This window comes from Treponema sp. C6A8 (assembly GCF_000619925.1).
Taxonomy (GTDB): Bacteria; Spirochaetota; Spirochaetia; order Treponematales; family Treponemataceae; genus Treponema_D.
This window is the reverse complement of sequence record NZ_JHVB01000008.1, coordinates 115,344-162,558: the sequence shown is the minus strand read 5'-3', so window position 1 is coordinate 162,558 and position 47,215 is coordinate 115,344. Positions and strand designations below refer to the sequence as shown.

The following is a 47,215-nucleotide window of genomic DNA, read 5'->3' as shown; positions in this document are numbered from 1 at the left end:
AGTTTTCCCAGAAAGAGTCCCGCTAACAGTAAATCTGTTGTTGGCAGAAGTCTTTTTAAAATGAAGCCAGATGCTGCCGTCTGCAATCCGCAGGCGCAGTTTTTTCTTCTTTTCTGAAATACCATTTTCTACCCTATAAAGGTGCAATGCTTCTACGTCTATAAAGCATTCAATTTCCCGTTTTTCATTTAAAACCGGGTAGGGGTCCCCCAAAGCTATGCAATTCATAATTACTTTTTCCACATATATTATATATCCGCAGACAATGAAAATTCGGAAATGAAATTGAAAAAAAGTTTAAAAATTTTTGAAAAAATAACAAATAATGAATCTATAAACAGTCAGAAGTGACTTAGTATACGTGTGCAGGAAAAAGGATTTAAGAGAATTGTAACGAATAGTCAGCGAGTATGGGGGGGGACTTGTGTTGAGGGAAGAATGGAGAGTGTAAGAAATAATGTGATTATGTAAATTATTTATGTTATAATGATTTCTATAATAATAGGTAGAGATTTGTAACATGGAACTGATAGATAACGTAAATAAAACACTGGCACAAGACTTAAAGCAAAACATTAAAATTAATAGCAAAGTTTCTATCGCAGCTAGTTGTTTTTCTATTTATGCTTATCAGGAATTGAAGGAGCAGCTGGGAAACATTGATGAGCTGCGTTTTATTTTTACTTCTCCTACTTTTAATACAGAAAAAGCTAAGAAAGAAAAGCGTGAGTTCTATATTCCTAAATTGAACCGTGAGCGTAGTCTTTATGGTACTGAGTTTGAGATTAAGCTTCGTAATGAGCTTTCGCAAAAGGCTATTGCTAAAGAATGTGCGGAATGGATTAAGAATAAGGTAACTTTTAAGACCAATACTACTTCTGAAAATATGGTTGGCTTTATCAATGTTGATGATAAAAGTTATATGCCAATACAGGGTTTTACTACTGTAGATTTAGGTTGTGAGCGTGGTAACAATGCTTACAATATGGTGCAGAAAACTGAAGCTCCAATCTCTACTGCTTACATCAATCTTTTTGATAATCTATGGAATGATAAAGACAAACTTGAGGAAGTAACTGATATAATTATTGATAATATTACAAATGCTTATAACGAAAATGCCCCTGAGTTTTTGTACTTTGTTACTTTGTACAATATTTTTAATGAGTTTCTGGAAGATATTAGCGAAGATGTTCTTCCTAAAGAAGCTACTGGTTTTAAGAAAAGCGCAATCTGGAATAAGCTTTACAACTTCCAGCAGGATGCATGTCTTGCTATTATCAATAAGCTTGAAAAATACAACGGCTGTATTCTTGCTGATAGTGTCGGACTTGGTAAAACTTTTACTGCACTTTCTGTTATAAAATATTATGAAAGCCGTAACAGCCGCGTTCTTGTTCTTTGTCCTAAGAAACTAGCTAATAACTGGAACATTTACAAAAACAACTATAAGAATAATCCTATTGCAGATGACAGACTGCGTTATGATGTTTTATTCCATACCGATTTAAACCGTACACACGGACAGTCAAATGGAAATGACCTGGCTTTTATAAACTGGGGAAACTATGATCTTGTTGTAATTGATGAATCTCATAACTTCCGCAATGGTATTGGTACTCATGCAAATACAAAAGAAAATCGTTATATGCAGTTGATGGAAAAAGTTATTAAGCAAGGTGTAAAAACTAAAGTCTTAATGCTTAGTGCAACTCCTGTAAATAACAGATTCCTTGATTTGAAAAATCAGCTTGCGCTTGCATACGAAGGTGTTTCGGAAAATCTTGATGAACGCCTTGATACCAAAAGTTCTATTGATGATATTTTTGCCCAGGCACAAAGAGCCTTTACACGATGGAGCAAGCTTCCATCTGAAGAACGAACAACTGAAAATCTTTTGAATCAATTAAGTTTTGATTTCTTTGAAGTTTTGGACAGCGTTACTATCGCTCGAAGCCGTAAACATATTCAAAAATATTACGACACAAAAGATATTGGAACATTCCCTACAAGATTACATCCAATATCGGTTCAGACACCATTAACAGATTCTGAAAGCGATGCAACTTTCAATATTATTTTTGAAGAACTGAATAGATTGAAGCTTACTGTTTATGTTCCTTCATTATTTATTTTCCCAAGTAAGCGTGCAAAATATGACCTTAATCTGGATGATGAAACTGGAGCTGGTGGATTTGACCAGATGGGACGCGAACTTGGTATTCGCCGCCTTATGGCAATAAACCTTTTGAAGCGTCTTGAAAGTTCTGTTTATTCATTCAGACTTACATTGCAGCGTGTAAAGTATTATATCAATCAGACAATTAAAATTGTTAATGAATTTGATCTTAATAAAAACTCTTTGAACTCATCAATTAATCTAACTGATCTTTCAGCATACGATGATGATATTGATGATGATGACCAGAATGCAGCAGATATGTTCACAATCGGAAAGAAAGTAAAAATTGACTTGAACGATATGGACTATAAAACCTGGCTCAAAGATTTGGAATATGATGTTGGTGTTTTAAGTGGACTTGAGGATTTAATTTCTGATATTACCCCTGAAAAAGATTCTAAGCTCAATAAGCTTTTAGAGATGATTTCAAATAAGATTGAGCATCCAATTAATGGTGAAAATAAAAAGGTAATCGTATTTACAGCTTTTGCTGATACAGCCGATTACTTGTATGACAATGTAAGCAAGTTTGCTAAAGACAAATATTCTCTTAACTCTGCAATGGTTAGCGGTACAAGCGAAGGAAAATCTACACTTGATAAGTTCCGCTGTGACTTAAACGCTGTACTTACTTACTTCTCTCCTATATCAAAAGATAAGAATGTAATTTATCCAAATGACAACAGAAGTATTGATATTTTGATTGCAACTGACTGTATCAGCGAAGGTCAAAACTTGCAGGACTGTGACTACCTTATAAACTATGATATTCACTGGAACCCTGTACGAATTATTCAAAGATTTGGACGTATTGACCGTATCGGAAGTAAAAATTCTGTTATCCAACTTGTAAACTTCTGGCCTGATTTGACACTTGATGAATACATCAATCTTAAAGGCCGTGTAGAAACAAGAATGAAAATTGTTGATATGACTGCTACAGCTGATGACAACATTCTTGAAGAAGAACAGAAAGATCTGGATTACCGTAAAGAACAACTTCAGAAACTGAAGGAAGAAGTTGTTGATATTGAAGAAATGAATTCTGGTATTTCAATTATGGACCTGGGATTGAATGAGTTCCGTCTGGACTTATTGCAATACCGAGACGAAGGAAATACTTTGGATCATACTCCTTATGGGCTTCATGCTGTTGTACAGAAAACAGAAGAATTACCAGAAGGAATTATCTTTATTCTTAAGAATCGTTCTAATTCTGTAAACATTAAGAATCAAAACAGATTACATCCTTTCTATATGGTGTACATTAAGAAAGATGGTGAAATTCAGTTGAATCATCTTGAAGCAAAAAAGATGCTGGATAATATCCGCCTTTTGTGTAAAGGAAAAACAACTCCTAATACAGAGCTTTGTGCAATATTTAATAAAGAAACTCGCAATGGAAAGAACATGAAACAATGTTCTGAATTATTGAGTAAAGCAATTGATTCTATTATTGAAACTAAAGATATGAGTGATATTGATAGCCTCTTCCACAGTGGCGGAACCACAATCAATAATTTCAACATAAAGGGTCTCGACGACTTTGAACTTATTTGTTTCTTTGTTGTGAGGTAATTTATGTTTACGGAATTTGGAATACCAGAAAACTGTGTTAAGAACTTAGACATACCTCTTAGTAAAATATTTTCTAATAATGATATTGAAAAATATAAAATACGGAATTGTAAATTATACGCTTCAATTAATTATGATTTATTGGATATAACAAAACCTAAAGATTCAGATTCTCGATATGATGAAATCCATTTTATCTATATTGAAATTGGTAATCTTTTTGTACACTCAGATTTACATAGAATCGTAAGAGAAGTATATCGTTCAATTAAGTATCAAGTAATAGTATTGGTAAAATTGGAAAATATGTACAAAATTGCAGCCAGTACAATTATTCCTGGTAAAGTTATTTCTTCAGATAATATTGTCAAACATTATTTATTTACAAAATGGTTGTTTACAGATGAACAAACATTTGGTGAACGTGAATTATATAAGAATATTTCTGAACAATTTAAAAATGTAAAGAACATCCAATCTCTCTACAAATCTATTTATATTCAACTATCACATCTTATAGAAGACCATAACTACTCTTATAAAAGACTAAAACAATTACTAGAAGACATTAGGGAAATAATTAATGGATCAGGTTCTTTTGAAAATGAAATTTTAAATTCTACTTTTTCATTAAAAATGTATAAGCATAGTAATGGGAATAAATATCAAACTTCAGATGAAGATACACAAGAGATATATGCGCCTGAATGTATTGAATATACACTAAATAGAAATAAACAAGTTATAGAATATTGCGAAAAAATAAATAAAAAAGGTTTTGCAATACCAAGACCAAAAGCATTCAGAGATTATCCAGAAGAATTTTTTATGGATTTTGATGGCCCAAATATGTTAGATATGGGTAATCCTGTTAATTATAATAGTGACAAGCTTTTCGAAAGAAAAAAGAAAGCTCCCAAAATATGGGATGATCCAGAGGTTGAGGAGGAATGTGATTGGGAAAGCATAGATGACTGGTACCCCGAAGAAAAAAATCAAAAATTTGAATTCATAAAAGAAGAAGATTTAGAAGACCCCGATGATATTTTAGATTATTACGTGAACCTTGATTATGGAAATAAATCTAACAACAATACATCTAAAAAATTTGATGAAGAAGATGACGAGGATGATGAATGATTAGTTTTCCAGAGTCCACCATTGTTACAAAAAGAATTCCAAAGCAGAAGTTTTATGACAATATCTCTATAACTCCGGCAATGAAGCGAGTGTTTACAGAGAACATTCAGCAGATTATCTGGAATAATAAAATTGCTGCCAGTACATTGAATCTTGCACCTGGTAAGACTGTTACAGAGATTGAAGTTTTTAAAGTAGAACTTAATAGTAAAGACCTGAATCAAAATGTATTATTACAAATTGACAGAGAGATTCCATATCATATACTTTTTATTCTCTGTTTTGAGAATGAAGTTCAGGCATGGATTGGATACAAAAAAGAAGCTCTGGGCGGAAATAATGAGTTTAAGGTTTCGGCTTATTATCATACAGACTGGATTGATGAAAAAGACTTTAATCTGGAAATAAACGGACTTGATATAGATAAGGTTTATGAAAACTTTATTGTTCAGATTGCCGGAACCAATCTTTATAAAGAAGCTGATGAAGACTTGCAGGATGCGGTTGAACGCAGCGAAACCATTAAGGCTTTGGAAAAAAGCTTAGAAACAATTGAAAAGAAAGCACGACTTGAAGTACAGCCAAGACGAAAGTTTGAATTAGTGCAACAAGTAAACAGCATAAAAAAACATATAGAAGAATTAAAGAAGTTCAAGGAGCAGGACTAAAATGGATAAATTGAATATGAAGACAGCAAATATTGCAGATGAAAATTTTAAGAAACTTTCTGCCATGTTCCCTAATGCAGTGACAGAAACTATTACTGGATATGACGAAGAAGGAAATGCAATTATTGAGCATTGCATAGATAAAGATATTTTGATGCAGGAAATAAACTGCAAAGTTGTTGATGGAAAAGAAGAACGCTACCAGTTTACCTGGCCGGATAAACGCAAAGCTATTCTTGCAGCTAATAGCCCTATAAGCGAAACTCTACGTCCTTGCAAAGAAGAAAGCGTTGGTAAAGATGGAACGCCAGGAGGCTTTGACAGCGAGAACCTTTATATTGAAGGTGACAACCTTGATGTTCTTAAACTTTTGCAGGAAACCTATCTAGGCAAAATTAAAATGATTTATATAGATCCGCCATATAATACAGGAAATGATTTTGTTTATAATGATGATTTTAGTGAATCTACAGAAGAATATCTTGAAAAAAGCGGACAGTTTGACAAAGATGGAAATAGACTTGTTCAGAATACAGAAAGTAATGGAAGATTTCATACAGATTGGTTAAATATGATTTATCCTAGATTAAAATTATCTAGAAATCTTCTAACAGACAATGGAATTATATTCATTCATATTGATGAAAATGAAGTAGATAATCTTAATAAATTATTAGATGAGATTTATGGTTCTGATAATTTTATAAATCTAATATCAGTAAAAACAAAAGTCGGAGGAGTTTCTGGAAGCTCAGAAGGAAAAAGTTTAAAAAATGCAACAGAATACATTTTGATTTATGCAAAAGATAAAACAAAAATCGCATTTAACCCTGTATATATTAAAACCCCTCTATTTGAAAGAATAAAATCGTATGAAATTCAAGGTAAAAGTTGGAAATACACTTCTGTTGTCGCTGAATTATCTGGCAAAGTACTATTAAAAGAAGATACTAAAAATAATATGAAATTTTATGGTTATAAAACACTAAGAACTGAATCAATTACAGCTTTCGCTAAAGAAAAAGGTATTTCAGAAGAAGATGTATATAATCAATATGCTGATAAAATATTCCAGACAACTAACGCACAAAGTAGTGTACGACAAACAGTAATAAAAGAAACAAAAGAATTTGATTATCCTATGTATGGATTAGAATATGAACCAATCAAAGGAAAAAATGAAGGCAAAACAATTGAAGTGTTATATAAAGGTGAACAACGTAGAATGATGATGTTTTTATCTGATGCTGTAGAAAAAATAGGTTCACAATATTTTTATTTAGACAAATTAACAACACTTTGGGATGATATAGATTATAATAATTTGTCAAAAGAAGGAGAGATAGAATTTCCAAATGGTAAAAAACCAATTAAATTAATGCAAAGATTAATTAAATTGGTTTGTGATGATAATTCTATTGTTTTAGATTTCTTTTCAGGTAGTGCTTCAACAGCACATTCTGTTTTGCAAAATGATTTAGAGGATAATCAAAATTTACACTTTATAATGGTTCAATTACCTGAACCTTGTGCAGAAAATACAGATTTTTATAATGCAGGATTCAAAAACATTTGTGAAATTGGTAAAGAACGTATTCGTCGTGCAGGGGCAAAAATCCGCGAAGAAAATGCTTTAACCGCTGTAGATTTAGACACTGGTTTCCGAGTTCTCAAGCTTGATTCAACAAACATGAAAGATGTTTATTACAATCCAGAAGAAGTAACACAATCCACCTTGGATGGCCTTATAGACAACATCAAAGGTGATAGAACAAACGAAGACTTACTCTTCCAAACAATGCTTGAACTTGGTGTTCCACTTTCTTCTAAAATCAATGAAGAAAAAATTGGCGGAGTAACTGTTTTCAATGTTGGAGAAGAAAACTTCCTCATTGCTACTTTTGATTCTGGTGTAACTGATGACATTGTAAAAGAGATTGCAAAGAAACAACCATATTATTTTGTAGTTCGTGACAGCTCTATGGATAATGATGCTGTTGCTGCAAATTTTGAACAGATTTTTAAGACTTACAGTCCAGATACTAAGCGTAAGGTTTTGTAGAATAAAGGATTTAATAAATGGATAAATTAAAAATGCATTCAAAAAATGCAGCTGATGAAAATTATAAAAAACTCGCAGATCTTTTTCCTTCTGCAGTAACTGAGACTGTAGATGAAAATGGAAAAGTAATAAGAACTATTGATAAAGAAGTTCTTATGAAAGAAATAAACGCTTCTGTTTCTGAAGACAATTTTGAAAGATATGTATTCTCCTGGCCTGAAAAAACAAAAGCATTGAATATTGTAAATGCTCCTACGTCTGCAACTTTAAGACCATACTTAAAAGAAAGTACAGGTCGTGACGGTAAAGGCGGCAGCTTTGATACAAATAATGTTTATATACAGGGTGATAATCTTGAAGTCCTCAAGGTATTGCAGGAAACTTATCTGAATAAAATCAAAATGATTTATATTGATCCGCCATATAACACCGGTAATGATTTTATTTATGAAGATGACTATGCACAGGACTATGAAGAATACCTTGCAATTAGCGGACAGATTGATAAGGACGGAAACAAATTAAAGCAAAATCCCGAAACAAACGGACGATTTCATACAGACTGGCTTAATATGATTTATCCTCGTATTAAACTTGCCAGAAACCTTTTGACAGACGACGGAGCTATTTTTATCAGTATAGATGAAGGCGAAATTGAGAACTTAAAGAAAGTCTGCAATGAAATCTTTAATGAAAAGAATTATGTAAATACTTTTATGTGGCTTCACGGTAAAGGTAAAAAAGATTCCTGGTCACGAACGCTCCAGCAGTATATTGTTGTTTATGCAAAAAACAAAACAATGCTTGAACCTTGGGTAGAGAAAAAAGTTTGTGATTATGAGTTTAAGAATCCTGACAATGACCCTAAAGGGCCTTGGTTTAGTGGAAGTCTTTCTTTTAATGAAGAACGTTCTAATCCGGAAAGTGAAAAGTATTACACAATTAAATCTCCTTCTGGTGTAGAATGGACCCGCCAATGGATGATTAGCAAAGAAGACATGGATAAACTGATTGCGGCTGGAGATGTTTCTTTTGGTAAGGCTCCAAAATATGACGGAGTTCCTAGAAGTAAGATTAGACCTGGTGCAACTATAGAAGTTATTCCAAACAATATTATTGATGACTGTAATACTACAAGAGGTGCAGAAAATTATCTAGAATCTTTGTTCGGTTCTGACTGCTTTAGTTATCCAAAACCTTATGAGCTGATTCAAAAGCTTGCTTCTTTTATGGATTTGAAAGATGCAACTGTTCTGGACTTCTTTTCTGGAAGTGCTACTACAGCAGAATCAATAATGAGGCTTAATATTGAAAAGCCGGAATCTAACACAAAGTTTATTATGGTTCAGCTGCCGGAAAATCTTGATGATGCTTTAACTACGGCAAATAATTTTACAAAGCCTATTATTCAGAATGCAATTAAATATCTGGATAATAAAAAACTTCCTCATAATCTTTGTGAGATTGGAAAAGAAAGAATCAGACTTGCAGGAAAGAAACTGAAAGAAGAGTTTGGAGAAAAGGCAAAAAATATAGATATTGGTTTTAGAAGCTTAAAGCTGGATTCAACCAATATGAAAGATGTTTATTATTCTCCAACAGATTACGAACCTGGCTTGTTTGATGATTTGGAATATAACATTAAGGAAGATCGAAGCAATGAAGATTTGCTTTTTCAGGTTATGCTTGAACTTGGAGTTCCGCTTGATTGTAAGCTGGATATTTCAGAAATCAATGGAAAGCAGATTTTTAAGGTGAATAAAAACTTCTTGATTGCCTGCTTTGATAAAGAAATTGATGACAAGACAATTACTGAAATTGCCAAAATGAAACCTTATTACTATGTAATGAAGGATAATTCTATTGCTAACGATAGCGTAGCAATGAACTTTGAACAGATTTTTAATACCTATAGTCCAGATACAAAAAGGAAGGTGCTGTAATGAAATACGTTTATAAAGAGCTTAAATACCAGAAAGAAGCAGTTCGTTCTGTAATTGATGTTTTTAAGAAAAAATATAGTCAGCCGTTTCAGGAAAAAAGTTCATATATCATGGATATGGGTAAACAGGAAATGGATTTTTCCATGGAAGGCTATAACAATGCCGAAGTTACATTGAATGCTAACCAGATTCTGGAAAATATTCATGCAGTACAGGACTATAATGGTATTCAACGTTCTGAACAGCTTGTAAACAATATGGGCTGCTGCAACCTTGATGTTGAAATGGAAACCGGTACAGGTAAGACTTTTGTTTATACCAAAACTATTTTTGAACTGAACAAAGAATTTGGATGGACAAAGTTTATTATAGTTGTACCTTCTATTGCAATTCGTGAAGGTGTATTTTTAAGTATTCAAGATACTGTAGATTACTTTCAGGATGCTTACGGAAAAAAGGCTCGTACTTTCATTTATAATTCTTCGAATCTGAGCCAGCTGGATAGTTTTTCTAGTGATGCAAATATCAATGTAATGATTATTAATACACAGGCATTTAATGCTTCTTTGAAGGAAGACGGAAACAGTAAGGAAGCCCGTATTATTTATTCAAAGCGTGATGAATTTGCAAGCCGCCGCCCGATTGATGTAATTGCAGCAAACCGTCCAATTATTATTATGGATGAACCGCAGAAAATGGGTGGTGACAGAACACAGAATGCCCTTAAAAAGTTTAAGCCGCTTTTTGTTTTGAATTACTCCGCTACTCATGCAGTAAAACACAATTTGATTTATAAACTTGATGCACTGGATGCTTACAATGAAAAGCTTGTAAAGAAGATTGAAGTAAAGGGATTTAAGGTTACTAACTTAAAGGGCGTTGATGCTTACCTTTATTTGAATGATGTAATTGTTACACCAGAAGGACCAAAGGCACGAATTGAGCTGGAACAGAGACAGAAATCAAGTTCTACTCCAAAGCGTGTTTATATGCTTTTAGATTCTCAATATAAGAATGACCTTTACGCTTTAAGCGGAGAAATGGAACAGTACAAAGGATACACAATTACTGATGTAGATAAGTTTACAGGTCGTGTTTCTTTCTTAAATGGTAAAGAGCTTTATATCAACCAGATTCAGGGTGATGTTAGTGAACAGGATTTGAGACGTATCCAGATTCATGAAACAATTAAGAGTCACTTTGAAAAAGAAAGACAAAACTTTGACCGTGGAATTAAAACTCTTTCTCTCTTCTTTATTGATGAAGTTGCAAAGTACAGACAATACGATGACGACGGAAACGAAACATTAGGCGAATACGGCAAGATGTTTGAAGAAGAATATGCAGAGATTCTTGCAGAGCAAAGAGAACTTTTTGATACAGATGCATATTCAAAATATCTTGATGAGATGTGTTCTGATGCTTCTAAGGCTCACAAAGGATATTTTAGTATTGATAAGAAAAGCGGCCATATTAAGAACTCTAAAGAAAAAGAAAGCGATGATGATATTTCTGCTTATGATTTGATTTTGAAAAACAAGCAAAGACTTATGAGCTTTGAAGAACCAACCCGCTTTATTTTCAGCCACTCTGCTTTACGCGAAGGTTGGGATAATCCAAACGTATTCCAGATTTGTACTTTGAAACATTCTGACAGTACAACAACTAAGCGACAGGAAATTGGACGCGGTTTACGTTTGAGTGTTGATAAGAATCTTGTGCGCCAGGATATTTCTGTTCTTGGAAATGATATTCATTCTGTAAACGTACTTACTATTATTGCGAGCGACAGCTATCAGGATTTTGCAGCTGATTTACAAAAAGAAATTGAAGAGACTTTGGTACAGAGAGTTGTTATTGTTGGTGCCGGTTATTTTATTGGTAAGCCTGTAAACGATAATGGCGAGACTCGTGCTATTACTCCTGCAGAAGGAAACTTGATTTATCATTACATGGTAAAAGCTGATTACCTTGATTTTGATAATAAGCTTACTCCAAAGTATCATCAGGATTTGGAAAACGGAACATTGGCTCCTGTGCCAGAACAGCTGGAAGCTGTAGCAGAAGATGTTCAAAAGTATATACGTGGAATATTTGATCCTTCTGTATTCAGCAGCATGATTGGGGACGCTAATAAGCCAAAGATTTTGAAGAATGATTTGAATAAGGCAAACTTTGCTAAGTTTAAAGAACTCTGGGATAAGATTAATCACAAATATTCTTATACAGTTCAGTTTGACAGTGAGGAACTTATTAAGAACAGTGTTCGTGAAATAAATCATACTCTGGCTGTTTCTCGTTTGATGTATACAGTTACTACTGGTATTCAGAAAGAGAATATGACAGAAGAAGAACTCCGTTCTGGAAAGTCTTTTGATGTTCAGAACTCTGACCAGAAAACTATTAATAGAGTTCATAAGAGTTCTATTAAATATGACCTTGTTGGAAAAATTGCACAGGGAGCTACTATTACAAGAAAGACTGCTGTTGCAATTTTGAAAGGTTTAACCTTTGAAAAGCTTGAAATGTTCCACATGAACCCGGAAGAGTTTATTGCAAAGGTAATTGAAATTATTCTTGAGCAGAAATCAACTATTATTGTTGACCATATTTCTTATAATCAGATTGAAGGCAACTACGATTCTGATATCTTTACTGCTGAAAAGATTAATTATAATTCTGAGAAAACTTTCCATGCAAGCAAGGCTATTTTGGATTACATCAATACAGATGGTTCTGGAGCTGACAGCGTGGAAATGAAGTTTGTAAAAGAACTTGATACCAGCTCGAATATTTGTACTTATGCAAAGATGCCTAAGGGCGGATATGTGATTCCTACTCCGGTTGGTAATTATTCACCTGACTGGGCAATTGTTTTTGAAAAAGGAAAAGTAAAACACGTTTTCTTTGTTGCAGAAACAAAAGGTTCTATGAGTTCTATGCAGCTTAAAGAGATTGAGAAGAACAAGATTTGCTGTGCAGAAAAACTCTTTAAGGATATGTTTAAGGATGAGTCGGTTGTTTACCATAAAGTTAGCGATTTTAATGATTTGCTGACACTGGCGGAGTTGAAGTAAGGAGAAACTAAATATGAAACCAATTATTGAAAAAGGATACATTTTGGAAACGAAATAAAGATTCTATTATTGTAGGAATAATTATGACCTTTGTTTCTGGAATTATTGGATATTTTATAGGCAAAATAAAATAGGAAATAATATATGACTTTCGAACAGGTAGAATTAGAATTAAAGAAAATTTTTGATAAAACAACAGCAGCTGGTAAAACTGAAATTATTCTTGTTTCTAAAGAATTCTTTGAACAGATGGAAGTAAAACCTGAATACCGTGATTGCATACCGATGTGCTGTCGTGTTATGAAAAAGAATATTAAAGAAGGTGTTGATGAAGTTCTTTATCATACTCCTTCTTGGCAGAGTCATACATTAAAAATTAAATATAAATTACCGAGATAAAGTTCTATGGATTTACTATCAACTTTGACTAACTACAGTGATGATACTCAAGAATTATTGTTTCACTATACCTCATTTAAATCTGCCAGTCAGATTATTGAGAGTAACCAACTTAAATTAAGTAGTTTGCCAAATACTAATGATCCATTGGAATTTGTTTCACCAGAAATTTTTTCTTTTACAATCTGGGCTGACATGGATGAACAAAAGATTTTATATGATTTAACTGAGTCTAAAAACAGGCGAAATGATTATGTAAGATTTTTGTGTTTTTGTAGAAATCTAACCTGGAATGAGATGCCTACTGTTCAACAGATAGCAGATAATTTCCTTTTTAAAGGGTGGGCAAGAACCCGCATGTGGGCTCAGTACGCTGATAATCATACTGGAGTTTGTTTAGTTTTTGATAAAAAAGAATTTAAAAAATGTTTTGATAATTTAAAAAGCAACAATATTACAATTATAAATGATAGAAAAATTGAATATACAAATTGTCTTACAAACTACCAAGTTTTAATGACAGATATTCACCATTATAATGATAATTTTAAGGATTTTTTTCTTGATAAAAAACGACTGGAATGTTTATTTCTGAAATGCGAAGATTTTAAAGATGAAATGGAATACAGATTTTGTTTGGTAAATAGAAATTTAAAAAATTCAGAAGAACAAATGTTTGTAAATTATGGTAAAAGTTTAAAAGCCATTATTTATGGACAAAGGTTTGATAAAAAACAAAGAATTCCAGTACCAAAAAGTGTTGATGAATATAAAATACGATGGTTTTTTGGTATGCCAAAACTTTTTTAGAAATACTTGAAAGATTTAATGTAAGGAAGTACGTAATTGGATAATATTAGACTACCAGAAACACCTTGGCATATTGGCTACGTTAAAAAAGATGAAAATGATAAAAGACGCCATAAGTCACGTTGTGTTTATAATGATGGTACGTATTGTAATAATCCCGATATGTTTTATTGCCAATCCTCAGCACACTGTAGATTTTATGCAGAGACATGGGCAGAAGCAAATAAATATAAAAAGGAAATGCAAATTACATATCGAAAAGATGCCGGCATTATTCTTACAAAAAATAGAGATAAAAACGAAGAAAAGGAAGGAGATTACATACAAAGCAATAATGAGTGTAAAACTGAAACAATTTCAGAAATTAAGTTGTTTATGATTATGTTAGAAGGTTTGTCTAATAAACAAAAAATTTTAATGATTTATAAACGTTTTAATACATTAAATTTAGAAATAGAGTTTCATGAATATTATCAAAAATACAATTTTTACAAAATTTTAAATAATACATTTAAGGAAAATGATGTAGAATTTAAAATGCTTTTTAACTATTTTTTAAGTCATAAGAAATATTACAAACATAGAATAGAAAAAATTAAGATGAAAATTAAAGAAAAAAATTATAAAGAATCTAATATATCCAAAACTACAATGTAAAAAGGGAGATAATATGACAGAAAAAGAAGGAAAACAAGTTTGGGATGCTGCGTGGGAAGCCGCATGGAATGAAGCAATGAAACAGTCTCAAGAACAATACAATGAGTTAGTTGATCAGTATAACTCTTTGCTTGATGATTATAACCAATTGCTTGAAAAAACTCAGAATAACAATGAAACTGAAGATTTTAATCCTGAGGAAATAAAAAAATATCTAAAAAGTATTGTTGAAATAAAACAGCCTACATTTGATTCGTTTGCCATAAAACTTACAAATTTTGCATTTTCACAAATAGAAGATGATGGCTGGTTTGAATTTAACTATGAACTTGAAGGACAATTAGAAGAGTCTGTTTACATAAAGTTAAATTTCTATGATGAAGACAATAACTTATTATACACAGATAAAGATTTTATTTGTAATGACGATTTCTCTGGATTTGACACTTCAACAATTGCATTACATGAAAAAAATCTAGCTTTTAATACAAAGAAAATTTTGGTATATGTTACTAAATAAAGTTAAATTACCTCAGTTTTTCTTAAGAAGCAGTATTTTAAATTTATGTTGTTTCTTACAAGATAAGCTGAAGCTTGGTAATCGAAGTCTGGAAAATAAAATTTTTCCAGATTGATTTTTTAATCGAGTATAACCATTAACTAAATACAGTTCCTTCTTCCAAATCTTTTTCATCTTTGAAATTACAAATCCATAAAGGTAAACCACAGTATTTGTAAAAAGTGTTTGCAGCTAATTCAAGTTCAGTATCAGATTCAAGTAAATCTTCAAGTAATTTATATTCAGCTTTATTTGTTGCAGCAATAATTTTAGTTGAATGAAAAAATGGAACAATATATTCTGCAGCTTCGAGAAGCACTTGTCCCAATTCATGCTGTAAATTTTCTGTACTTTCATTTTTAATGAAATCACCCCAGTTACACTTTGGATTGTTTTGATAAGAATCTCTAAAATATAAACGCAAAGATTTACTATTCATAAAAATAAACCATTTTCTGAAATGACCATCTACAAGCCTTTCAAAGCGAATATCTAAGTTGTATTTGAATGAAGTTTTATAATCGTCATAACAGAACAATCTCCAACCATCTTTTATCCACTTATCTTCAAACTTTACGGGTGTGCCTTTTATTTGCTGAAGGATTGTAATTTCCCCTGGCTTTGCGCGGCGTTCAATTTCATTGAGAAATTTTGTTGCGCTTTCAATAGGAATATCATGATCCAAATAATAAACAACTTCACCGGATTGATATTCGTTTCTGTCACGTGCTTCTATAAGCATAGAAACCTCCTGTCAGATTAAAAATCCATCTGATCTATCAGATCTTCATTGTCTACAATATAAATCTGGCCATCACCATAGGGAAGTCCACCATAAAGTTCACTATCAGAACTACCTGAATCATATGCACAAGAAGAACTGTAATCCGGCTCGCATTCTTCATATTCATCAATTACATCGAAATAACAGCGACCATGATTAAACCATTCGTCGCCTTTTGCCCCAAGTGTAAAGATTCCTGCAATAATTAAAATCAAAATAAACAAAAGCATTCCCATAATATCCTCCTACGCATGAGCGCGTGATTTTCTTTGTGCATATTCGTTGTAAAAAACATCTTCCCAGGCTCTTGTGAGGGAATCTGTATCGTATAAAGCTTTGTGTGTTACATGATAGAAGCCACATTCTTTGCAGTAGTACTTACGACGTGGAATAGCTTTAGTGCTGCCAGTGCCATGTGATGATTTACCACAGCGGCCATGTCCAAGGTAAACATGTTTTTTACAGCTGTTAATTACATGTCCTGCTTCACGTTCTGTGTAACAGATTTTACCAGTGAAAATACACATTACATAAGTTCCTTCTGCTGTTTTCATAAAGACCTCCTAATTACGTTCTGTAAGCGTAACAGTTCTTGTGCGAAGAGTTATAATTTTCTTTGTGTCATAATCGTAGATTTCACGTTCTGTGTAGGTTGTTTTTCTTTCAGTTTGTTCTCTAGCTGCAGCTGCTTTACGACGCAAATATTCAAGTCCAAGAATTAACATGTCTGTTCCACTAAGGGAAATTAAAGAATCGCTTGTTCCCATAATTACCTCCTAAAGCCTTTTTCAGCTTTACGGTCATAATTATAAACGGCAAGGGTGCCAAAAATCGTCACTATGAAAAAAAATATAAAAAAATTATAAAACTACAGGAATACTGTTTATATCTGTTGTGAAGTTTGGACTTAAAAACTCGCGTTTCATTTCCCAGCCGGTTTTAGTCCAGGATTTAGCTAGAGTAATTGAGCGGCGGCCGTAGGTGTTTGTTATATTGTCTACGGCTTCCATAAGTTTTCTTTTTTTAATGTCTTCCTTTGGATCTACCCAGAGCCAGCCCTGATACTGGGCAGGCATAATGTCCAGGAGTGTTACCATTATTACTTTGTAGCCGTAGCCCTGGCGGTATATGTATGGAAGAATGAGCCGTGCGGCATTTACTAAGTCTGGGGTGTAGGATGTAAGACGTGGCAGTTCTGCAAATGCGGAATTAGAATACTGTTCATCGGGATTGTCAGAATAATAATTGCAGGTGGAAATACAAATCTGGATTATCTTACATTCTGAGTTCTGCTTGCGGAGTTTTTCTACAGCAAGTTCTGTGTATTCAACAAGTGCACATTCGAGAGTTGCCAGGTCATAAACCTTTTTTGAAAACTGACGGCTTGAAGTGATTATGTCTTTTTTCTGCCGTGTAATTTTTTCCATGCAGCGCTGGCCGTTTAATTCCATTACAGTTTCAAAACCTTGGGAAGTGAGCAGCCTTTTTGCATCGCACAATGGCATGTGTTTGAGCATGAGTGCATTTTTGATTCCGTGGAGCTGGAGCTTTTGAGCACGGGCGGGTCCGATACCCCAGATGGTGGCGCAGTCTGTTTTTTCCAGTAACGAATCAACTTCATCAGGATTGTAGACGAAAACTCCGCCGTGTTCCTTTGCTTTTTTGTTGTAGAATTTTGCAAGTGTTTTTGTTGGAGCAGCGCCAACGCAGATTGGGATGCCGACTTCTTTGTAGATTCGTTCCTTTAGTTCTTTTCCGATTTTTTCATAGTCTTTTATGCTCCAGTTGCATTTATCGAAAAAGAGGAAGGATTCATCAATGGAATAGTATTCTATGTCTGGGGCATATTCCATATAAATGGAAGTGATGCGGCGGCTTATATCAGCATATAATGTATAGTTACTGGAAAAGATTGTAATGCCCGCATACCTGCAGAGGTCACGTACTTTGAAATATGGGTCTCCGCGCTGGATTCCGCAGGCTTTAGCTTCTTTATTCAGGGCAACTATAATTCCATCATTATTTGAGAGTACGGCTACCGGCTTGTTTCTCAGGTCGGGGCGATAGATTTGTTCGCATGATGCGTAAAATGAATTTCCGTCGGCGTGTAAAATCATAAATCTTTCACCGTATGTAATACATGAGTTATTGCGCCTGTGATGATTGTTTCACCGCGAATGTTGCAGACACGACCAAGAACAAAATGTCCTTCTGATTCATAGACTACAAGAGAGTTTTTGTTTATCTTTTTTGCCCGGTCTATTACTATAAGGTCTCCGTCGTAGATTCCCATGTGGGTATAATGAGAACTTTCGATACGCATGAAGACTGTGGCTGAAGGATGTTTTACAACATATGAGTTTAAGTCTATCTGATTATGTTCATAGCCCTGTGCCGGACTTGGAAATCCGCATATCATTTTGTCTACCTCTTTTTTATTTATACTAGAATTATATATTGTCTTAGTGCCAAAAATTGTCACCTCAAAATAATTTTCTGTGGTATAATTTTTATTATGGACACAGAAAATAAATCAAAACAAAAAGAAAATCACACAAAGCCTCTCAGACTTTTCAAGATTGAACAGGCTATACAGAACATGTCTTATCCGAGTGTTGAGAAGCTTCAGAAAGAGCTGGAGGTTTCGCGACGTACTATATTGCGTGATATAGATGAACTTAAAATCTATTACAACGCCCCGATTGAATATGACAGAATGCGTAAGGGCTACTACTATAGTGACAATACTTACTTTGTAAAAAATATGATGCTTACAGAAAGTGAGGTATTTGCAGTTACTGGAATCCTGCCTTTAATGGAGCGTTACAACAACACACCGCTTAAAAATACAATCACAAAAGTTTATGAGACTTTGGCTCAGATGCTTCCAAATCAGGTTGAAGTTCAGTCTAATTTTATGAATGACGTTGAGTTTATTGCAGAGCCAATTCCATGTATCTCTGAGGAAGTTTTTAATTCTGTGTTTAAGGCAACAAAGCTTCATAAGATTATGCAGTTTGGTTACAGGTCTATTAGTGCAACAGACTACAAACCGCATGAGCTTTATCCTTATAAGATTTACAACCAGAAGGGAGACTGGTATGTACTAGGTTATTCTCCTAAGCATGATAAGTTTGCTACATTCACACTTGCACGCATGAAAGATATTGAGCTTGGAGATAGCTTTGAACCTGATCCTGATTTTAAGAATAAGATTCATGTAGACCCGAACTTTGGTATCTGGAATAACGACAGCAAACCTCAGAAAATTGAGCTTCTTTTTGATAAGTCGATTAATACTTATATTCTGGAGCGAACTTGGCACAAGAACCAGGAATGTAAACAGAATGAAGACGGTACTGTTTACCTTACGTTTGAATCGAACCAGATTCAGGAAACACTTTACTGGGTTCTGCGTTTTGGAGCTTCTGTAACAGTGCTTAACCCGACGGAGCTGAAAGAGATGTATGCGGCAGAAGTTCGGAAGATGGCGGAAAAGCTGTAAATAATTCAAAATTTCTCCAAAAAAATTGGCACAGTGACGATTTTTGACACCCTTGACGTTTATAATGTCGTGTAGAAACTGCAGGAGGTATGATTATGTTAATACTAATTGCAATTATTCTATTTGTTTCTGCCATGAGTGATTTTGCAGCGGCGCATGACTGGGAAGCTTCGGAACATAACGCGGAATTAAGGCATCTTGAGCTTTTGGAAGAACAAAGACAGCTAGCCAGAAAGAGAAAGTCCCAAACTGTTACACGGCGCAGGTTTATTAAAGATAAACATGGAAACATTCTGGCTGAAGAGATTATCGTTGATGACGGCGATTATGAAGAAGACGAGGATTACGACGATGATGATTTTGTTTGTAATGCTGGAATGTTTTTGAAATAGGATTTTTATAAGAGGTGTTATTATGACTAATGATGAATTTAACTGTGCTACTGCTAATCCAATAGCAGTAGAGTTTCTTGAAAAGTTTGGAGGCCATTTCATTAAACTTCATGAGAATCTATTTGTTTATTCTTATGAAGAAAAATTCTATGAACTGCCAGATAATTTTATTGAAATATTAAAAGAATCTTTTAACAGCGGAAAGATCCAATTGAAAGAGTTGAAATAGTTTATCAGGAGTTTTTGATTATGAAAATTAAAACACAGATTTCGAACTTTTTATTTGTTTTTTTTGCCCTGATTGCATTAGTTCCCCTGTCAATAGTTCCGTTAAATGTTTTGTTTATTTTGGACTGTTTATTTGCTGTTGCAATTTTTGTTATTGGAATTTCTTCTGCGAAGAAGAAAATAATTCCGAGTTTCTTTGAAACTATGGTTATTGCCTTTTTTATTTTCTCAGTTTCAATGTATATAAATTCTTTGCGTAATGTATTACAGATGGAACCTGGTGTTACAGAGAACTCTTTTATTACACTACTGTGTATTCCGAAAAAAACTACGATAATTAAAACACTTGTTTGTAACTCAATTATTGTTCTTTGTGTTTTTATCTTTACATTACTTCAGCTTTATCATAAGAATATGAACAAAAATGAAACATTAATTGGTGTATACATTTTTATAAAAGGATTTGTAAAATTTATCTTTGTAGGATTTTTGGCGAGTGTTATTGGAACCTGTCTTATAGGTATGAAAAAACATAATTTTTCTGTACTTGAATCTTTAGATTTTTATTTTGATTATTTATGTACTCTTTTTATTATTTTTGATTTGTTAGGTTTTCTTGTATATTTACCAGTTTTCAGATTAAAACTAATAGATTTTGACTCAGAATTTGAAAAGGAAGAATCATGATTTTGCGTGTTGTTTTGGTTCGTGCAAAAGATGGGAAAAGAATAGAAAAGATTGATAATTTTTCGACACCTGAGAAGGTAAATAATTCTTTTAAGCTTTTTTATCCCGCACTTTATAAAGCTTATGCTATTTATGACGGTGATAAGCTGCTTTATAGTAAGGGGAAGATGTGAGAACATGGAAAAAGAAACTGATGAGCGCCTAACTGCAATTGAAATGAAGCTTGCTTACATGGAAGACTTTGTAAACCAGATTCAGAATGTCGCTGTTGAACAGGCTAAGACTATTGATAAACTGCAGAAAGAAGTCAAATTAATGTCTGATAGAATACGTGAAATGTCTAATAATTTTGAAGGAGAAATTCCGAACAGGAAGCCGCCACACTATTAGGGGCAATTCATGGAAATTATTCATTTGAAACTTCTCTTTCTGATGAAGGAATTGAAGGCGGGGGAAGTCAATTTTATGAATCATCTGCTGCCAGCAATTTGAATGATTATTCAGCTGCAAATGACAGTCGTGGCGGAACTGATTTTTCTTATGATAATGCTTCTGTAAGTCAGGCTCAGAACTTTAAGACAAGCGACAGTTACTCTGCTGTTCCCCATGCTGACGGACAGATTTCTTCTATAAATATAAATATTGCTGGTAAGCCTGCTTTATCTTTATATAATGATTCTTCGGCAGATGCCTTCTGCTATGATTTCAGGGGAAGTCTAAAATCTGTTTTTGGGGATAATTCTAACTGCAAGAGTGTAAATTGCTATGATACCTGGGGAAGTCCTTATAGCTCTGGAAATCAACTTTCTTTTTCAAATGCAGCAGGAATTATAAATACCGATATCCTCTTTTATAATTTAGCTCAGCGTGACTATGCGCCGGCATTAAAGACCTTTATCACTATGGATTCTGCCCGTGATGGACTGAACTGGTTTTCTTATTGTGCCTGTGATCCTGTGAATTATTACGATAAATCCGGGCAGGAAAAGCTTTCCTTTTCTGAAGAGGAAAATCTTAATTATGCGATTGCAATTATGGATACCCTGGCAAGATTTAACCGGGATGAATATCTGGAAGCCGGGGAAGATTACTTTATTCCCTCTACTTACAACTGTGCCGAAGTTTCTTTTGCAGTCGACCGCATTGGCGCAAAAATCGCCGGTATGGAAAATTATTCAGAACTTGCTACGGTATTTGATACTAAATTTTCCGAAGGTAATATTTCAGGCGCCGCAAATAGTGTATGGTCCGGAGATTTTTATGAAAACACAAGCGGTGCTGTCCGAAATACAAGCAGCGGTTACGATCGAGACTGCCTGAGAAATATGGAAGCCTATAAGGCCGCTAATGGTTCGTACGAGAATGAAGAAGCTCATGACTCTCTTGTTGCAATGAAAAATGATGCAATAAAAGCCCTGTCGAATCCCGATAACGTGAGCGTTGGAACTGTCCTTGCCTGGCAAAAATCCGAAAATCCATGTCCGGATAATGCCTCCAAGAACTGGAAGGGCCATACGATTACCGTAATTGCCCGCAGTTTTGATGCAAGTGGAAATATTACCGGTTTTGCCTATATCGAAGGTCACTATGGCGGTAATGCAACAAGAATCGGCTATATGAATGTAGGCGGCAGCAAAATCGCCGATTATGATGGCGGAATTACAACTATTGATTCAATCTACGGTAACTATGTTGGAACCTTTGAAATTGAATCCAGCAATGCAATAAAATCAGGTGGCTGTGCGAAATAGGAGGAAGTATATAAAGTCCAGAATTTAATTGTCTGCGGATATATTATAACAGGAGAAGAAAAATGGGCGAAAAAGATATTGCAGAAAAAACTCTTGAATCTTATAACGATGTTTTTGCAGATATTGTCAATGTTGTAATTTTTGGTGGAAAGCGTATTGTAAAAGAAAATGAACTAACAGATGCAATGCCGTCAAGTGATTACAAAGAAGATAATAGAAAGAAGTCAGTTGCTTGAAAAAGGAATTAAGCAATGTTATCCTATAATTACACTGGTTCTTTACTTTGACACCAGGCATAAATGGGATTGCAATACTTCTTTGAAAGAAGTAATTACAATTCCACCAGGTTTGGGAGATTTTATCAACGATTACAAAATCCATGTGGTTAATCTTGCATGGCTTGAAGCTGAAAAAGTTAAAATGTTCAAATCTGGTTTTAGAGAAGTTGTTGAATATCTTCAGGCAAAACGCAGAGAAGAACCTTTTAACGGCTCTAAACGGAAGGTTACTCATATACTTGAGATATTAAATCTATTAAGAATTCTTTCTGGTTCTGAAAAATTAAAACTCAATGAAGTCTGGCTAAAACAATTGAATTACGGAGGCAGCAAAATGGAAATGGATTTGGTTATGAAAAAACGCTTTCTTGATGCTGAAGGTCGCGGTATGGCAAAAGGCAGAATTGAAGGATATAGAGAAGGAAGATCAGAAGGCAAAAAAGAAGTAATTAACGATATTACAGCAATATTTTCAAAACTGTTTTCTATGGGGCGCGGAGCCGATGTCGAAAAAGCAACGAAAGACCGTGAGTATCTTAAAAAACTGATGGAAGAATATCAAAAGTAAATTTGGAATCAATCACACGGATTTATGAGACTGTATGGATAAAGAAACTGACGAGCGTTTTACTGCAATTGAAATGAAGCTTGCCTACATGGAAGATTTTGTAAAACAAATTCAGGATGTTGCAGTTGAACAAGCTAAGACAATTGATAAACTGCAAAAAGAAGTAAAATTAATGTCGGATAGAATCCGCGAAATGTCTAATAATTTTGAAGGAGAAATTCCGAACAGGAAGCCGCCTCACTATTAACTTTTTAAGTTGAAATGAGATAAAAAAGTAATATGTTGATAAACAAGTTTTTGCAATATGTTGCGAAAATATTGGCAATTTTCCTTGTTTATTGCCAATATTCTCAAAAATGAAGAATATGTATAACTCAGGTCCGACTTGTATTTTTATTAGCTCAGAAAAATGATACAATGGAAAACATGAAACTTTTAATCGTAATTGACATGCAGAATGATTTTATAGATGGGGCGCTGGGAACAAAAGAAGCTGTTGCTATTGTTCCTAATGTTGTAAAGAAGATTGAGAAGGCTAGGGCTGCCGGCGAGATGGTTGTTTTCACTCGTGATACACATCAGCAGAACTATCTTGAAACTCAGGAGGGAAGGAATCTTCCTGTAGTTCATTGTGTTGAAGGTTCTGATGGCTGGCAGATTTCAAGTGCGCTCAGCGTTGGTGATAGTCGTATTTTTGATAAGCCATCTTTTGGCTCTATGGCTCTTGCTGATTATGTGGCAACTCTTGATGGACTTGAGGAAATTGAGCTTGTAGGACTCTGCACAGGTATCTGCGTTATCAGTAATGCCTTTATTCTTAAAGCAAAATTACCAGAGGTAAAAATCACAGTTGATTCTTCATGCTGTGCCTGCGTAAGTCCTCAGAGTCATGAGACTGCACTTTCTGCCATGAAGTTGTGTCAGATTAATGTGAAATAATGCAGATTACATACATAATCAAAAAATCCCGAAGACGCTCAATTGCGATTAGTGTGCTGCCTGATAAGCGAGTTCTTGTAAAAGCTCCCTATGGAACTCCGGAAAGAATGGTTCAGGAGTTTTTGATTACTAAAAAAACTTGGATTACAAATCAGATTGAAAAGCAGACTAGGGAAGTACAAAATGCAGAATCACTGGGATTGCTGTCTGATGATGAAATCAAGCAAATCAAAAAGAAAGCCAGAAAGATTTTTCCTGAACGGGTAGAGTACTGGGCTAAAAAAATTGGAGTAACATACGGGCGGATTTCTATTCGTTTACAGACTTCAAGATGGGGAAGCTGCGCACAGAATGGAAATCTGAATTTCAATTGCTTGCTTGTAATCATGCCATCTGAGGTACTGGATAGTGTTGTGGTGCATGAACTTTGTCATAGAAAATATATGAATCATTCAAAAGATTTTTATGCAGAAATTGACAAAGTATTTCCTGAATATAAACGCTGTAAGCAATGGCTTAAGGAAAACGGCGGTATTTATATGAAAAGAGTTGTAAAATAATACTTGCAATATTTATTGGTTTTATTATATAGCTTAATTGGCAATGTTAGTTCTTGAAGTCATCAAGTCTCTCGAAAAGAAAATACCACAGCTAGTAGATAAAAAGAAAGCCTACACGAGTCTTACCACAATCCGCGTAGGCTTTTAATAAGCATCACGGAGGTTCAGCTGCGTTACCGCAGAGCCCTTCCTTTTATTTAAAATATCATAAAACAAGGAAATGTCAAACACGATTTATATGCCAATCTTTTTTAGCCACAGATGGGACACGGATACCGGGTGGATAATTTATTAACCACCCGGTAAACGCGTTTGTCAAGGCTTTAAGCGAAGCGTGCCTTGACGAATGCGTATAACTTAACCTACGCAAATTTTGTGTGCACTGTTTTTTTGACACAGATGAACACGGATGCACACAGATGGGACACGGATAAAAAAAATGCTCACTGAAAACACAATGAGCATTATCTAAATTATTTATAATTCTAATATGTATTAAGTATCAGGGGAATAATCAGGATCTTCGCCGGCATTATTATTTGTAATACGACTTTGAGATGATGAAGATAAAGATTTCGTTGTTCTTACACCACCACCAGCATTTGCATAATTTCCTTTTACCCAACAAGGCTCATACAAAACTAATGAACCTGTGTTATAGATACCTCCACCTTGTGATTGAGCAAAATTAGAACGATCTGTTGAAGAAGTAGCTGCACTATCCCTACCAATTAAACCTCCATTAACTGTCATCGTGTTAGCATTATATACACCACCACCTCTTCCTTTTGTTGTACCTAATGTATTAGCTTCATTATCTCTGATTGTTCCTTCATTCATTATCAGAGTACCTTCATTGTATACACCACCTCCATGAGTAGCCTCATTATCACAAATAACAGTACCTGTTCCTAATGTTACGTTTGCTCCAGAAGATATGTAAATTCCGCCACCTGCTTTATATGAATTTCCCTCTGTATCTAATTTTGAATTACCAGTTCCATGTGTAATTTTAAGATTCAAAATTTCAATAGGTTTATCTACAGAAACTGTCAATACACTACCGCCATCTGTAACTCCTTTCAAACTATTATCATTAGAGTCCTCACAACCTTGTATAATTAGTTTTCCTGCGAGTAAACCATTTAAAGTATAATTTTCCTCTATTTCTCCGTGTATATGTATTGTCCAAGTAAGATTATCATAATTGCTGTTATTTCGTGCGATTGTATTAATATGCTCAATAGCAGATGACAAACTTTCATATACATACGTTCCAGAATGACTTGTTTTTGAGACATAAATATTTGTTTCAATTTCAATCCAAACAGCATATAAAGTTAAATCGTAATATGATAATATTTTTTGACCATTCACATACTCATATGTGGAAGCTGTTTTTGAAGTTGACCATCCACAAAACTGCTTTCCAGCTGGATTTTTAGTAAAAGCATTTGATAATAATGTAACAGACTGTCCTTTCTGAAATGTTTGAGAATAAGAGGTTGTTACATTATCAGACATTTTTCCACCATTACCATCAAAAGTAATAGTTCCTATCAACGCCGTTTCATGGTCATCAAACAAATCCATGCAGGAAGTGAGCACGGTGGTGTAGAGAATTGATATTGTTGCAAAAATTAAAGCTAATTTCTTCATCGGCTACTCCTTTTCAGTAAGAATGAATTCTACGCGGCGGTTTTTCCAAGCTTCGTCTTTTTTGTTGGTGAGCATTTTTTCGGAACCACGGCCAATGGCTGTGAGTCTGTCGGCTTCTACACCACGGGAAATAAGCTCGTCTTTAACTGTTTCGGCGCGCTTTTGAGAGAGTGGCAAAAGTTCATTTAAATGTTCACGCTGGGTGCCGGTAACGTTATTTGCATGACCTTCAATTGTAATATTGTAGTTACTGTATTTATTAAGAATTCTTGCAACAGTATCATAGAGCTCTTTGTTACGCTCAATCTGCTCATCTGTGAGTCCTTCATACTTAGCAGAGTTTGGACCGAACTGAATAGAAGAAAGAGAGAATTTAAGAACACCGTCTTCTTCATGCAGCATAACGTCTGTTTCAACAATACCAGGAATATAACCGTCAGAACCATCACGGGCTTTTACGTACCATACGTACTGGTAAATACATCCGCCTTCAACAATATCGCCGTTAGCACCTGCACCCTTCCATGTATAGTTCTCAGGAAGTTTTCCCCGACCTTTTTCAGAATAGAAGACTTTCTGTCCTGGGTCATAAATGCGGAGTTCCCAGTTTGCAACACCTTCGTGCTGGTCGGCATCGCTGGAAACTGTAAAGATAACTTCATCAGCTTCTCCATCTCCATTAGGAGAGAAGAGTTTGATGTTTGTTGTGGCAAATACATTAAGAACACCACCGCGTTTTTCTGCTTCTTCACGCTGGCGTTTAGCATAGGTTGGAGAGAACAGTACTCGCATACCAAGTGAAATGCGGCCTGAATAAATCATCTCCTTTTTTTCCATGCGGAAGGTTTCGTAATAACCCACAACTGGAATAAATTCAAATGCCCTGTATTTTAAGAGATTTGGAAAATCTACAAGGAGTCCTGCTTCAATAACTGGAGAAACGCCTTTTGATTCTTCCTCAAGACCTATTAGTTTTTTACTCTGTGAACGGAAACCTTCGGCCTTATAAATATCAGCAAGAAAAGCTAGGTTTGGTCGGATGCAAAGCCAGTTCGGAAGGAACGGAATTATATCATTTCCAAAATCGTAACCGACTTCTACACCGATTTTATACTCATTCATCTTGTGAATTAAGTCACCTTCCTGATTTGAAAAAGCAAGGCTTCCCAAAAGAGCAAGGGAAAGATTATCAAGATAAACACCAGCCTCAAGCGATGCGCCGCCTCCTGCTCCAAATTGTTTTTCGGAGTCCGAATAAGCTGGAAGCGCAATATCTCCAAGAAGTCCGCCAAAATAGCGGATTTCAGCACTCAGAGGCAAAACAAAACTGCACATTAAAATAGAAAGTAAAACTCGTATCTTTCGCATATGCCTTCATTTTAAGCCCGAAACAAATATAACACAAGTTTTTTTTACCCCTTCATTTGCGTTCACTAACAATTATTACTATAATAATTGCAACTGGAGCAAGAAATGGCTGACTCACCTTTTACAAAATGGGTTGCGTGCTGGGGAAATGCAACTTCAATTACAGACAGAAAAGAAGCTGTATATGCAAAGGATTTGACCCTGCGTTATCCTGTTCGCGTAGTTTTTTCTGGATGCAAGCTTCGTTTTCATTTTTCAAATCTAACTGGAACTGAAGAAATAAAAATCACAAAGGCTTTTGCGGCTCTTACTGAGAATGATTACAAACCTGTTGCAATCACTCTGAATGGTGATGCGGAACTGCGTATTCCGGCTGGCAGGGAAATTACTTCTGATGAAATTGACTTTCCTGTAAATGCCGGCGAGCAGATAGAAGTTTCTATGTATCTTGCAGATTTTACTCAGATGAATGCAGGAACGCTTGTAACAGGACCTCTTTCAAAAGGCCTTTATGCCTACGGTGATTTTGCAGAGCAGAAGACTTTTCCGGATGATTTAAGCCGTTCCACAAACTGGTTTTACTTTTTGAATACTATTGATGTCCTTACAGAAGAAAAAAATCATGCTCTTGTCTGCTATGGAGATTCAATTACAGCCCAGTCCTGGCCAGATTATCTTGCTCAAAAAGCCTGGAATAAGGGATTTCATGACGTTGCCATTATCCGCCGTGCTGTGTGCGGTACCAGAATCTTGCGTCAGTATGACTGTATTACTTATGCAGCCTATGGACTTAAGGGCGAAACTCGCTTTCCTATTGAAATGAATGTCGCCGGGGCTTCGGCTGTCATAATTCAGCACGGAATTAACGATATTATCCACCCGGTTGGTGTGGAAGTAAATAAATTCCGTCCCTGGTCAGATATGCCGACTGCCCAGGATTTGGAAAAGGGCGTTGAAGAACTTTATATTGCCCATGCGCGTAAGCTGGGAGTAAAAGTCTGGTCCGGTACTCTTCTTCCAATTTTTGGCTGGCGAACCTACCAGCCTTTCCGAAATGATTTACGAAATGAATTCAACGACTGGCTGAGAACAAGTGATAAATTCGACGGCTGCGTAGATTTTGATAAAGCTGTAAGAAATCCACAAAAACCAGAAGCCTTTGCCGATGGCTTTGACAGTGGCGATCACCTGCACCCAAGCGAGGCCGCCTACAAGGCAATGGCAGAAGCCGTTCCCGAATGCTTATTGAAAAGCTGGGAAGGCTGGAAATAAAAAAAAACACCGCGAAGAAATTTCGCGGTGCCGTTATTATCAATAATCTATTTTAATCCCTGATACTATCAATATTCGCTTTTCCGCCCGGTACGAACGGTAATACGTCTTCTTCGTTGCCAACGCTTACTCTTACAAAACAAGGCTTATTGGCGCGGTTGGCGTCGAAGGCTTTTTTGTACCAGTCCGGGTCGCTGTCGGCATCGGCGGTTTCAATTCCAAATCCTTTGGCGATGGCGAGCAGGTCAGGCTGGTGGCCGAAGATTGATGCACTGTAGTTTTTGTCAAAAAGATATTTCTGCTGCTGGTAAACCATGCCCAAAGTTCCGTTCTGGAAAACGATTACAGTTACAGGAAGATTCTGTTCTGCAAGAGTTGCAAGTTCCTGAACGTTCATCATGATTGAGCCGTCGCCGCTGAAGCAGACTGTGCGCTTGTCCGGATTTGCAATTGCGGAACCGATTGCGGCCGGCAGACCAAAACCCATTGTTCCAAGGCTTCCAGAAGTAAGGAAGGTGCGGGGCTTTTCAACAGGGTAATACTGAGCGGCCCACATTTGGTGCTGGCCAACGTCGGTTGTAACGATGATGTCCTTTGCAGGAATTCCTGCCTTTTCTGCAAGGCCTGGAACCGAGCTTATAAACTCGCGTGGATTTGTAAGTTTTGCGTCGCTTGGGCGGCCGCAGGTAATAGAATCATTTTCCTTCTTTATATTACGGATTTTTTCAAGCCAAACGGCGCGGGCTTCGGCTTCCTGCCATGCGGCTCCGTATTTTTCCTGCTTTTCAGAGCTCAGCTGAACTAAAACCGGGAATACAGATTCAACATTGGCAACAACGGCAATATTTGCTTCAAGAATCTTATTTACTTCTGCCGCATCAACATCAATATGGATGATTTTTGCATCCGGGCAGAACTTCTTTACTACGCCTGTTGCACGGTCATCAAAACGAACTCCAGCCGCAATAACCAAATCAGAATCGTGCATTGCAACGTTAGCCGCATAGCTTCCGTGCATACCAACCATGCCAATCCAAAGCTCGCTGGACTCAGGAATACAGCCGATTCCCATAAGGCTTGAAACAACCGGCAGTCTGTAGCTTTTCAAGAAAGCAGCAAGGCCTTCTGCCGCAGCAGGACTGTTACAGCCGCCTCCGCAGTAGAGAACCGGGCGTCGTGCAGAAACAAGCGCGTCAGTAATCAAATCCATTTTTGCAGCATATTCATTTGCCGGTGTATGGAAGCGGATATCATGAAGCTTGATACTCTGAATGTCAGGCCACTTGTCAAACTCAATTTCCTGCAGCTGAATGTCGCGCGGAACGTCAATCAGAACCGGGCCCGGACGGCCGTTTACCGCAATTTCAAAAGCCTGAGGAATTACAGTCAAAAGCTCAGCGGCAGACTTTACCATAACCGAATGTTTTGTAATCGGAAGGGAAAGACCGAAAGTGTCTGCCTCCTGGAAAGCGTCAGTTCCCAGAAGATAGGTGTTTACCTGGCCTGTAATCGCAATAATAGGAATAGAATCGCAGCGGGCATCTGCAATTGCAGTCAGAAGGTTCATAGCGCCCGGGCCACTGGTTGCCATACAAACTGCAGGCTTACCTGTTGTACGTGCAATTCCCTGAGCAATAAATCCAGCTGCCTGCTCCTGGCGCACTAGGACGTGGTGGATATTACTTCTGTTAAGTTCATCATAAAGCGGAAGGATAGAACCTCCCGGAATACCTGCCACCGTGTCGATTCCGTACATTTCCAAAAGTTTTACGATAATCTGTGCGCCTGTCTGTTTCATACTTTTCGCTCCTAACAAAAAAGGCTTTCCTTTTACCGGAAAGCCTTTTCTTATATCAGTGTATATTTTTCTAATCACTATATAACAAATCTTCCGGTTTATCTGAAAACCTTAAGGACGAGGACTGTTACGACTGTGACTAGAAGTTTTGCGTTCATAATTAAGCGTATTTTTACATAAAATTCAAAAATAAGTCAATAGGGGCGCAGAAGGCGGCTACCCAGTCGCGTTCCGCCATTCCCTTACGGTCAGCCGCTTCACTCGGTCGCAGGCTCCCTCGCTCCAGTGGCCGCCTTCGGCGTGGCTCCATGCTCGGCGCAGTTGTTTTGAAATTGAATACTTTATATTCCTAAGTTACAATAAACTTATGACAAACTTAATCCACAAATATTTCATCAATAAAATACGGCGCGAATGGGCTTCTAACGATGCAAAACGCGATGCCGGGCTTACAATTTCAGATAAAGTAAACATATGCGATAACATTTCTTACGGACCGCATGGCAAGGATAACCTTCTTTGCGTTTACAGGCCTAAAAACGCGGAAGGCAAGCTTCCTGTAATCATAAATATTCACGGCGGCGGCTTTTTTTACGGCGATAAGGAACTTTACGGGCTTTATTCAGCTGATATGGCGGAGAGAGGCTTTGCGGTAGTCGTTTTTAATTACCGCCTCTGCCCGGAAAATTTATATCCGGCTCCGCTTGAAGACATCAATAACGTTACAAAATGGGTTCTGGCAAACTGCGGTGAGTTTAATTTTGACCGGGAGCGCATTTTTATTGTTGGAGACAGTGCGGGTGGTCAGCTTGCCCTGAACTATACGACCCTTCTTTCAAATCCGGATTATGCAAAGCTTTTTGCTGATGATTTTGAAGTGCCTTCTTTCATTCCTCGTGCTGTCTGCCTGAACAGTGCCCTTACAAATCTTGTAAAAGACGGAAAGGCAAGTGAAGGGGCAAAAGAGATTCTCACTGTTTATCTTGGTTCTGCTGGAAAAATCAAAAAGAATGCGGAACGACTGGATGTTCAGAAATATGTAACTTCAAAATTTCCGCCGGTTTTCGTAATGACAGCTCCAAATGATTTTCTCTTTAATGAAGCAAAGCCTCTTCACGAGCTTTTCCTTTCCCGCGGGGTAAAATCAGAATATCACGTTTATGGTGAAGCAGCTGACGACTGGGCAGTGCACGTTTTTCACTTAAATCTGCGACTTCCTGCCGGCCGCCAGTGCAACGACGACGAAGCAGAGTTTTTGAAGAAATATTAGGGACATTAATCCGTCGAGTTTTGCATTGCAAAACTCGAGGTTGCGGTTAGGAAAACTGATAATTTTAGGATTGATTTTCGACTGCAACCGAAATCCTTAAGAAGGTAATTTCACTTTTCCAGTTGAAGACTGTTTTTGAACATGCCGCCAGCAGAAGGTTTACAATCTTCTGCAAGTCTGAAGTGCCTACTGCATCGCACATTTTTGCTCCGTAGGCAGATTCTGTGTTGAACCACTTTTCAATGTCTTCCGGCGTAATACGGCGTTTTTCTATTACTTCCTGAGTGGCGGCTTTTACAGTAAGACCCCGTTTACGGAAGGTGTTTGCAATAAAGGTTCCGTCCCAGCTGAAAAGAGGATTATCAGTATTTCCAAAGAATTCTTCTTCGGCTTCTTCCATTTTATCAAGAATCGGGGCAAAGGAACCCAGAGTTTCCGGAGTTAAAATCTGCTGGGAAACTAATTTTCCTATATGCTGGCCTTTACATGGAATTTTCTGGGAAATTATTGTAGACCAGCCTTTTGCAAGAGGACTTTCCCATGCAAAAACTTCATCATCAGAAGTTACCATTGGGGTTTCGCTTTCGGAAAGTACATTCTGTAAAATATCAGCTTCAGCCTTTTGCGGTGTCAGAACTCCCTTAATTCCGTCTGCCAGCGCAATAATCGACGCTTCCGAGGCAAAGGGGTCAACAAAGAAGAGCCTGTCAAAAAGGGCACCCTTATACTGAAACTGCACCAGTACGTCGTAAAAATCCTTTTCAGTCATAAAGTCCTGAGACATAGTCTGTCCGCGAACCTTAAGAATAGGGCGGTCAAGAGTTCCCAGTGTGCGGCCATACTGTTCCAGAATCTGCTTTCCCTGTTCTGTTCGGCAGACTCCGCAGGTTACTCCCTCAGGAGTTTTTCTTGCAACTTCCCACAAAAGTAGTCCGTTATCTGCATTCCAGACCAGCGAGCGGTGATGGCGGGCAAGCTCCGCCATAGAAATCATGCTGTCGCGGATTCCAAGAAGGACTTCGGCCCGGTTCGAATCAAGACGCTGCTGCCAGAAGCGGTCGGCCCGGTTTAAGATGACATCTTTTGAAGCATCCTTTGGGCTGAAGGTAAGGTTTTCTGCCTTTTTGCTGTCGCCGCTTTTAAAATGCTCGTTAATCCACCACTGGCTGATTGGATTTTCTCCGAATTCTGATTTTGCACAGGATTTTGCAGTTGGTGAGCGAATTCCCTGCTCTGGCATAAGGTTGATGGAACCGGTTTCTTCCGGGGCGGTTGCAAGCTGGTCCACGTTTATATCATCCGGCGAGTTTGCCTTTTCAAGAATAGATGCAATCTGAAGCTCACGCAGGGAAAGTACGTCGTCGCGGATCTGGCCTTCGTAGCCCTGGGTGCTTGGTGTATAAAATACTCTTCCGACAAGGCTGTCTGGTAAATACTGCTGGGCAACCCAGTGGTCGCGGTAGGCGTGAGGGTAGAGGTAGCCGGAGCCGTGTCCAAAGCCTTCTGCATCCCGGGTGGAATCTTTAAGGTGATTTGGAACTTCAATGTCTTCTTTTTCAACTGCGGCCAGGGCGTCAAAAAAGGCCATGCTGGAGTTTGATTTTTTTGCAGTAGCTAAATAAAGGGCTGCGTGGGCAAGAAAGTAGCGGCCTTCTGGCATTCCCACCCGGTCAAAGGCCTGGGCGCAGGATTCAACAACAGAAATTGCCATAGGATCGGCAAGTCCAGTGTCTTCACAGGCAGAAATAAGCATACGGCGGAAAATAAAATGCGGGTCTTCTCCTGCGCGAACCATGCGGGCAAGCCAGTAAACAGCGGCATCAGGGTCGCGACCGCGTAAACTCTTTATAAAAGCAGAAATAATGTCGTAGTGGTAGTCGCCGTCGCGGTCGTAAAGTACAACCTTTTTCTGAATCGATTCTTCTGCGGCTTCTTTAGAAACGTAAATCTGAGTTCCGTAGGCAGGTACCGGCGGATTATCATAAGGCTTCCATACTTCCGGCGTAGTTTCTACGGCAAGCTCCAGGGCATTCAAAAGTGAGCGGGCATCTCCGTTTGCAGTTTCAATCAGATGCTCAAGAGCGCCGTCTTCAAACTCCACCTTCCAGTGCCCGTAGCCACGCTCTGTGTCGTTCAGCGCCTGCTGGGCTGCCTTACGCAAATCTTCCTTAGTCAGCGCTTTAAGCTGAAAAACGCGGGAACGGCTAACCAGGGCCTTATTTACTTCAAAAAAGGGATTTTCGGTCGTAGCGCCAATCAAAATGATTGTTCCGTTTTCTACCCAAGGGAGCAGGGCATCCTGCTGGCTTTTGTTCCAGCGATGAACTTCGTCAACAAAAAGAATTGTACGGCGGCTGTAGAGATTGTAAAAATCCTCGGCCTTTTTGATTGAATCGCGGATATCTGCAACGCCAGTAAGAACGGCATTGAGCGTGATAAAGTTTGATTTTGTGTGATTGGCGATTACGCGGGCAAGGGTGGTTTTTCCGCTGCCCGGCGGTCCGTAAAAAATGACAGATGTAAGCTGGTCTGCGGCAATGGCGCGGCGCAGCAAACGTCCCTTTCCAACTATGTGGTCCTGTCCTATGTATTCATCAAGGTTGCGGGGGCGCATTCGGGCTGCGAGCGGCTCTGTAGAACGTTTTGCCTGGGTAAATAAATCATCTGCCATAGACTGTTATTATATTTCATAACTGATTAAAAATCATCAAAAAAGAAATTATAGAAGGTCTTTTTTATAAGGCGGCATTTCAATATAATTCTTTCCATGAAAAAGATTGTATCAGTTATAGGCCTTTTGATTTTTACAGCAGCATCAGTTTTTGCTGAATTTGAAGTTGATCTTCGCGCATACGGAGAATTTTTGAATACAAAATATAATGGTCCGGCAAAATCTGAAGACATGCATTTTAATAATTTCGGGGCTGAAATTCAGGCCAATATCTGGATTGCCAATGCCTGTTTTATGGATATGGGCTTAAGTCTTGGAGCTGATTTAGGCGGCGGACTTTTTACTGATAACTGTAAAGATAAGTATCGTGAGTTTAATACTGCTGAAAATGAAAGTGCTGAAGTTTCTCAAACAGATCCGGCTGCATCTTTTGGTTTTTCTGTAGCGCCAGCCGTACAGTTTAATTTTTTGCAGAAGCATTCAATTTTTGTGGCACCTGGTTTCAGAATGGCATTTGCAAAACTTCGTAAGCAGGAAGAAAGCGCAACTGTTACATTAAGTATGCCTGAATTTTATGCTGAAGCCGGATATAAGTTCTGGATTTTAGAAAAGTTCGCAGTAAATGTGGGTTATAAGTTTGAACTTCCGCTGAGTATTCTGAACGGTGGAAACAAAATTGATTTAGATTCTGCCTTTGCCAATAAGATTTATCTTGGCGCCTGCTTCAAGTTAAATAAATAAGCGCGAGATAAATCCCGCGCCTTAAAGATTTTTCGATTTATCCATCCACTTATGCGAAAGCATAAGTGCAGGTTTGGTTAACTGCATCCGGAAGTTGGTGTGCAGATTTTTAACCAAACCGTTACTCTCGGTTCCAGTTACCTCGACTCTTGTAATAGCTCCACAAACCGATACTGCTGTAAGAAACAGCATTTGAAGAACCCGAACCACAGAAACCAATAGAAGCATAAAGAGCGCTGTCAGTTTCATTTTCAGCAGGGTCTTCATTCAAAAGACTATAAACAATATATCCGGAAGAAATCTGTGATGTAGCATTTGTAGAGAAAGTTGTAGTTCCTGTTGGAACACCGCCATTTAAGTAAGAATGTGTAATTCCTCCCGAAGTAGAAGTTGAATAAACAGTTGTATTACCCATACCGATTAAAATTGAATCTGCGCAAACTGCAAGAGCGCTGATATTGTGGCTTGCACCGATTGAACCGGAATATGTTGGCCAGTCGCCGGTTGAAGGCTTTTTTGAGTAGTACAAAGTTGAACCATTGCTGTAGTAAACAAAATCAGGTGTTGTTTTTGTTTTTGCAGAAGATTCATTTGTAACTACTGCTGGGGAACAGAAGAAATTTGTTTTATCATTAAAATATGCCGCAGAACAGATATTATTCTTATAGCCATCACTGTAGAGTGCAGCATCAAAAGCTATTGGGTATGTAGTTACTGGGTTAAGTCCAGAAGGAGTTACTTCGTATAAAACAGGAGTTGTAAGTTCACTGCTGCTGATATTCTTTGATTTTCCAGAATACCATGCGCCGTGTTTTCCGCTGCGAACATAAACATGTCGGTTTTCAGGTTTTATAGTATTTGTACTGAAAATACAGAAGGCAGAATAGTAATATCCTGAATCCTTATTCTTATAAACCTTAAAAATCTGCTTGGCAGTTTCTGAAGTTGATTCATTGATACATGTCCAGCTTCCAGCTGTATCGAATGAAGAAAGTTCTGCAGTCCAGAGTTTTACAGTTTTAGGAGCAACAGTACCTTCATCATTATCATCAAAATAAACACATGTTAAAAGATAAATATTAGTTGAATCTGTCAAAACCTGAATAATCTGCTCACCGTTATGGCTGCTTCCGTAATAATCATAAGAATGCAGGCTGAAAGGAAGGTGTGAATATGTTGACCATTTTCCATGTGTTCTGTTTTCACTATTAATAAGTTTATAGCGCAATCCACCGTCAGCATTACAAAGAAGATATTGTGAACTTCCTATTGTATATCTTGAAATCTGCTGAATAGTTCCTGAAACTGTTGCGTCTTCAGATTCAACGTCCTGTAAAATTTCATAGAAAACAGCGTCGTAGCAGGCAGTAAAAAACAGTGAAGAAAGAATTGTCAGAAGGCCAAAAAGTTTTATATTTTTTTTCATAGTGTTTTCCTAAATATTTTTTTTGATTAGAAGTGGTATCGGGCCGCAAGAGATGCTGTTTCAAACCAGCCGTGAGTATAATCTCCGCGTGATTTTTCTACAGACCACATAACATAAGTATTCAAACCAAAAGACCAGGCTTCTGTAATACGGTAGAAAGCGCCAACTTCACCTTTAATAGTAAAGGCAGGGAAGTAGGTTGCGTTTGCCCATGTATGGTCAGCAATACCCATAGTAAGGAATACAGGGAATTCAAACTTATTGATTGTAGGCTGGAACATAACGCCAAAGGTAATTGGAACCATGAAAAGAGCCTTGTTACCAATTGAGAACTGGCTTGAAACAGAAATTTCACCACCCAAAGCCATCCAGCTTGTTAAAAATCTGTAGTAACCGATTGTAGCCTGGAAACCAGGATAAAGCTTTCCCTGAAAGTTCAAAGGAAAGATACCACCAAGTTCAATTTTCAGAAACTGATCTCCTGGACCGTTCTGTAAGTATTCGTAGTCGTCTTCGTAGATATCTGGGCCGTCGTCTTCCTGTGCAAAAACAGAGCCCGCAAAAATTGAAAGAAGTAAAAGCAGAGTAACAATGCGTTTCATAGATTTTCCTTATTTTATATGGATATTTTATTTCAAAAATTTTATTATGCTACATCATATAGATTTTAACGATATTTATCAATTAAACACTGGTATGGAGAAAAAGTTACTATGAGTGCTGTAATTATTGACGGAAAACAGGTTGCTGCTGATGTTCGCGCTGATGTTGCAAAAAAAGTTAGCCAGCTTAAGGAAAAGGGAATTGCCCCTTGCCTTGCTGTAATTCTTGTTGGAGAAAATCCAGCCAGTGTAAGTTATGTTACCGGTAAGCAGAAGGCCCTAGCCGAAGTTGGCATGGTTGACCGCAGCGTTCATCTGCCGGAATCAACTTCTGAGGCTGACCTTCTCAAACTGATTGACGAACTGAATAATGATGACAGCGTTCACGGCATTCTTGTTCAGCTTCCTCTTCCAAAGCACATTAATGAAGATAAAGTAATTATGGCAATCAAGCCGGAAAAAGACGTTGATGGCTTCCATCCGGTAAACGTAGGAAATATGCTGATTGGCCGCCCGGGCTTTTTGCCTTGTACCCCTCACGGAGTAATTGTGCTTCTTCGTAAGGCTGGAATTGAAACAAGCGGAAAGCACGCTGTTGTAATTGGCCGCTCAAACATTGTAGGAAAGCCTGTTGCAGCGCTGCTTGCACGAAAGGATGTTAACTGCACTGTTACAATGTGCCACACCGGAACTAAAAACATGGCAGAAATTACCCGCCAGGCAGATATTATCGTTGTTGCAAGCGGCCGCCCTCACACTCTTACCGCTGATATGGTAAAAGAGGGAGCTGTAGTAATCGACGTTGGCGTAAACCGCATCCCGGACAGCAGCAAAAAATCAGGCTTCCGTCTTGTAGGCGACTGTGATTTTGATGACCTTAAAGAAAAAACAAGCTTCATCACTCCGGTTCCAGGCGGAGTTGGACCAATGACAATCGCCATGTTGATGGCTAACACTCTTGAGAGTGCCATGAAGGAAAACTTACAATAATAAGGAGCTGGCGGGACGCAGGCGGAAATTAGGGGGGAACCCGTGAGGGGGCAAAACGCGACGGTAGCTAGCGTTTTGCCTGATTTACGCCGTCGCTGGGACCCGCCAGATTTTTATATATGGTAAAAGCTGTAATTTTTGATTTAGACGGCACCCTCATAGATACGGAAAAATACTTCCGTATCTGCTGGCCGCGCGCTTTCCAACATTTCGGCTATAGTCTTAGCGACGAGCAGGCTTTGTCTCTCCGTTCTTTGGGCCGTCCATATGCTCCTCAATACATGAAGGAACTCAGCGGTGACCCGAACTTTGATTACAAGGCAGTCCGCTCTTACCGCGAAAAACTCATGGAAGAAATGATTGCTGAGCGTGGTCTGCAGCTTCGTCCCGGCGCAAAAGAGATTCTGCATTTCCTTAAGGAAAATAAAATCCTTCGCGCCATTGCAACCGCTTCTCCAATTGAACGTTCCATGCGCTATCTTGAAAAGCTTGACATTGCAAATGAGTTTGACAACTTGATTTCTGCAACAATGGTTGAACACGGAAAGCCTGCCCCGGATATTTACCAGTATGCCTGCCAAAAGCTTGCCTTGCCGCCGGAAGACTGCCTTGCCGTAGAAGATTCCCCTAACGGAGTTTTGAGTGCCAGCCGTGCTGACTGCAAGGTTTGCATGGTGCCTGACCAGGATCAGCCGGATGAAGAACTTTCTTCCCTTTTATTTGCAAAAGTTCCTTCCCTTAATGAAATCGCTCAGGTTATTACAAAAGAAAATAATTTATGATGAAGATGATAAAGGCTGGCAAAGCACTGCGGGCGCTTTTCTTTATATTTCTAATTCTCTTAATTTCGTCCTGCCGCACAACTCAGCTCCACTTCTCCAAAAATCCACAAACTTCAGCGTCATATATAATAGAAAAAATCGACCTTACATCTGCAGATTTGCAGATTATGACAAATGGGCCTGACTTTAAGCTTGTAAGTCCCCGGACTTTTGCAAAGCAGAGCGGGGCGGAACTTGTAATTAATACTCTGCCTTTTAAAAAAAATGGAAAGCCTGTCGGGATTTTGATTGATGACGGGAAGCTTTATTCTCCTGTTGTAAAAAAATATGCCGCCCTTGCATTTTATAAGGAAGAAAGCGGCTTTCGCGCAGAGATTTTTGACAGCCAGGAAGAAATAGATTTGAGTGAAGGAAAACTTCCTTATATTGCCGTCGGCGGCTTCTGGACAATTCTCCGTGATGGTAAAAAAATCGACTTTATAGACCATAAAGATTACCGCATAGCCGTGGGACTTTGTGACAGCGGAAAAACTCTTTTAGTAATGTGCGCAAAAAAAATGTCTTATGGTGACTGCGCAGAAGTTTTTCAGGAATTAGGTGTGGAAACTGCCATGCAGTTTGACGGCGGCCACTCGGCTCAGATGGTTGTGAGCGGAAAGAATGTGCTACCGGGGTTGAAAAGAAGAGTGCCGGTGGTGCTGGGTTTTAAAAACTAGCTACTCTACCACGTAGCACTCGTAGCCGTTGTTTCTCAGTTTGTCTGCAACCGAGCCGTCCGGGTCATTTACCAGAACTAAATAATATGTAGTGCCGCTGGCGCGAGTTTCAGAAGTAACATAAGAATTAAAGCCTTTTTTATTCACTTCGGCAGAAAGGGCGTCTGCATTGCTCTGGGTGCGGAAAAGGCCCAGCTGGAGTTTAGAAGCCGAAGCTGATGAAGAGGAGCCGGCATTTTTAGGAGTCTCTTTTACAGAATCCGGCACAGCAAGAGAAATTGCTCCGTTGCCGTCTGCATTCTGCTCGTCTTTTGGAAGTTCTGCTACAGCGTAGCTTCCGGTGCCCTGCTCGGCAATTCCCTTTTTAGGAACAAAGAACCAGAAAGGGGTAGGAAGGAGCTGAACGTCTCCGTTTACAACTGCCGCCTCCATAGATTTAGGATAGCGGCCGGTAATTTCAACTGAATAAGATTTATCGCCGGTGAGGTACCAGAGAGTCAAAAGAACTGCCGGCTGAACATAGCTCATGCTTTCCATATTGCGGTAAGCCTGCAAAAGAAGTATAGGCTCCTGCAAGTCTTCTGCAGTCTGGGCGCGGCAAAGCTTGCTCCACTGTGAATACAATTTGATGTATGCCTGAACGCGGGGATTTTTAGAATTGCGAACCGCAGAACTAAGGTAAGAATCGGCAGTGTCTGCATCGCCGCCGCTAAGGGCGCAGCGAACTGCATCCAAGACAAGCTGTTCGTTTGATTTTTTAGGCATGTCTTCGGCATCCAGGGCTGCAATTGAAGCTGCCGAAGCGTAAGAAATCTGTGCGTCACCGTAGAGCGAAAGCTGTTCCTGAAGGGATGCCATAAAAATGTAAACGGCGCGTTTTTCGCTCGGCTCAGTAATTTTTGTAACCTGATTTTTAAGGTAATGAATTGCCTGATCAACATCCTGTTTTCGGGCAGCTTCGGCAGTAACGTTTTTTGCCTTAAGCTCAGCTCCGAACAGATTTAAAACTGCAAGAAAAACAGCAGCAGATGCAAGAAGTTTTTTCATATTTTCCCCTCAAAAATCCTGTCAGTCGCTTATTTTGACATGTTCTGTAAATCGGCAGCAGACATTTCCAGAGTTTTGTTTGCGTCCTCAGGTTTTGCCTTTTTAGATTTAGAAGCCTTTGCCTCTTTTGCTGCAATTTTTGCTTCTTTTTTATCGTTCTTTTCCTGAAGTCTGCGCTCTTTTTCTTCTGCTTTCTGAACTCTTGATTTTGCGGCCTGAACTTCCTTTTCTTCATCCGATTTTCTCAGACGGTAAAAAAGCACGCATAAAAGGGAAAGTACTATTCCCGAAGCGAAGGCAATGAAAACAAGAATTGTTACAGGTAAATCTGTGTAGGTTTTGAAAAACCAGAAAGTACACACATTTGAAATATTATGTCCAATAAAAACCGCCAGAAAAACAACCAGCGCGAGAATTAAAATCAAGCTAACTACCATATTATTATTGTATGTAATAGCGCAAAACTTGTAAAGGCAAAAAGAAAGCCGGCAACGTAAAGTTACCGGCTTGATATATATAATCACCACGGGGCTTTGCCTCTGCGTGGTGGAAGAGACGATTTTTATGGCGTGCCCCTTCGGGTCGCTACTATCGCTCACGCGGGGTTAAACTTGTATTTTTTTTACAAGGTAAAAACTCTGTTAACAATTGTAAGTATTTACCAAAATAAAAATATATTCTATCAATTGTAAATGAAAATCTACTCGTCCAAAATTTTATCAATAGAGAAAGAAATAAAATATTTTTTGAACAAAAATATTTTATTTCTCGCTATTTTATCAGAGCAAAAAAGGACAGTCCACTGGACTGTCCTTTTTTGGCTTCTCAGGTGTGGATTGGAGTCGAACCAACCAATGACGGTTTTGCAGACCGATCCCTTACCGCTTGGGTACCACACCAAAACTGTGTTGTTACTATATCAATTTTTGATTTCCTTGTCTAGAGCGAATAGGGGATTTATTTAAAATTTGTGGGAGAAAATTAATCTTCCAGGGCGGAAAAATCGATGTAATCTTCTATCTTTTTGCCGGTAGAAAGGGTAAAGGCGGCATTTGCGGGGTAAAGGAACTTTTCTAAGTTTGATTTTTCTATATCAGAATCGCAAGACTTAATAAGACTGTCAAGTTTTAGCAAAAAGGAAATAATCACTTCTGCAGGTAATAATTGCAATAATCGTAAAAGGAATTCCTGCTGTTCTTCAAGAGAGGATGATTTCATCAGAGGATAATTGATAATCTCATTAAAAAAGCCTTCTTCCATGATTTCAGAAACTGGTGAGTCCGGAAGTTCTTTTTGGGCAATGAGTTTATAAACTTCATCTGTATTTCCCGATTTTGGATTGTAAAGCCAGTCGATAACCTGAGAAACTCTTTCTTTATTCTTTTTTATTTCTTCTATTACAGCACAGATACTGTTTTTTTCATCTTCATCAGAAATTACTGAGCCGCTTTTATAATTGCCGGTAAGGAAGAGTTCAAGCCAGAATACATTTTCCCACTCGCGGCTGCCATCTTCTGAAGGCTTGTCGCTAAAATAAACGATTCTGAGTTTAGGCTTGTAGAAATAAATCACACAAAACTGAAGTAACTCGTCATTATCAAAATAGATTTCTGTCAGATTTCTTTCTTTTCTGTGTATTATCTGTCCGACTTTATAATCGTAATTTGTAAGATACCAGAATTTTTTCTGAGTGTTTGTGACAATAAGTTGTCTGTCTGGAACTATAATCTCAATAATAAAAGTAGCAATCGTATAAATAATAAAAGGCGCGGCCGCAATTAAGGCATGAACTCTTCTTGCATTCAAACTTTCTGTATGTTCTGCGTCATAGCACAAATAAGTAATCATTCCGATTACATAAATGACAAGAGGAATGATCAATAGTTTTTGCTTTTTGGTAAATTCAGGAGCCTTGCTGTTATTATTAATCATTGTTTTTTCGTTCTTATTCCGGCTTGAGCTCAGGGCGTTCGGTAAAAATTACTTCCAGTACTTTCTGACAAACTTCGGCAGAAGGAAAAATCAGATTTACAGTTCCGCGTGATTTTGTTTCTGCAACGAGCAGGTTTGCAGGGTAGTTTTTCTGCTCTTCTGGTGGCAGCTGAAGAACCGGGAAAACGCTGATGTCATCATAAAGAACGATTTCTGTGTCTAAAAGAACGGCGTTCTGCCAGGCACCGCAGAGAGTTGCGACAGAAAAGAGGCGGGCAACAAACTCAACGCCAAGAATTGCAGTTCCGCAGAAGGCAATATCAACAAAAACAGAAAAATAGCGGGTCTTGATTACAAAAACGAGGGCAACGCACAAAAGGATGATTGCGGCGCCCTTAAAAAATGTCCGCTTTTTTGTAGGAATTGCAAAAATGCGGCGGCCGGCTCGCAGCATAAGGGCCCGGCGGCGTAGGGGAATTGTGAGCAGCAGAATAAACATTGCGCAGTAAGATGCAAGCAGTATGATTGAAATAATATCCATAATTTAGCCTCTCTTAAAAAAGTCTTTGAGCGCGTTGCGGGTAGAAATAAATGCCAGCGGAAGCGCGTCTATGTCGGTGGCAGAAGTGATTTTTTGAATTACTACTTCTTCAACTTCGGTTTCCTGGCGGTTGAGACGCTTTGCTAAGTCCGCAAGCTTCTGACAGCCCGAAAGCTTTGCCGTAAAAAACATATCGCAGGTTTTGTAAGTGATATTTTTATATTCATAAGTATTCGGATACGAGCCAAGATAGCGGATGTCGGTAACCTGGGCGCCAATTTCCTCGCGGCATTCACGGGCAACAGCCTCTTCGGCACTTTCGTCTGCATCAATAAAGCCGCCGGGCTGGGTAAGAAGGCCTTTTTTTGGTTCTTTGGCACGCTTCTCAAAAAGAAAGTTCTTGTCATCGTCAAAAATCAGAACCCCCACGGAAGCCGCAACATTGCAGTAAAGGTCAAAGCCGCAGTCAGGGCAGAACCATTTGCGGTCATTTTTATTCTGTATATTTTTGCTTCCGCACATGGGGCAGAGATTGAAGTCGTTATGCATAAGGATAGTATAGCGGATTTACTTAAAATATTGAAATATGAAATTTTTATTGCTCATTCAGATAATTTTTTCTATATTAATAATACATACTGGCAAATAATTACCTGAATATATAGAGGACAAAATGAACGAAAAACTGATTGAAGATTACAAAAAATTTCTTGATAACGGAAAAACTGAGCGCGAATGTGTTCAAGAGATAATTAAACTGGCTCAGGCAAAGGGTTACAAAGATATTTCAGAATTTGACTCGCTTAAAAAGGGTGATAAGGTTTATATCACAAAAATGAACAAGGCTGTGGCGCTTTTTGAAATTGGAAGCGGCAGCATTGAAAATGGAATGAATATTCTTGGCGCCCACATCGACTCACCTCGTCTGGATGCCAAACAGAATCCTCTTTACGAAAAAGACAACATCACATATTTGAACACCCACTACTACGGCGGAATTAAAAAATACCAGTGGACAACTCTTCCTCTTGCAATTCACGGTCTTGTCTGCAAAAAAGACGGTTCTCTTGTAAATGTTGTAATCGGCGAGGATGAGGCTGATCCTGTTTTCTGTATTTCTGATATTCTTCCTCACCTTGCCCAGGAACAGGTTCAGAAGAAGGCTTCTGAGTTTATTACCGGCGAAGACCTGGACCTGATTATGGGTTCTTCTGTGCCGGTAAAAAAAGATGCCAGCAAGGATGAAAAAAAAGATGCTAAAGAAAAGAGCAAAAAACTTGTTCTTGAACTTTTGAAAAATAAATACGGCATTGAAGAATCTGATTTTAATTCTGCAGAACTTGAGATTGTTCCTGCCGGAAAAGCCCGTGACCTTGGTCTTGACCGCTCTATGGTTCTTGGCTACGGACAGGATGACCGTTCATGCGCCTTTACTTCTCTTGCAGCTCTTTTGGACAGCACAGCCGGGGAACGCACAAACTGCTGCCTCTGTGTAGATAAGGAAGAAATCGGCAGTGTTGGCGCAACTGGTATGGCAAGCAATCTTTTTGAAAATATGGTTTCAGAAATTGTTGCCCGCACAGAAAAATCTTACAGTGAACTGACTTTGCGACGCTGTCTTGCAAATTCAAATATGCTTTCCAGCGATGTAAATGCCGCCTACGATCCTATGAACGCCGGCCTTTATGATAAGGAAAACGCAAGCGTTTTGGGCGGCGGAATTGCCTTCCAGAAATTTACTGGCAGCCGGGGAAAATCAGGTGCCAGCGACGCAAATCCGGAATTCATCGCAAAAATCCGTGCTGCAATGGATGCTGTAAATGTAAGCTACCAGATGGCTGAACTTGGAAAAGTAGACCAGGGCGGCGGCGGAACAATTGCCTACCACGCTGCAAAATACGGAATGAATGTTCTTGATGCCGGTGTAGCCGTTTTAAGCATGCACGCCCCATGGGAAATCACCCACAAGGAAGACCTTTGCCAGATTTACGAAGGCTATAAGGCTTTCTTGCAGCTGAGGTAGATTGAAAAATAACTAGGAAATACTTGTAAAAAAATGGAAACCCCCGCTGCAAAAAAAATGCGTAGCGGGGGTTCATGATTTGCGAAGCTTTTTTCGCGATGCGGGACACACAACGCGTAAGAGAGCCTTCAGAGCAAGCGAAGCTTGCGGCGAGCGAAAAGCTGGCGGAGCAAATTATGGTTCCCCGCGAAAGCATTTTTTTTTAGAAGACGAAACTTTTACACTGTATTATTCTAATTGCTTTCCAGCTTCAGAATATCGCAGATGCGGTCAAAATCATTCTTAGAACTGTATTCAATTACAATGCTTCCCTTGTCGATTGTGCCGTTTAATGTAATTCCGCGCACACCAAAAAGGTTTTTAAGCTGCTGTTCGAACAATGCAACATCAGGATCCTTCTTAGAAGCCTTCTTTACTTTTTTAGTTGCGCTTGCACGACCGCCGTTGTTCAGGTTGTCTGCCATGGCTTCTGCTTCGCGAACAGAAAGACCTGATCCAAGAATCTTTCCGAACATTACGCGCATATCTGAATCAGATTTTACCATTAAAAGAGCGCGGGCGTGACCGCTGGTAATCTGACCGCTGATTAAGGCTTTCTGTATGTCTTCCGGCAGGTTCAAAAGGCGGATAGAGTTTGCAACTGTTGTGCGGGCTTTACCTACACGCTTTGCAACTTCTTCCTGAGTTAAATCACTCATTTGAACAAGGTTTCGGTAAGCCATTGCTTCTTCTATCGGGTTTAAGTCAGTTCGCTGAATGTTCTCAATAAGAGCCATTTCCAGCTTCTGCTGCTCATCAAATTTTCTAAGCTGAACAGGAACTTTTGTAAGTCCTGCAAGACGTGACGCGCGGGTTCGGCGTTCACCGGCAATAATGTAAAATTCTTTTTCGCCAGCCTGTTCAATAATGATTGGCTGCAGAATTCCGTTTACGCGGATAGATTCAGCAAGTTCATCAAGCTGTTTCTGATTAAATTCAATACGAGGCTGCTGAGGATTTGGAACTAAAAGGGCAGGGTCTATCCAAAGACCACCGTTTTCATCAACTTCAATACAGTCGGGAATATTTTTATTTGTAGAAGGCTTCGCTCCTAATCCGCCGATTGCGCTTACAGATGCAGGCGCAGATGAAGTTTCTTTTAAAAGCGCACCAAGCCCTTTTCCTAATCCACCAGATTTAGCCACGTTTAATCACCTCTTCTGCAAGTTTTTCGTAACTGCGGGCACCTACACAAGAAGGGTCGTATTTACAGATAGGAAGTCCATGAGATGGAGCTTCAGAAAGACGAACGTTGCGAGGGATGATAGTGTTGAATACAACGTCCTTAAAATAAGACTTAACCTGCATTACAACATCCTGCGCAAGACGAGTGCGTGAATCATACATGGTAAAGAAGATACCGCCGATTGTAAGCGAAGGATTGATTTCCTTCTGAACCTTTTCTACTGTCTGGAGCAAAAGTGTAATACCTTCCAAAGCAAAATATTCACACTGCATAGGAACCAGAACTGAATCAGCAGCGGCAAGACCATTCAAAGTTAAAATACCCAGAGAAGGAGGGCAGTCAATCAGAATATAATCGTAATCCGGGTTGAACTTCTGAAGAGCGT

At 38.2% G+C, this 47,215-nt stretch carries 49 protein-coding genes and 1 tRNA gene (1 of these 50 running past the window's edge); 29 read left to right on the top strand and 21 right to left on the bottom strand.

The window, feature by feature from the left end; translation table 11 throughout:
- Positions 1 to 243, bottom strand: a 243-nt coding sequence (locus tag T530_RS0108510; protein WP_027728645.1) for a hypothetical protein, incomplete at its 3' end; no start/stop codon positions are given.
- Between the two features lie 277 nt (positions 244 to 520).
- Between T530_RS0108510 and T530_RS0108505 the strand changes: the two genes are divergently transcribed.
- The 10 genes from T530_RS0108505 (at position 521) to T530_RS0108455 (ending at position 15,036) form a co-directional block, all read left to right on the top strand.
- Positions 521 to 3,760: a helicase-related protein gene (locus T530_RS0108505; protein WP_027728644.1), complete on the top strand. Its 3,240-nt coding sequence runs from the start codon at positions 521 to 523 to the stop codon at positions 3,758 to 3,760.
- Positions 3,761 to 3,763: 3 nt separating this feature from the next.
- Positions 3,764 to 4,900 (top strand): DUF4391 domain-containing protein, encoded by a 1,137-nt coding sequence (locus T530_RS0108500; protein WP_027728643.1) that lies wholly within the window; start codon positions 3,764 to 3,766, stop codon positions 4,898 to 4,900.
- Positions 4,897 to 5,568, top strand: a complete 672-nt coding sequence (locus T530_RS0108495; protein ID WP_027728642.1) for a DUF4391 domain-containing protein — start codon at positions 4,897 to 4,899, stop codon at positions 5,566 to 5,568. Before T530_RS0108500 ends, T530_RS0108495 begins: the two co-directional genes overlap by 4 nt.
- 1 nt (position 5,569) lies before the next feature.
- Positions 5,570 to 7,630, top strand: a complete 2,061-nt coding sequence (locus T530_RS0108490) for a site-specific DNA-methyltransferase (protein ID WP_027728641.1) — start codon at positions 5,570 to 5,572, stop codon at positions 7,628 to 7,630.
- A gap of 17 nt (positions 7,631 to 7,647) precedes the next feature.
- Positions 7,648 to 9,573, top strand: coding sequence for a site-specific DNA-methyltransferase (locus T530_RS0108485; protein ID WP_027728640.1), 1,926 nt, complete (start codon positions 7,648 to 7,650; stop codon positions 9,571 to 9,573).
- Entirely contained in the window at positions 9,573 to 12,650 is a 3,078-nt protein-coding gene (locus T530_RS0108480) for a DEAD/DEAH box helicase family protein (protein ID WP_027728639.1), read from the top strand. Before T530_RS0108485 ends, T530_RS0108480 begins: the two co-directional genes overlap by 1 nt.
- A 144-nt stretch (positions 12,651 to 12,794) precedes the next feature.
- Positions 12,795 to 13,049, top strand: a complete 255-nt coding sequence (locus T530_RS0108470) for a hypothetical protein (protein ID WP_027728638.1) — start codon at positions 12,795 to 12,797, stop codon at positions 13,047 to 13,049.
- A 6-nt stretch (positions 13,050 to 13,055) separates the two neighbouring features.
- Entirely contained in the window at positions 13,056 to 13,859 is an 804-nt protein-coding gene (locus T530_RS0108465) for a DUF2971 domain-containing protein (RefSeq protein ID WP_027728637.1), read from the top strand.
- 36 nt (positions 13,860 to 13,895) lie between these two features.
- Positions 13,896 to 14,516 (top strand): hypothetical protein, encoded by a 621-nt coding sequence (locus tag T530_RS0108460; protein WP_027728636.1) that lies wholly within the window; start codon positions 13,896 to 13,898, stop codon positions 14,514 to 14,516.
- A 13-nt stretch (positions 14,517 to 14,529) separates the two neighbouring features.
- On the top strand, positions 14,530 to 15,036 hold the full coding sequence (locus T530_RS0108455; protein ID WP_027728635.1) for a hypothetical protein: 507 nt from the start codon (positions 14,530 to 14,532) through the stop codon (positions 15,034 to 15,036).
- Between the two features lie 136 nt (positions 15,037 to 15,172).
- Here the strand turns inward: T530_RS0108455 and T530_RS0108450 are convergent, their stop codons facing one another.
- From T530_RS0108450 to T530_RS13955, 6 genes are all read right to left on the bottom strand, one after another.
- Complete coding sequence (locus T530_RS0108450) at positions 15,173 to 15,817, bottom strand: hypothetical protein (protein ID WP_027728634.1); 645 nt, start codon at positions 15,815 to 15,817, stop codon at positions 15,173 to 15,175.
- 17 nt (positions 15,818 to 15,834) lie between these two features.
- Complete coding sequence (locus T530_RS0108445) at positions 15,835 to 16,095, bottom strand: hypothetical protein (RefSeq protein ID WP_027728633.1); 261 nt, start codon at positions 16,093 to 16,095, stop codon at positions 15,835 to 15,837.
- 9 nt (positions 16,096 to 16,104) lie between these two features.
- Positions 16,105 to 16,413 (bottom strand): hypothetical protein, encoded by a 309-nt coding sequence (locus tag T530_RS0108440; RefSeq protein WP_027728632.1) that lies wholly within the window; start codon positions 16,411 to 16,413, stop codon positions 16,105 to 16,107.
- A 9-nt stretch (positions 16,414 to 16,422) separates the two neighbouring features.
- Positions 16,423 to 16,626, bottom strand: a complete 204-nt coding sequence (locus T530_RS0108435; RefSeq protein WP_027728631.1) for a hypothetical protein — start codon at positions 16,624 to 16,626, stop codon at positions 16,423 to 16,425.
- Positions 16,627 to 16,719: 93 nt separating this feature from the next.
- Positions 16,720 to 17,976, bottom strand: coding sequence for a Y-family DNA polymerase (locus T530_RS0108430; protein ID WP_027728630.1), 1,257 nt, complete (start codon positions 17,974 to 17,976; stop codon positions 16,720 to 16,722).
- Positions 17,973 to 18,278 (bottom strand): S24 family peptidase, encoded by a 306-nt coding sequence (locus T530_RS13955; RefSeq protein WP_051537902.1) that lies wholly within the window; start codon positions 18,276 to 18,278, stop codon positions 17,973 to 17,975. The genes T530_RS0108430 and T530_RS13955 overlap by 4 nt, the downstream gene beginning before the upstream one ends.
- A 96-nt stretch (positions 18,279 to 18,374) precedes the next feature.
- Between T530_RS13955 and T530_RS0108420 the strand changes: the two genes are divergently transcribed.
- The 12 genes from T530_RS0108420 (at position 18,375) to T530_RS0108360 (ending at position 24,767) form a co-directional block, all read left to right on the top strand.
- A complete protein-coding gene (locus tag T530_RS0108420; RefSeq protein ID WP_027728629.1) occupies positions 18,375 to 19,364 on the top strand; it encodes a YafY family protein in 990 nt (329 codons plus the stop codon).
- A 95-nt stretch (positions 19,365 to 19,459) separates the two neighbouring features.
- Positions 19,460 to 19,756: a hypothetical protein gene (locus tag T530_RS0108415; RefSeq protein WP_027728628.1), complete on the top strand. Its 297-nt coding sequence runs from the start codon at positions 19,460 to 19,462 to the stop codon at positions 19,754 to 19,756.
- A 22-nt stretch (positions 19,757 to 19,778) separates the two neighbouring features.
- Positions 19,779 to 19,985, top strand: a complete 207-nt coding sequence (locus T530_RS0108410; RefSeq protein ID WP_027728627.1) for a hypothetical protein — start codon at positions 19,779 to 19,781, stop codon at positions 19,983 to 19,985.
- Positions 19,986 to 20,005: 20 nt separating this feature from the next.
- Positions 20,006 to 20,671 carry a hypothetical protein gene (locus T530_RS0108405; RefSeq protein WP_027728626.1) on the top strand — a complete coding sequence of 222 codons (666 nt, stop codon included), beginning with the start codon at positions 20,006 to 20,008 and terminating at the stop codon, positions 20,669 to 20,671.
- On the top strand, positions 20,668 to 20,844 hold the full coding sequence (locus tag T530_RS15120; protein ID WP_156011596.1) for a hypothetical protein: 177 nt from the start codon (positions 20,668 to 20,670) through the stop codon (positions 20,842 to 20,844). The genes T530_RS0108405 and T530_RS15120 overlap by 4 nt, the downstream gene beginning before the upstream one ends.
- 4 nt (positions 20,845 to 20,848) lie before the next feature.
- Positions 20,849 to 21,061 (top strand): SlyX family protein, encoded by a 213-nt coding sequence (locus T530_RS0108395; protein WP_027728625.1) that lies wholly within the window; start codon positions 20,849 to 20,851, stop codon positions 21,059 to 21,061.
- A gap of 98 nt (positions 21,062 to 21,159) precedes the next feature.
- Positions 21,160 to 22,422, top strand: a complete 1,263-nt coding sequence (locus tag T530_RS0108385) for an RHS repeat-associated core domain-containing protein (protein WP_027728624.1) — start codon at positions 21,160 to 21,162, stop codon at positions 22,420 to 22,422.
- Positions 22,423 to 22,484: 62 nt separating this feature from the next.
- Entirely contained in the window at positions 22,485 to 22,658 is a 174-nt protein-coding gene (locus T530_RS15115; protein ID WP_156011594.1) for a hypothetical protein, read from the top strand.
- 82 nt (positions 22,659 to 22,740) lie between these two features.
- Entirely contained in the window at positions 22,741 to 23,268 is a 528-nt protein-coding gene (locus tag T530_RS0108375; protein WP_156011592.1) for a hypothetical protein, read from the top strand.
- 34 nt (positions 23,269 to 23,302) lie between these two features.
- Positions 23,303 to 23,515, top strand: a complete 213-nt coding sequence (locus T530_RS0108370) for a SlyX family protein (protein ID WP_027728622.1) — start codon at positions 23,303 to 23,305, stop codon at positions 23,513 to 23,515.
- 179 nt (positions 23,516 to 23,694) lie between these two features.
- Positions 23,695 to 24,207: a cysteine hydrolase family protein gene (locus tag T530_RS0108365; protein ID WP_027728621.1), complete on the top strand. Its 513-nt coding sequence runs from the start codon at positions 23,695 to 23,697 to the stop codon at positions 24,205 to 24,207.
- Positions 24,207 to 24,767, top strand: coding sequence for a M48 family metallopeptidase (locus tag T530_RS0108360; RefSeq protein ID WP_038074169.1), 561 nt, complete (start codon positions 24,207 to 24,209; stop codon positions 24,765 to 24,767). Before T530_RS0108365 ends, T530_RS0108360 begins: the two co-directional genes overlap by 1 nt.
- Before the next feature lie 495 nt (positions 24,768 to 25,262).
- Here T530_RS0108360 and T530_RS0108355 read toward each other — a convergent pair whose 3' ends face one another.
- Both T530_RS0108355 and T530_RS0108350 read right to left on the bottom strand, forming a co-directional pair.
- Positions 25,263 to 26,426: an InlB B-repeat-containing protein gene (locus tag T530_RS0108355; RefSeq protein ID WP_027728619.1), complete on the bottom strand. Its 1,164-nt coding sequence runs from the start codon at positions 26,424 to 26,426 to the stop codon at positions 25,263 to 25,265.
- A gap of 3 nt (positions 26,427 to 26,429) precedes the next feature.
- On the bottom strand, positions 26,430 to 27,794 hold the full coding sequence (locus T530_RS0108350) for an OmpA family protein (protein ID WP_081773704.1): 1,365 nt from the start codon (positions 27,792 to 27,794) through the stop codon (positions 26,430 to 26,432).
- 105 nt (positions 27,795 to 27,899) lie between these two features.
- On the opposite strand from T530_RS0108350, the gene T530_RS0108345 reads away from it, so the two are divergent.
- Positions 27,900 to 29,066 carry a GDSL-type esterase/lipase family protein gene (locus tag T530_RS0108345; protein ID WP_027728617.1) on the top strand — a complete coding sequence of 389 codons (1,167 nt, stop codon included), beginning with the start codon at positions 27,900 to 27,902 and terminating at the stop codon, positions 29,064 to 29,066.
- Positions 29,067 to 29,118: 52 nt separating this feature from the next.
- On the opposite strand, the gene ilvB is transcribed toward T530_RS0108345, so the two are convergent.
- Complete coding sequence (gene ilvB / locus T530_RS0108340) at positions 29,119 to 30,864, bottom strand: biosynthetic-type acetolactate synthase large subunit (protein WP_027728616.1); 1,746 nt, start codon at positions 30,862 to 30,864, stop codon at positions 29,119 to 29,121.
- A gap of 367 nt (positions 30,865 to 31,231) precedes the next feature.
- Between ilvB and T530_RS0108335 the strand changes: the two genes are divergently transcribed.
- Positions 31,232 to 32,134, top strand: coding sequence for an alpha/beta hydrolase (locus T530_RS0108335; RefSeq protein ID WP_027728615.1), 903 nt, complete (start codon positions 31,232 to 31,234; stop codon positions 32,132 to 32,134).
- A gap of 64 nt (positions 32,135 to 32,198) precedes the next feature.
- On the opposite strand, the gene T530_RS0108330 is transcribed toward T530_RS0108335, so the two are convergent.
- Positions 32,199 to 34,805: an AAA family ATPase gene (locus tag T530_RS0108330; RefSeq protein ID WP_027728614.1), complete on the bottom strand. Its 2,607-nt coding sequence runs from the start codon at positions 34,803 to 34,805 to the stop codon at positions 32,199 to 32,201.
- Positions 34,806 to 34,901: 96 nt separating this feature from the next.
- Here T530_RS0108330 and T530_RS0108325 point away from each other — a divergent pair, with 96 nt between their 5' ends.
- Positions 34,902 to 35,546 (top strand): hypothetical protein, encoded by a 645-nt coding sequence (locus tag T530_RS0108325; protein ID WP_027728613.1) that lies wholly within the window; start codon positions 34,902 to 34,904, stop codon positions 35,544 to 35,546.
- 121 nt (positions 35,547 to 35,667) lie between these two features.
- On the opposite strand, the gene T530_RS0108320 is transcribed toward T530_RS0108325, so the two are convergent.
- Together T530_RS0108320 and T530_RS0108315 are read right to left on the bottom strand one after the other, a co-directional pair.
- Entirely contained in the window at positions 35,668 to 36,972 is a 1,305-nt protein-coding gene (locus T530_RS0108320) for a hypothetical protein (RefSeq protein ID WP_027728612.1), read from the bottom strand.
- Between the two features lie 26 nt (positions 36,973 to 36,998).
- Positions 36,999 to 37,574 carry a TP0733 family outer membrane beta-barrel protein gene (locus T530_RS0108315; protein WP_027728611.1) on the bottom strand — a complete coding sequence of 192 codons (576 nt, stop codon included), beginning with the start codon at positions 37,572 to 37,574 and terminating at the stop codon, positions 36,999 to 37,001.
- A gap of 111 nt (positions 37,575 to 37,685) precedes the next feature.
- Between T530_RS0108315 and folD the strand changes: the two genes are divergently transcribed.
- The 3 genes from folD (at position 37,686) to T530_RS14795 (ending at position 40,062) form a co-directional block, all read left to right on the top strand.
- Positions 37,686 to 38,564: a bifunctional methylenetetrahydrofolate dehydrogenase/methenyltetrahydrofolate cyclohydrolase FolD gene (folD, locus tag T530_RS0108305; RefSeq protein WP_027728610.1), complete on the top strand. Its 879-nt coding sequence runs from the start codon at positions 37,686 to 37,688 to the stop codon at positions 38,562 to 38,564.
- Between the two features lie 119 nt (positions 38,565 to 38,683).
- On the top strand, positions 38,684 to 39,346 hold the full coding sequence (locus tag T530_RS0108300; protein ID WP_027728609.1) for an HAD family phosphatase: 663 nt from the start codon (positions 38,684 to 38,686) through the stop codon (positions 39,344 to 39,346).
- Positions 39,343 to 40,062 (top strand): phosphodiester glycosidase family protein, encoded by a 720-nt coding sequence (locus T530_RS14795; RefSeq protein ID WP_027728608.1) that lies wholly within the window; start codon positions 39,343 to 39,345, stop codon positions 40,060 to 40,062. Before T530_RS0108300 ends, T530_RS14795 begins: the two co-directional genes overlap by 4 nt.
- On the opposite strand, the gene T530_RS0108290 is transcribed toward T530_RS14795, so the two are convergent.
- From T530_RS0108290 to T530_RS0108265, 6 genes are all read right to left on the bottom strand, one after another.
- The gene (locus tag T530_RS0108290) at positions 40,063 to 41,109 is read right to left on the bottom strand and encodes an SPOR domain-containing protein (RefSeq protein WP_027728607.1); all 1,047 of its coding nucleotides are present in this window, start codon (positions 41,107 to 41,109) and stop codon (positions 40,063 to 40,065) included. It lies immediately after the preceding gene.
- A 29-nt stretch (positions 41,110 to 41,138) separates the two neighbouring features.
- The gene (locus tag T530_RS0108285) at positions 41,139 to 41,546 is read right to left on the bottom strand and encodes a LapA family protein (RefSeq protein ID WP_027728606.1); all 408 of its coding nucleotides are present in this window, start codon (positions 41,544 to 41,546) and stop codon (positions 41,139 to 41,141) included.
- Between the two features lie 390 nt (positions 41,547 to 41,936).
- Positions 41,937 to 42,008, bottom strand: a tRNA-Cys gene (locus tag T530_RS0108280).
- A gap of 82 nt (positions 42,009 to 42,090) precedes the next feature.
- Positions 42,091 to 43,041: a hypothetical protein gene (locus T530_RS0108275; RefSeq protein ID WP_027728605.1), complete on the bottom strand. Its 951-nt coding sequence runs from the start codon at positions 43,039 to 43,041 to the stop codon at positions 42,091 to 42,093.
- 13 nt (positions 43,042 to 43,054) lie between these two features.
- Positions 43,055 to 43,582: a hypothetical protein gene (locus T530_RS0108270; protein ID WP_027728604.1), complete on the bottom strand. Its 528-nt coding sequence runs from the start codon at positions 43,580 to 43,582 to the stop codon at positions 43,055 to 43,057.
- Between the two features lie 3 nt (positions 43,583 to 43,585).
- Positions 43,586 to 44,131 carry an NUDIX domain-containing protein gene (locus T530_RS0108265; protein WP_027728603.1) on the bottom strand — a complete coding sequence of 182 codons (546 nt, stop codon included), beginning with the start codon at positions 44,129 to 44,131 and terminating at the stop codon, positions 43,586 to 43,588.
- Positions 44,132 to 44,255: 124 nt separating this feature from the next.
- On the opposite strand from T530_RS0108265, the gene T530_RS0108255 reads away from it, so the two are divergent.
- Positions 44,256 to 45,605, top strand: coding sequence for an aminopeptidase (locus tag T530_RS0108255; protein ID WP_038074164.1), 1,350 nt, complete (start codon positions 44,256 to 44,258; stop codon positions 45,603 to 45,605).
- A 233-nt stretch (positions 45,606 to 45,838) separates the two neighbouring features.
- Here T530_RS0108255 and T530_RS0108245 read toward each other — a convergent pair whose 3' ends face one another.
- Both T530_RS0108245 and T530_RS0108240 read right to left on the bottom strand, forming a co-directional pair.
- Complete coding sequence (locus T530_RS0108245; RefSeq protein ID WP_027728601.1) at positions 45,839 to 46,789, bottom strand: ParB/RepB/Spo0J family partition protein; 951 nt, start codon at positions 46,787 to 46,789, stop codon at positions 45,839 to 45,841.
- Positions 46,782 to 47,215, bottom strand: partial view of a ParA family protein gene (locus tag T530_RS0108240; RefSeq protein WP_027728600.1) — the 3' portion only. Its footprint extends 322 nt past the window's final position; 434 of the gene's 756 nt are visible here — the last part of the coding sequence; its start codon lies beyond the right edge, outside the window; the stop codon is at positions 46,782 to 46,784. The genes T530_RS0108245 and T530_RS0108240 overlap by 8 nt, the downstream gene beginning before the upstream one ends.

What these genes read in the sequence shown, in the direction of transcription:
- T530_RS0108505 (WP_027728644.1), top strand. Translation starts at nt 521, where the DNA reads ATGGAACTGATAGATAACGTAAATAAAACACTGGCACAAGACTTAAAG.
- T530_RS0108500 (WP_027728643.1), top strand. Translation starts at nt 3,764, where the DNA reads ATGTTTACGGAATTTGGAATACCAGAAAACTGTGTTAAGAACTTAGAC.
- T530_RS0108495 (WP_027728642.1), top strand. Translation starts at nt 4,897, where the DNA reads ATGATTAGTTTTCCAGAGTCCACCATTGTTACAAAAAGAATTCCAAAG.
- T530_RS0108490 (WP_027728641.1), top strand. Translation starts at nt 5,570, where the DNA reads ATGGATAAATTGAATATGAAGACAGCAAATATTGCAGATGAAAATTTT.
- T530_RS0108485 (WP_027728640.1), top strand. Translation starts at nt 7,648, where the DNA reads ATGGATAAATTAAAAATGCATTCAAAAAATGCAGCTGATGAAAATTAT.
- T530_RS0108480 (WP_027728639.1), top strand. Translation starts at nt 9,573, where the DNA reads ATGAAATACGTTTATAAAGAGCTTAAATACCAGAAAGAAGCAGTTCGT.
- T530_RS0108470 (WP_027728638.1), top strand. Translation starts at nt 12,795, where the DNA reads ATGACTTTCGAACAGGTAGAATTAGAATTAAAGAAAATTTTTGATAAA.
- T530_RS0108465 (WP_027728637.1), top strand. Translation starts at nt 13,056, where the DNA reads ATGGATTTACTATCAACTTTGACTAACTACAGTGATGATACTCAAGAA.
- T530_RS0108455 (WP_027728635.1), top strand. Translation starts at nt 14,530, where the DNA reads ATGACAGAAAAAGAAGGAAAACAAGTTTGGGATGCTGCGTGGGAAGCC.
- T530_RS0108450 (WP_027728634.1), bottom strand. Translation starts at nt 15,817, where the DNA reads ATGCTTATAGAAGCACGTGACAGAAACGAATATCAATCCGGTGAAGTT.
- T530_RS0108445 (WP_027728633.1), bottom strand. Translation starts at nt 16,095, where the DNA reads ATGGGAATGCTTTTGTTTATTTTGATTTTAATTATTGCAGGAATCTTT.
- T530_RS0108440 (WP_027728632.1), bottom strand. Translation starts at nt 16,413, where the DNA reads ATGAAAACAGCAGAAGGAACTTATGTAATGTGTATTTTCACTGGTAAA.
- T530_RS0108435 (WP_027728631.1), bottom strand. Translation starts at nt 16,626, where the DNA reads ATGGGAACAAGCGATTCTTTAATTTCCCTTAGTGGAACAGACATGTTA.
- T530_RS0108430 (WP_027728630.1), bottom strand. Translation starts at nt 17,976, where the DNA reads ATGATTTTACACGCCGACGGAAATTCATTTTACGCATCATGCGAACAA.
- T530_RS13955 (WP_051537902.1), bottom strand. Translation starts at nt 18,278, where the DNA reads ATGATATGCGGATTTCCAAGTCCGGCACAGGGCTATGAACATAATCAG.
- T530_RS0108420 (WP_027728629.1), top strand. Translation starts at nt 18,375, where the DNA reads ATGGACACAGAAAATAAATCAAAACAAAAAGAAAATCACACAAAGCCT.
- T530_RS0108415 (WP_027728628.1), top strand. Translation starts at nt 19,460, where the DNA reads ATGTTAATACTAATTGCAATTATTCTATTTGTTTCTGCCATGAGTGAT.
- T530_RS0108410 (WP_027728627.1), top strand. Translation starts at nt 19,779, where the DNA reads ATGACTAATGATGAATTTAACTGTGCTACTGCTAATCCAATAGCAGTA.
- T530_RS0108405 (WP_027728626.1), top strand. Translation starts at nt 20,006, where the DNA reads ATGAAAATTAAAACACAGATTTCGAACTTTTTATTTGTTTTTTTTGCC.
- T530_RS15120 (WP_156011596.1), top strand. Translation starts at nt 20,668, where the DNA reads ATGATTTTGCGTGTTGTTTTGGTTCGTGCAAAAGATGGGAAAAGAATA.
- T530_RS0108395 (WP_027728625.1), top strand. Translation starts at nt 20,849, where the DNA reads ATGGAAAAAGAAACTGATGAGCGCCTAACTGCAATTGAAATGAAGCTT.
- T530_RS15115 (WP_156011594.1), top strand. Translation starts at nt 22,485, where the DNA reads ATGGGCGAAAAAGATATTGCAGAAAAAACTCTTGAATCTTATAACGAT.
- T530_RS0108370 (WP_027728622.1), top strand. Translation starts at nt 23,303, where the DNA reads ATGGATAAAGAAACTGACGAGCGTTTTACTGCAATTGAAATGAAGCTT.
- T530_RS0108365 (WP_027728621.1), top strand. Translation starts at nt 23,695, where the DNA reads ATGAAACTTTTAATCGTAATTGACATGCAGAATGATTTTATAGATGGG.
- T530_RS0108360 (WP_038074169.1), top strand. Translation starts at nt 24,207, where the DNA reads ATGCAGATTACATACATAATCAAAAAATCCCGAAGACGCTCAATTGCG.
- T530_RS0108355 (WP_027728619.1), bottom strand. Translation starts at nt 26,426, where the DNA reads ATGAAGAAATTAGCTTTAATTTTTGCAACAATATCAATTCTCTACACC.
- T530_RS0108350 (WP_081773704.1), bottom strand. Translation starts at nt 27,794, where the DNA reads ATGCGAAAGATACGAGTTTTACTTTCTATTTTAATGTGCAGTTTTGTT.
- T530_RS0108345 (WP_027728617.1), top strand. Translation starts at nt 27,900, where the DNA reads ATGGCTGACTCACCTTTTACAAAATGGGTTGCGTGCTGGGGAAATGCA.
- ilvB (WP_027728616.1), bottom strand. Translation starts at nt 30,864, where the DNA reads ATGAAACAGACAGGCGCACAGATTATCGTAAAACTTTTGGAAATGTAC.
- T530_RS0108335 (WP_027728615.1), top strand. Translation starts at nt 31,232, where the DNA reads ATGACAAACTTAATCCACAAATATTTCATCAATAAAATACGGCGCGAA.
- T530_RS0108330 (WP_027728614.1), bottom strand. Translation starts at nt 34,805, where the DNA reads ATGGCAGATGATTTATTTACCCAGGCAAAACGTTCTACAGAGCCGCTC.
- T530_RS0108325 (WP_027728613.1), top strand. Translation starts at nt 34,902, where the DNA reads ATGAAAAAGATTGTATCAGTTATAGGCCTTTTGATTTTTACAGCAGCA.
- T530_RS0108320 (WP_027728612.1), bottom strand. Translation starts at nt 36,972, where the DNA reads ATGAAAAAAAATATAAAACTTTTTGGCCTTCTGACAATTCTTTCTTCA.
- T530_RS0108315 (WP_027728611.1), bottom strand. Translation starts at nt 37,574, where the DNA reads ATGAAACGCATTGTTACTCTGCTTTTACTTCTTTCAATTTTTGCGGGC.
- folD (WP_027728610.1), top strand. Translation starts at nt 37,686, where the DNA reads ATGAGTGCTGTAATTATTGACGGAAAACAGGTTGCTGCTGATGTTCGC.
- T530_RS0108300 (WP_027728609.1), top strand. Translation starts at nt 38,684, where the DNA reads ATGGTAAAAGCTGTAATTTTTGATTTAGACGGCACCCTCATAGATACG.
- T530_RS14795 (WP_027728608.1), top strand. Translation starts at nt 39,343, where the DNA reads ATGATGAAGATGATAAAGGCTGGCAAAGCACTGCGGGCGCTTTTCTTT.
- T530_RS0108290 (WP_027728607.1), bottom strand. Translation starts at nt 41,109, where the DNA reads ATGAAAAAACTTCTTGCATCTGCTGCTGTTTTTCTTGCAGTTTTAAAT.
- T530_RS0108285 (WP_027728606.1), bottom strand. Translation starts at nt 41,546, where the DNA reads ATGGTAGTTAGCTTGATTTTAATTCTCGCGCTGGTTGTTTTTCTGGCG.
- T530_RS0108275 (WP_027728605.1), bottom strand. Translation starts at nt 43,041, where the DNA reads ATGATTAATAATAACAGCAAGGCTCCTGAATTTACCAAAAAGCAAAAA.
- T530_RS0108270 (WP_027728604.1), bottom strand. Translation starts at nt 43,582, where the DNA reads ATGGATATTATTTCAATCATACTGCTTGCATCTTACTGCGCAATGTTT.
- T530_RS0108265 (WP_027728603.1), bottom strand. Translation starts at nt 44,131, where the DNA reads ATGCATAACGACTTCAATCTCTGCCCCATGTGCGGAAGCAAAAATATA.
- T530_RS0108255 (WP_038074164.1), top strand. Translation starts at nt 44,256, where the DNA reads ATGAACGAAAAACTGATTGAAGATTACAAAAAATTTCTTGATAACGGA.